Annotated in this window: 56 protein-coding genes and 3 pseudogenes (2 of these 59 cut by a window edge); 32 read left to right on the top strand and 27 right to left on the bottom strand. The window is 72.4% G+C overall.

The features are described 5' to 3' along the window. Both V2W30_RS37970 and V2W30_RS37965 read left to right on the top strand, forming a co-directional pair. On the top strand, positions 1-281 hold the 3' portion of the coding sequence (locus V2W30_RS37970) for a glycoside hydrolase domain-containing protein (RefSeq protein ID WP_338703144.1). 55 nt of this gene lie to the left of the window's left edge; 281 of the gene's 336 nt are visible here — the last part of the coding sequence; the start codon falls outside the window, past its left edge; the stop codon is at positions 279-281. 201 nt (positions 282-482) lie between these two features. Further along, positions 483-1,355 (top strand): SigB/SigF/SigG family RNA polymerase sigma factor, encoded by an 873-nt coding sequence (locus tag V2W30_RS37965; protein WP_338703143.1) that lies wholly within the window; start codon positions 483-485, stop codon positions 1,353-1,355. 37 nt (positions 1,356-1,392) lie between these two features. Here V2W30_RS37965 and V2W30_RS37960 read toward each other — a convergent pair whose 3' ends face one another. After that, the gene (locus V2W30_RS37960) at positions 1,393-1,854 is read right to left on the bottom strand and encodes an ATP-binding protein (RefSeq protein WP_338703142.1); all 462 of its coding nucleotides are present in this window, start codon (positions 1,852-1,854) and stop codon (positions 1,393-1,395) included. Between the two features lie 164 nt (positions 1,855-2,018). Here V2W30_RS37960 and V2W30_RS37955 point away from each other — a divergent pair. From V2W30_RS37955 to V2W30_RS37945, 3 genes and pseudogenes are all read left to right on the top strand, one after another. After that, positions 2,019-3,980 (top strand): annotated as a pseudogene (locus V2W30_RS37955) (hypothetical protein). Positions 3,981-4,073: 93 nt separating this feature from the next. Beyond that, positions 4,074-5,636 carry an SDR family oxidoreductase gene (locus tag V2W30_RS37950; protein ID WP_338703141.1) on the top strand — a complete coding sequence of 521 codons (1,563 nt, stop codon included), beginning with the start codon at positions 4,074-4,076 and terminating at the stop codon, positions 5,634-5,636. 84 nt (positions 5,637-5,720) lie between these two features. Next, complete coding sequence (locus V2W30_RS37945; RefSeq protein ID WP_338703140.1) at positions 5,721-7,094, top strand: deoxyribodipyrimidine photo-lyase; 1,374 nt, start codon at positions 5,721-5,723, stop codon at positions 7,092-7,094. On the opposite strand, the gene V2W30_RS37940 is transcribed toward V2W30_RS37945, so the two are convergent. Next, positions 7,069-8,076, bottom strand: coding sequence for a MerR family transcriptional regulator (locus V2W30_RS37940; protein WP_338703139.1), 1,008 nt, complete (start codon positions 8,074-8,076; stop codon positions 7,069-7,071). The two genes, V2W30_RS37945 and V2W30_RS37940, sit on opposite strands and share 26 nt — an antisense overlap. Positions 8,077-8,231: 155 nt before the next feature. On the opposite strand from V2W30_RS37940, the gene V2W30_RS37935 reads away from it, so the two are divergent. Together V2W30_RS37935 and V2W30_RS37930 are read left to right on the top strand one after the other, a co-directional pair. Beyond that, positions 8,232-8,774 (top strand): RNA polymerase sigma factor, encoded by a 543-nt coding sequence (locus V2W30_RS37935; RefSeq protein WP_338703138.1) that lies wholly within the window; start codon positions 8,232-8,234, stop codon positions 8,772-8,774. Positions 8,775-9,028: 254 nt separating this feature from the next. Next, a complete protein-coding gene (locus V2W30_RS37930; protein WP_338703137.1) occupies positions 9,029-10,261 on the top strand; it encodes a GNAT family N-acetyltransferase in 1,233 nt (410 codons plus the stop codon). Between the two features lie 23 nt (positions 10,262-10,284). On the opposite strand, the gene V2W30_RS37925 is transcribed toward V2W30_RS37930, so the two are convergent. The 4 genes from V2W30_RS37925 to V2W30_RS37910 form a co-directional block, all read right to left on the bottom strand. Then, on the bottom strand, positions 10,285-10,653 hold the full coding sequence (locus V2W30_RS37925) for a peptidase inhibitor family I36 protein (RefSeq protein WP_338703136.1): 369 nt from the start codon (positions 10,651-10,653) through the stop codon (positions 10,285-10,287). Positions 10,654-10,701: 48 nt separating this feature from the next. Further along, positions 10,702-11,220, bottom strand: a complete 519-nt coding sequence (locus tag V2W30_RS37920) for a hypothetical protein (protein WP_338703135.1) — start codon at positions 11,218-11,220, stop codon at positions 10,702-10,704. Between the two features lie 7 nt (positions 11,221-11,227). Continuing rightward, positions 11,228-11,587, bottom strand: coding sequence for a hypothetical protein (locus V2W30_RS37915; protein ID WP_338703134.1), 360 nt, complete (start codon positions 11,585-11,587; stop codon positions 11,228-11,230). Positions 11,588-11,718: 131 nt separating this feature from the next. Further along, positions 11,719-12,132 (bottom strand): hypothetical protein, encoded by a 414-nt coding sequence (locus V2W30_RS37910; protein ID WP_338703133.1) that lies wholly within the window; start codon positions 12,130-12,132, stop codon positions 11,719-11,721. A 194-nt stretch (positions 12,133-12,326) separates the two neighbouring features. Here V2W30_RS37910 and V2W30_RS37905 point away from each other — a divergent pair, with 194 nt between their 5' ends. Continuing rightward, a complete protein-coding gene (locus V2W30_RS37905; protein ID WP_338703132.1) occupies positions 12,327-12,827 on the top strand; it encodes a mycothiol transferase in 501 nt (166 codons plus the stop codon). Positions 12,828-12,864: 37 nt separating this feature from the next. Here V2W30_RS37905 and V2W30_RS37900 read toward each other — a convergent pair whose 3' ends face one another. Then, positions 12,865-13,161, bottom strand: a complete 297-nt coding sequence (locus tag V2W30_RS37900) for a DUF1905 domain-containing protein (RefSeq protein WP_338703131.1) — start codon at positions 13,159-13,161, stop codon at positions 12,865-12,867. 160 nt (positions 13,162-13,321) lie between these two features. On the opposite strand from V2W30_RS37900, the gene V2W30_RS37895 reads away from it, so the two are divergent. Next, positions 13,322-15,034, top strand: a complete 1,713-nt coding sequence (locus V2W30_RS37895; RefSeq protein ID WP_338703130.1) for a glycoside hydrolase family 18 protein — start codon at positions 13,322-13,324, stop codon at positions 15,032-15,034. A gap of 18 nt (positions 15,035-15,052) precedes the next feature. On the opposite strand, the gene V2W30_RS37890 is transcribed toward V2W30_RS37895, so the two are convergent. From V2W30_RS37890 to V2W30_RS37875, 4 genes are all read right to left on the bottom strand, one after another. Continuing rightward, on the bottom strand, positions 15,053-15,286 hold the full coding sequence (locus V2W30_RS37890; protein WP_338703129.1) for a hypothetical protein: 234 nt from the start codon (positions 15,284-15,286) through the stop codon (positions 15,053-15,055). Positions 15,287-15,308: 22 nt separating this feature from the next. Next, positions 15,309-15,959 carry a TNT domain-containing protein gene (locus V2W30_RS37885; RefSeq protein ID WP_338703128.1) on the bottom strand — a complete coding sequence of 217 codons (651 nt, stop codon included), beginning with the start codon at positions 15,957-15,959 and terminating at the stop codon, positions 15,309-15,311. Positions 15,960-16,088: 129 nt separating this feature from the next. After that, complete coding sequence (locus tag V2W30_RS37880; protein WP_338703127.1) at positions 16,089-16,529, bottom strand: OsmC family protein; 441 nt, start codon at positions 16,527-16,529, stop codon at positions 16,089-16,091. A gap of 80 nt (positions 16,530-16,609) precedes the next feature. Beyond that, positions 16,610-17,455 carry a GntR family transcriptional regulator gene (locus tag V2W30_RS37875; protein WP_338703914.1) on the bottom strand — a complete coding sequence of 282 codons (846 nt, stop codon included), beginning with the start codon at positions 17,453-17,455 and terminating at the stop codon, positions 16,610-16,612. A gap of 218 nt (positions 17,456-17,673) precedes the next feature. Here V2W30_RS37875 and V2W30_RS37870 point away from each other — a divergent pair, with 218 nt between their 5' ends. The 5 genes and pseudogenes from V2W30_RS37870 to V2W30_RS37850 all read left to right on the top strand — a co-directional run bounded on the left by V2W30_RS37870 (position 17,674) and on the right by V2W30_RS37850 (position 23,813). Continuing rightward, a complete protein-coding gene (locus V2W30_RS37870) occupies positions 17,674-18,945 on the top strand; it encodes an extracellular solute-binding protein (protein ID WP_338703126.1) in 1,272 nt (423 codons plus the stop codon). Between the two features lie 49 nt (positions 18,946-18,994). Then, a complete protein-coding gene (locus tag V2W30_RS37865; RefSeq protein ID WP_425244643.1) occupies positions 18,995-19,969 on the top strand; it encodes a carbohydrate ABC transporter permease in 975 nt (324 codons plus the stop codon). After that, on the top strand, positions 19,966-20,790 hold the full coding sequence (locus tag V2W30_RS37860) for a carbohydrate ABC transporter permease (protein ID WP_338703125.1): 825 nt from the start codon (positions 19,966-19,968) through the stop codon (positions 20,788-20,790). Before V2W30_RS37865 ends, V2W30_RS37860 begins: the two co-directional genes overlap by 4 nt. 43 nt (positions 20,791-20,833) lie before the next feature. After that, a pseudogene (locus tag V2W30_RS37855) lies at positions 20,834-22,398 on the top strand (beta-N-acetylhexosaminidase). Next, on the top strand, positions 22,395-23,813 hold the full coding sequence (locus V2W30_RS37850; protein WP_338703124.1) for a cellulose binding domain-containing protein: 1,419 nt from the start codon (positions 22,395-22,397) through the stop codon (positions 23,811-23,813). The pseudogene V2W30_RS37855 and the gene V2W30_RS37850 overlap by 4 nt, the downstream one beginning before the upstream one ends. A 277-nt stretch (positions 23,814-24,090) precedes the next feature. Here the strand turns inward: V2W30_RS37850 and V2W30_RS37845 are convergent, their stop codons facing one another. The 3 genes from V2W30_RS37845 to V2W30_RS37835 form a co-directional block, all read right to left on the bottom strand. Further along, positions 24,091-24,591, bottom strand: coding sequence for a hypothetical protein (locus V2W30_RS37845; protein WP_338703123.1), 501 nt, complete (start codon positions 24,589-24,591; stop codon positions 24,091-24,093). A gap of 93 nt (positions 24,592-24,684) precedes the next feature. Continuing rightward, the gene (murJ, locus tag V2W30_RS37840; protein ID WP_338703122.1) at positions 24,685-26,325 is read right to left on the bottom strand and encodes a murein biosynthesis integral membrane protein MurJ; all 1,641 of its coding nucleotides are present in this window, start codon (positions 26,323-26,325) and stop codon (positions 24,685-24,687) included. Then, positions 26,322-27,104, bottom strand: coding sequence for an alpha/beta fold hydrolase (locus V2W30_RS37835; protein WP_338703121.1), 783 nt, complete (start codon positions 27,102-27,104; stop codon positions 26,322-26,324). The genes murJ and V2W30_RS37835 overlap by 4 nt, the downstream gene beginning before the upstream one ends. 194 nt (positions 27,105-27,298) lie before the next feature. On the opposite strand from V2W30_RS37835, the gene V2W30_RS37830 reads away from it, so the two are divergent. The 3 genes from V2W30_RS37830 (at position 27,299) to V2W30_RS37820 (ending at position 30,288) form a co-directional block, all read left to right on the top strand. Further along, the gene (locus tag V2W30_RS37830) at positions 27,299-28,252 is read left to right on the top strand and encodes a hypothetical protein (RefSeq protein WP_338703120.1); all 954 of its coding nucleotides are present in this window, start codon (positions 27,299-27,301) and stop codon (positions 28,250-28,252) included. A gap of 118 nt (positions 28,253-28,370) precedes the next feature. Beyond that, a complete protein-coding gene (locus tag V2W30_RS37825) occupies positions 28,371-29,405 on the top strand; it encodes an aldo/keto reductase (RefSeq protein ID WP_338703119.1) in 1,035 nt (344 codons plus the stop codon). Between the two features lie 151 nt (positions 29,406-29,556). Further along, positions 29,557-30,288, top strand: a complete 732-nt coding sequence (locus tag V2W30_RS37820) for a Clp protease N-terminal domain-containing protein (protein ID WP_338703118.1) — start codon at positions 29,557-29,559, stop codon at positions 30,286-30,288. Here V2W30_RS37820 and V2W30_RS37815 read toward each other — a convergent pair. Then, positions 30,276-31,223: a cation transporter gene (locus V2W30_RS37815; protein WP_338703117.1), complete on the bottom strand. Its 948-nt coding sequence runs from the start codon at positions 31,221-31,223 to the stop codon at positions 30,276-30,278. The genes V2W30_RS37820 and V2W30_RS37815 overlap by 13 nt on opposite strands. 101 nt (positions 31,224-31,324) lie before the next feature. On the opposite strand from V2W30_RS37815, the gene pgm reads away from it, so the two are divergent. Further along, positions 31,325-32,947 (top strand): phosphoglucomutase (alpha-D-glucose-1,6-bisphosphate-dependent), encoded by a 1,623-nt coding sequence (gene pgm, locus V2W30_RS37810; protein ID WP_338703116.1) that lies wholly within the window; start codon positions 31,325-31,327, stop codon positions 32,945-32,947. Here pgm and V2W30_RS37805 read toward each other — a convergent pair. After that, positions 32,940-33,623, bottom strand: a complete 684-nt coding sequence (locus V2W30_RS37805) for a phosphonatase-like hydrolase (protein WP_338703115.1) — start codon at positions 33,621-33,623, stop codon at positions 32,940-32,942. The two genes, pgm and V2W30_RS37805, sit on opposite strands and share 8 nt — an antisense overlap. Beyond that, a complete protein-coding gene (locus V2W30_RS37800; protein ID WP_338703114.1) occupies positions 33,620-34,411 on the bottom strand; it encodes a GntR family transcriptional regulator in 792 nt (263 codons plus the stop codon). Before V2W30_RS37800 ends, V2W30_RS37805 begins: the two co-directional genes overlap by 4 nt. A gap of 137 nt (positions 34,412-34,548) precedes the next feature. On the opposite strand from V2W30_RS37800, the gene V2W30_RS37795 reads away from it, so the two are divergent. From V2W30_RS37795 to V2W30_RS37785, 3 genes are all read left to right on the top strand, one after another. Further along, on the top strand, positions 34,549-35,724 hold the full coding sequence (locus tag V2W30_RS37795; RefSeq protein WP_338703113.1) for a TIGR03364 family FAD-dependent oxidoreductase: 1,176 nt from the start codon (positions 34,549-34,551) through the stop codon (positions 35,722-35,724). Positions 35,725-35,800: 76 nt separating this feature from the next. Beyond that, positions 35,801-36,436 (top strand): flavin reductase family protein, encoded by a 636-nt coding sequence (locus V2W30_RS37790; RefSeq protein WP_338703112.1) that lies wholly within the window; start codon positions 35,801-35,803, stop codon positions 36,434-36,436. 169 nt (positions 36,437-36,605) lie between these two features. Next, positions 36,606-36,995, top strand: coding sequence for a VOC family protein (locus tag V2W30_RS37785; RefSeq protein WP_338703111.1), 390 nt, complete (start codon positions 36,606-36,608; stop codon positions 36,993-36,995). A 38-nt stretch (positions 36,996-37,033) separates the two neighbouring features. Here the strand turns inward: V2W30_RS37785 and V2W30_RS37780 are convergent, their stop codons facing one another. Both V2W30_RS37780 and V2W30_RS37775 read right to left on the bottom strand, forming a co-directional pair. Next, complete coding sequence (locus V2W30_RS37780) at positions 37,034-37,381, bottom strand: VOC family protein (RefSeq protein ID WP_338703110.1); 348 nt, start codon at positions 37,379-37,381, stop codon at positions 37,034-37,036. A gap of 99 nt (positions 37,382-37,480) precedes the next feature. Further along, the gene (locus V2W30_RS37775; RefSeq protein ID WP_338703109.1) at positions 37,481-37,708 is read right to left on the bottom strand and encodes a hypothetical protein; all 228 of its coding nucleotides are present in this window, start codon (positions 37,706-37,708) and stop codon (positions 37,481-37,483) included. Between the two features lie 319 nt (positions 37,709-38,027). Here V2W30_RS37775 and V2W30_RS37770 point away from each other — a divergent pair, with 319 nt between their 5' ends. Beyond that, entirely contained in the window at positions 38,028-38,318 is a 291-nt protein-coding gene (locus V2W30_RS37770) for a hypothetical protein (RefSeq protein ID WP_338703108.1), read from the top strand. Here V2W30_RS37770 and V2W30_RS37765 read toward each other — a convergent pair. Continuing rightward, a complete protein-coding gene (locus V2W30_RS37765; RefSeq protein WP_338703107.1) occupies positions 38,258-38,797 on the bottom strand; it encodes an SRPBCC family protein in 540 nt (179 codons plus the stop codon). The two genes, V2W30_RS37770 and V2W30_RS37765, sit on opposite strands and share 61 nt — an antisense overlap. Before the next feature lie 166 nt (positions 38,798-38,963). On the opposite strand from V2W30_RS37765, the gene V2W30_RS37760 reads away from it, so the two are divergent. The 3 genes and pseudogenes from V2W30_RS37760 (at position 38,964) to V2W30_RS37750 (ending at position 41,673) form a co-directional block, all read left to right on the top strand. After that, a complete protein-coding gene (locus tag V2W30_RS37760; protein WP_338703106.1) occupies positions 38,964-39,935 on the top strand; it encodes a glutathione S-transferase family protein in 972 nt (323 codons plus the stop codon). Positions 39,936-39,974: 39 nt separating this feature from the next. Further along, positions 39,975-41,131, top strand: a pseudogene (locus tag V2W30_RS37755) (dihydrofolate reductase family protein). A 95-nt stretch (positions 41,132-41,226) separates the two neighbouring features. Further along, on the top strand, positions 41,227-41,673 hold the full coding sequence (locus V2W30_RS37750) for an SPW repeat protein (protein WP_338703105.1): 447 nt from the start codon (positions 41,227-41,229) through the stop codon (positions 41,671-41,673). Between the two features lies 1 nt (position 41,674). Here V2W30_RS37750 and V2W30_RS37745 read toward each other — a convergent pair whose 3' ends face one another. Next, entirely contained in the window at positions 41,675-42,646 is a 972-nt protein-coding gene (locus V2W30_RS37745) for a DMT family transporter (RefSeq protein WP_338703104.1), read from the bottom strand. 97 nt (positions 42,647-42,743) lie between these two features. Here V2W30_RS37745 and V2W30_RS37740 point away from each other — a divergent pair, with 97 nt between their 5' ends. The 4 genes from V2W30_RS37740 to V2W30_RS37725 all read left to right on the top strand — a co-directional run bounded on the left by V2W30_RS37740 (position 42,744) and on the right by V2W30_RS37725 (position 46,597). Further along, positions 42,744-43,361 carry a TetR/AcrR family transcriptional regulator gene (locus V2W30_RS37740; protein WP_338703103.1) on the top strand — a complete coding sequence of 206 codons (618 nt, stop codon included), beginning with the start codon at positions 42,744-42,746 and terminating at the stop codon, positions 43,359-43,361. Next, entirely contained in the window at positions 43,358-43,840 is a 483-nt protein-coding gene (locus V2W30_RS37735) for a protein-tyrosine phosphatase family protein (protein ID WP_338703102.1), read from the top strand. The genes V2W30_RS37740 and V2W30_RS37735 overlap by 4 nt, the downstream gene beginning before the upstream one ends. A 134-nt stretch (positions 43,841-43,974) precedes the next feature. Beyond that, on the top strand, positions 43,975-45,903 hold the full coding sequence (otr(A), locus tag V2W30_RS37730) for a tetracycline resistance ribosomal protection protein Otr(A) (protein WP_338703101.1): 1,929 nt from the start codon (positions 43,975-43,977) through the stop codon (positions 45,901-45,903). 49 nt (positions 45,904-45,952) lie between these two features. Continuing rightward, complete coding sequence (locus V2W30_RS37725) at positions 45,953-46,597, top strand: DUF4230 domain-containing protein (RefSeq protein WP_338703100.1); 645 nt, start codon at positions 45,953-45,955, stop codon at positions 46,595-46,597. Here V2W30_RS37725 and V2W30_RS37720 read toward each other — a convergent pair. After that, the gene (locus V2W30_RS37720; protein WP_338703099.1) at positions 46,585-46,983 is read right to left on the bottom strand and encodes a hypothetical protein; all 399 of its coding nucleotides are present in this window, start codon (positions 46,981-46,983) and stop codon (positions 46,585-46,587) included. The two genes, V2W30_RS37725 and V2W30_RS37720, sit on opposite strands and share 13 nt — an antisense overlap. A 76-nt stretch (positions 46,984-47,059) precedes the next feature. Further along, positions 47,060-47,905 carry a putative protein N(5)-glutamine methyltransferase gene (locus V2W30_RS37715; protein WP_338703098.1) on the bottom strand — a complete coding sequence of 282 codons (846 nt, stop codon included), beginning with the start codon at positions 47,903-47,905 and terminating at the stop codon, positions 47,060-47,062. A gap of 282 nt (positions 47,906-48,187) precedes the next feature. Between V2W30_RS37715 and V2W30_RS37710 the strand changes: the two genes are divergently transcribed. Next, positions 48,188-48,595: a nuclear transport factor 2 family protein gene (locus V2W30_RS37710; RefSeq protein WP_338703097.1), complete on the top strand. Its 408-nt coding sequence runs from the start codon at positions 48,188-48,190 to the stop codon at positions 48,593-48,595. On the opposite strand, the gene V2W30_RS37705 is transcribed toward V2W30_RS37710, so the two are convergent. From V2W30_RS37705 to V2W30_RS37695, 3 genes are all read right to left on the bottom strand, one after another. Next, on the bottom strand, positions 48,592-50,010 hold the full coding sequence (locus V2W30_RS37705) for an MFS transporter (protein WP_425244642.1): 1,419 nt from the start codon (positions 50,008-50,010) through the stop codon (positions 48,592-48,594). The genes V2W30_RS37710 and V2W30_RS37705 overlap by 4 nt on opposite strands. Beyond that, positions 50,007-50,462, bottom strand: coding sequence for a MarR family winged helix-turn-helix transcriptional regulator (locus tag V2W30_RS37700; RefSeq protein WP_338703096.1), 456 nt, complete (start codon positions 50,460-50,462; stop codon positions 50,007-50,009). Before V2W30_RS37700 ends, V2W30_RS37705 begins: the two co-directional genes overlap by 4 nt. 69 nt (positions 50,463-50,531) lie before the next feature. Further along, positions 50,532-51,131 carry a TetR/AcrR family transcriptional regulator gene (locus tag V2W30_RS37695; protein ID WP_338703095.1) on the bottom strand — a complete coding sequence of 200 codons (600 nt, stop codon included), beginning with the start codon at positions 51,129-51,131 and terminating at the stop codon, positions 50,532-50,534. Between the two features lie 122 nt (positions 51,132-51,253). On the opposite strand from V2W30_RS37695, the gene V2W30_RS37690 reads away from it, so the two are divergent. Further along, on the top strand, positions 51,254-52,711 hold the full coding sequence (locus V2W30_RS37690; RefSeq protein ID WP_338703094.1) for a cytochrome P450: 1,458 nt from the start codon (positions 51,254-51,256) through the stop codon (positions 52,709-52,711). A 128-nt stretch (positions 52,712-52,839) separates the two neighbouring features. Here V2W30_RS37690 and V2W30_RS37685 read toward each other — a convergent pair whose 3' ends face one another. Next, positions 52,840-53,556, bottom strand: coding sequence for a TioE family transcriptional regulator (locus V2W30_RS37685; protein ID WP_338703093.1), 717 nt, complete (start codon positions 53,554-53,556; stop codon positions 52,840-52,842). A gap of 69 nt (positions 53,557-53,625) precedes the next feature. Here V2W30_RS37685 and V2W30_RS37680 point away from each other — a divergent pair, with 69 nt between their 5' ends. After that, positions 53,626-54,617 carry the 5' portion of an erythromycin esterase family protein gene (locus tag V2W30_RS37680; protein WP_338703092.1) on the top strand. It continues 220 nt past the right edge of the window, so 992 of the gene's 1,212 nt are visible here — the first part of the coding sequence; the start codon lies at positions 53,626-53,628; its stop codon lies off the right edge, out of view.

Here is a 54,617-nt window from a genome sequence, read left to right as displayed (position 1 = left end):
ACCTGTACCCGAAGGCGCCGGGCACCGCCGACCTCCTGCTCGGGGCGCCCCTGTTCCCGCACGCGGTCGTGGACCGGCCCGGCCGCACCGATCTCGTGATCGACGCGCCCGACGCCGGTGCCACGCGTCCGTACGTGGCCGGGGTCCGGGTCGACGGCCGCGACCACCCGAAGTCGTGGACGGACGCGGGATTCCTGCGCACCGGCGGCACCCTCGCCCACCGGCTGACGGACCGGCCGGACACGGGCTGGGCCACCGATCCGCAGGGCCTGCCGCGCTGAGGTGGCACCCGGGGAAGCCGGTCGCCCGGACCGGCTCCCCCGGGGAAAGGCCACCGTGCGCCTGGTCCGTCCGCCGTGTTCATGGCGTACCTCGTGAAATCGTCCGCATGAGCGGCGACTTCGCGGGTAATCGGCGGAGGACCATGCAGGAACAGGGAGTCGCGCCGGTCCCACGGCGCGGGAGGGACGGTGGACTCCACCATGAGCGGGACGGTTGTCACTGCGGCCACGACCCGGACGCCGACGCGAAGCGCACCGCTTCACGACCTTCCGGCGGACCCGGGAAGCATCGCTCCGCGCGACGCCAGGGAGTTGTCCCGGCACTTCTTCCGGCGGCTCGCGGATCTCGAGGAGGGCACCGAGGAGTACCAGTACACCCGGAACGTCCTGATCGAGATGAACATGTCGTTGGTGCGGTTCGCGGCGAGCCGCTTCAAGAACCGCGGCGACGACATGGAGGACATCGTCCAGGTCGGCATGATCGGTCTGATCAAGGCCATCGACCGGTTCGAGATATCGCGCGAGGTCGAGTTCACCTCGTTCGTGCTGCCGTACATCACGGGTGAGATCAAGCGCTTCTTCCGCGACACGACCTGGGCCGTGCACGTGCCGCGCCGGCTCCAGGAGCTGCGGATCGAACTGGCCAAGGCGCGCGAGGAGTTGTGCACCCGCCTCGACCGGGATCCGACCACGGCCGAGCTGGCCACGCTGATGGACCTGTCGGAGCCCGAGGTGGTCGAGGCCCAGCTGGCCTCGAACGGGTACACGTCCGCGTCGCTGGACGCGGCTCTGACCGGTGACAACGGCGAGGCCGGCGAGTCGGTGCTCGCCGACTTCCTCGGGGTCGAGGACGCGGCGATGGAGCTGGTGGAGGACTTCCACACGCTCGCCCCGCTCGTGGCCCGGCTGCCCGAGCGCGACCGGCAGCTGCTGCATCTGCGCTTCGTCGAAGAGCTGACCCAGGCGGAGATAGGCGAACGGCTCGGTTACTCCCAGATGCACGTCTCGCGCCTGATCAAGCAGCTCATCGCCCGGTTGAAGGCGGGAATGCTGACCGAGGACGCGACCGGCTGACCCGATCGCCGCGGCACCCTGGTCACAGGGGCGGTTCTCACGCCACGGGAAGCGTGAGGACCGCCCGTACGCGCTTGCCGACCGGAACCCGCTCGACGGTGACGTCCGCGAGCGCGTCCACGATCTCCAGGCCGTGGCCGCCGACCCGCGACGGGTCCCGCGGGTAGCGCAGCGGTGCGGCGGCGCTGCTGTCGTAGACGACGACGGCGACCTGCCGGCTCGTCCCCTCCAGTTCCAGGACGTACGGCCCGTGGCTGTGCCGGTCGGCGTTGGTGATCAGTTCGCTCACCACGAGGAGGACGTCGCCCTCCGTCCTGCGGTCGACCGTGACACACCATTCCTTCCGCAACCGCATCAGGAACGCCTCGGCGAACGCGCGCGCCTGCGCTATGCAACCGTCCTCGCCGGAGTAGTGCGTCACGCGCCACAGCGTCTCGACGGACCTGTCGAGACCCGAGGGGAGCACCGCCCCGGTGGCCCCGTTCGCGTATTCGATCATTCGTGTCTCTCTCACCTGCTCGGCCTCCGGTGGGGAGGCGCCGCAGCCATGCTGATACCCCGCTCCGCGCGAGCCAGTCCTCTGTGCGCCGACGGGTGACTGTGGATCGGGCCTCTCGTTTGAAGGACGACACAGCGTTCCATCGAGCAGCCCTGGAAAGGTCCATCGTGCCCACACTCCGCCGCAGCCGCACCGTCCCCCGTACCCGGATAGCCGTCGACCGGGCGGAGGCGGCACTCCTGGAGCAGTACACCGCCCTCGTACGTCTGGCGTATCTCACCCTCCCCGCCGCCCTCACGCGGCATCGCAGGGTCCTCCTGGCCCACACCGCCGCCCAGCGCGCCCTGCCCGGCAGGCGCCCGGCGGCCGTGCCCGCGCCCCGCGCCGCGGACGACGGCGCCGACGCGGCGCGGGACGCGCTGCGGGTACGCGTCCTTGCGTACGCCCTCAGCGCCGCGCACCGGCCGACCGGCTGGCCCGCGGCCTTGCCGCCACCACGCGCCCTGGTCCCCCGGCTCCCCTTCGTCTGGGGCCTGCGGCTGTTCCCGCGGGCCGGCGGCGCCGAGGAACTCACCCTGGTCCGCGCGCTCGCGGACGCGTCGCCCCGGCGCGGGCGGCCTTCGTCCTGCGCCACGTCGACGGCGTCGGCGGGGAGCGGGCCACCGCCCTCCTGCGCGCGGCCGGCGTCACGGAGGCCGAAGCGTCGGTGCGCGCGTCCCTCACCCTCGACACCGACGCCGGTCCGGCCGCCGCGGCCCTGCTCCGCTCCCAGGAGTTCGACGCGTGCTCGGTGCAGACACGGCCCACGGATCTGCTGCGCCGCACGCGACGGACCCGCGCGGCCCTGGTCGTCGGCGCCGTGGCCGTCGTCACGGCGACCGCGCTGCTCGTCCCGGACGCCGGTCAGCCGGAGAAGGCGCCGACGCCCGTCGCCCCGACCGGGGCGCAGATCAAGGCCAGGGACCTGGCCCGCGCCGGACGGGACGACTGGGCCGACACGTCCCGGGTCGACTTCACGGCCTGGCCCGCGCGCGGTGACCGCACCGACGACGCCGCGCTCCTCGACCGGGCGCTGGGCGCGTGGGAGAAGCCGTCCGACGCCGTCCGCGTCACCCGCACCCAGGGCACCCCCGCCGACCCGCCGCCGCGCTCCCCGCAACTGCTGTTCGCCGGGGACGTCGGCTCGCGCGCGGTGGTGCTCCTCAGCGACGGGGAGCGGCTCGCCCGCTACACCGATCCGGAGGGCGATGCCCGCGCCGCGCTCGCACTGGCCCGGGTGGACGACGCCGACGTGACGAGCGCGGCCGCCGTCGTCCTGACCCGGTCCGACGGCACGGCCCGGTATCTGACGGCGCCGTGGATCTCCGACGTGGCCACCCGCGACCTGCTGCGCCCGGACGTCACGGCCCGGCCGTTGGACGTGTCCGGCGCGGGGTGACCGACCCCGTGCCCGTCGCCCCGGCGGACGGCTGCGACCGGCGGCCGGTGCTCCAGCTCCGGTCGTCGCCACGCATCGTGGAGGACCACTCGTTCCTGCTCGCCGATCTCGGCGGGCTCTCACCGGTCCACCTCACGTTCACGCCGTTGCCCGGACACGGGACGCCGCCGGCCCGCCAGCCCCGCGAGGCGACGGGGCCGCAGGCGCTGGTCGCCTGGGCCCGCACCGCCTGCCGCCTCGCACCGTGGCGGGGCGGCGGCGTGCGCGCCGTGAACGCCTGGGACTTCGCCGAGCAGCAGCTCCCGGAAGGGGCGGCCGCGCGGTGTGGTCCTGCGTCCGGGCAACCACGTGGCGGGGCCCCGGCGACGTCGCGCTCCTTCTCCGTACGCCCAGCGCCTCCGCGACCCGGCCCGCCGTCCTGGTCGGCCGGGCCCGCGCCACGGCGGCGTGCAGCCGATTCGGTCAGCACGTGGTGGCCGCCACCCGCTGGAGGTCGCCCGAGAACCACTGGTACCTCGTGGCGGCCGGCAGCCGTGCGGTCACCCGTATCGAGGCGAGCGGCGCGGTGACCGGGTCCGGCGCCGGCCGCACGATGGCCGTCCGCGCTCCGCAGCGCGGCACGGTCCGGGTGACGGCGCGGCTCGACACCGGCGAACCGCTGACGGAGGTGGCGCCCGCATCGCGCTGATCGTCCGAGGGGAGGTGCATCCGCCGCGCGTGCTGATGCGGAAGTCGTTCATGGGGTTGACGGTGGTCGAAGGGGGCGAACGAGGGAGATCCCATGAACGCGCACGGCGGCGGGAAGGACGGCGGGCTGCGCTGCCTGGTGACCGGTGCCACCGGCTACATCGGCGGACGGCTGGTACCCGAGCTGCTCTCCGCGGGGCATCGCGTACGGTGCCTGGCACGCACGCCCGCCAAGCTGCGGGACCACCCGTGGGCCGAGGACGCCGAGATCGTGCGCGGCGACGTCCTGGACGCCGAGTCGGTCGGCGCCGCGCTGCGCGACGTCGACGTCGCCTACTACCTGGTGCACGCGCTCGGCACCGGCAAGGACTTCGAGCGCACGGACCGCGAGGCGGCGACGATCTTCGCCGAGCAGGCGCGGCTGGCCGGTGTCCGGCGGATCGTCTATCTGGGCGGCCTCACGCCCGCGGGCGTACCGGAGCGGGAACTGTCGCCGCACCTGCGCTCCCGGGCGGAGGTCGGCCACATCCTGCTGGCCTCGGGTGTGCCGACGACCGTGCTGCGGGCCGCGGTGATCCTCGGGTCCGGCTCGGCGTCGTTCGAGATGCTGCGCTATCTGACCGAGCGGCTGCCGGTGATGGTGACGCCGAGCTGGGTCGGCACCCGGATCCAGCCGGTCGCCGTCCGCGACGTGCTGCGCTGCCTCGTCGGCAGTGCCGCAATGCCGGCCGAGGTGTCCCGCGCCTTCGACCTCGGCGGTCCCGACGTGCTCACGTACCGCGACATGATGATGCGGTACGCGGCCGTCGCGGGGCTGCCGCGGCGGCTCGTGCTGCCGGTGCCGATGCTCAGCCCCGGCCTGTCGAGCCACTGGGTGGGCGTGGTGACGCCGGTGCCCGCGTCCATCGCCCGCCCGCTCACCGAGTCGCTGCGCCACGAGGTCGTCTGCCACGAGCACGACATCGACGCGTTGGTGCCGCCCGGTCCCGGCGGCCCGCTCGGCTTCGACGACGCGGTACGGCTGGCGCTGCGCCGTATCCAGGAGGCGCAGGTCACCACCCGCTGGTCGTCGGCCTCGCTGCCGGGCGCCCCCAGTGATCCGCTGCCGACCGATCCGGACTGGGCGGGCGGCAGCCTGTACGAGGACGAGCGGGAGCGGCTCGTGGAGGCGTCGCCCGCGCGGCTGTGGGAGGTCGTCGAGGGCATCGGCGGTGAACACGGCTGGTACTCCTTCCCGTTGGCGTGGGCCGTGCGGGGCTGGCTCGACCGGCTGGCCGGCGGGGTCGGCCTGCGTCGGGGCCGCCGGGACGCGGCGCACCTGCGGGTCGGCGACTCGCTGGACTTCTGGCGGGTGGAGGAGATCGAGCCGGGCCGGCTGCTGCGGCTGCGGGCGGAGATGCGGCTGCCGGGTCTGGCCTGGCTGGAGCTGACGGTGGAGCCGGTCGGCGCCGACCGGGCGCGGTACCGGCAGCGGGCCCTGTTCCATCCGCGCGGGCTCACCGGGCAGGCGTACTGGTGGAGCGTGGCGCCGTTCCACGCCGTGGTGTTCGGCGGGATGGCGCGCAACATCGCCAAGGCCGCGGAACGCCCCGCGAAGAGCGACGAACCGGGCGGGGCGCGTGTGCATCCGTTCCCGGCCCGGCCGGAGAAGGGCTGACGACGTCCGTTCCTCGGTCCCCGACCGTCCCCGCCCGTTCGCCCGTCGTCATCGGTCCCCCCATCCGTGTACCAGGAGTACCCCGTGCGCGTCCGAATCGTTCTGTTCACCTCCGATCTACGGGTCCACGACCATCCGCCGCTGCGGGCCGCGCTGAACGCCGCCGACGCCGTGGTGCCGCTGTTCGTCCGCGACCGGGGGATCACCGCGACGGGGTTCCCCGCACCGAACCGGGAGGCGTTCCTCGCGGACTGCCTGCGCGATCTGGACGAGGGGCTGCGCGAGCGCGGCGGGCGGCTCGTGGTGCGTTCCGGGGACGTGGTGGACGAGGTCGCCAAGGTGGTGTCCGAGACGGACGCGCGGGCGGTGCACCTGGCGAGCGGCGTCAGCGCGTACGCGCGGCGGCGCGAGGACCGGCTGCGTGACGTGCTGGAGGGCCTCGGCTGCGACCTGGTCGTCCATGACGCGGTCGTGACCTGTGTGCCGCCGGGTGCGGTCACCCCGGCCGGGCGCGATCACTTCGCCGTGTTCACGCCGTACCACCGGCACTGGTCGCAGCACGGCACGCGGGCCGTGGTCAGGGCCCCGCAGACCGTCACGGTCCCGGACGCGGTCGGCTCCGAGGACCTGCCCGCCCGCGAGGACGTCTCCGGGGTGTCGCCCGCCCTCGCCGAGGGTGGTGAACGGGCGGGCCGGGCCCGGCTGACCGCCTGGCTGCGCTCCGGGATCGCCGGGTACGAGGACGGGCACGACGATCTCGCGGGGGACGTCACCTCCCGGCTCTCCCCCGACCTGCACTTCGGTACGGTCAGTCCGGTCGAGGCGGTCCAGCGGGCGCGCGCGGCGGGCGGTCCCGGCGCCGAGGCCTTCGTACGGCAACTCGCCTGGCGGGACTTCCACCACCAGGTGCTCGCGGCGCGGCCGGACGCCGCACACGACAACTACCGCTCCCAGGACGACCGTTGGCGCTCGGAGCAGGCGGCCGCGCAGGAGATCGAGGCGTGGCGGCAGGGCCTCACCGGCTATCCGATCGTCGACGCGGCGATGCGCCAACTGCGCCACGAGGGCTGGATGCACAATCGGGGCCGCCTGCTGACGGCCTGCTTCCTCACCAAGACGCTGTACGTCGACTGGCGGGTCGGCGCCCGGCACTTCATGGACCTGCTGGTGGACGCGGACGTGGCGAACAACCAGCTGAACTGGCAGTGGATGGCGGGCACCGGCACGGACAGCAGGCCCAACCGGGTGCTCAATCCGGTCACGCAGGCCAAGCGGTACGACCCGGACGGCGCGTATGTCCGCCGCTGGGTACCGGAGTTGGCCGAGCTGTCCGGGGCCGCGATCCACGAGCCGTGGAAGCTGACGGGGCTCGACCGGGCGGCGTTCGACTACCCGGATCCGCTGCTCGACCTGTCGGACGGGCTCGCGCGGTTCAAGCGGGCGCGCGGACTCGACTGACCTCCGGGTAGAAGCGGTGGACCTGGAGGAGTGCCTCGGGCAGGGTCGTCGGGCGCAGGGCGCCGCGAAGCGTACGGCCCGCCCAGCCGGGTCCGCCCAGCATCACGGTGGGCCGGCCGCGGGCGCCGCGCACACCCCAGCCGGCGCCGGCCAGGGCGCGGGCCAGCGGCATGCTCGCCGTCGACCGGGCCTGCGCCCACAGGACGACGACCCGCGGCCCGGTCCTGCGCACGGCGGCGGAGACGGCCTCGACCGGCACGGCCGCCCCGAACATCCGCTGCGGCAGGCCGTGTTCGCCGAGCGCGGCGCTGAGCGCCTCCAGCGGCAGCGCGTGCTGCTCGGCCGGGACGCAGGCCAGCACGACCGGCGGCACCACGGGCGGCGCTTCGGCCGGGTCCGCGGCGCCTCGGTGCAGGGTGCGCGAGACGTGCCAGGACAGCATGTGCTCCACCTCGACATACCGGTCGCCCGCCTCCTCCCACTTGCGGCCGACCGCGTGCAGCACCGGCACCATCACCTCCTGCCAGGCGCCCACCAGTCCGTGTCGTGACACGGCCTCGGTCAGCAGGCTCTGCACGACCGGCGCGTCGAGGCGCGTGGCGGCGCGCGACAGGCCCTTGCACTCCCGCTCGACGGAGGCCGCCGTCGGCAGCCGGTCCGGTGCCCGGCGCGGCTGCGGGACGGTGACCGTGACCGGGCCGGCGCCGGGACCGGCGACCGAGCCACTGTCGAGTCGCTTGCGGGCCAGGTCGGCCGCCTCGGCCGGGGGCAGCCCGGTGGCGGTGAGGCGGCACATCTCCTCGACGACCGCGATGTCCTGCTCGGACCAGCGACGGTGGTGGCCGGCCGAACGCTGGGCCGGGCCCAGGCCGTACCGGCGGTCCCACGTCCGCAGCGTCGTCGGCGCCACGCCCAACTGCCTCGCCAGCGCGCCGGTGGTGACACCGGGGCCGGCCTGTGGTGTGTCCCGCACGTTGTCCATCCGCTCACGATACGACGCACTAACGATGCGGGTTGCCGACCGTGCGCCACCGTTTCCAGGATGACCGGACCGCGACGGGGCGTGCGGTTGATCCGTCCGGTTTCGATCAGCTGAGGACAAGTCCTTGACCGCACCGAGGAGTTGACGAGGCATCGATGACGACACCCGTGGGTGCGTCCGGCTCTGCCACCGGGCAGGCCGACGACGTGGTCCTGGCCACCGCGTACCGGCAGTGGTCCCCACTGGTGCACGGCCTGGCCCGGCGTGCGCTCGGTGACACACGCGACGCGGAGGACATCACTCAGCAGGTCTTCCTCGCCGCGTGGCGCGGCCGGGCGGGCTACCGGCCCGAACTCGGCTCCCCCGCCGCCTGGTTGACGGGTATCGCGCGCCGCCGCATCGCCGACGCGCTCGCCGCGCGTACGCGCAGGACGGCCGTCGTGGAGCGGCTGGCCGGACGGGACGTCGCGGGCGCCCCCGGAGTGGAGTGGGTGGTCGACCGGGTGGTGATCACGCAGGAGCTGGCCCGGTTGCCCGCGCCGCAGCGCACGGTCCTGCGCCTCGCCTACTACGAGGATCTGACGCAGCCGCAGATCGCGGAGCGCACCGGCTGGCCGCTGGGCACCGTCAAGAGCCACGCGCGGCGCGGCCTGAGCCGGCTGCGCACGCGCCTCGACGACACCGGGGCCGCCCGCTGATCACCCGTACCATCGCGTAGAAAAAAATCCCGTACCCGCCGCATCCGAGCGGGTACCTGCCACCGAAGTTACAGACAGTCCCGCGTAACCCCACCCCGACGCGGGCCGACGGGCCGGCCCGGACCCCGCCGGACCCTGGAGCCCTCAGCGGTGTCGGCGCCGCTGAGAGCAGTCGCCGCGGGCGGCGTCCCGGCGCCGCCCGTGGCACGCCGTCGCCGGGCGGACGGGCGGGCCCAGCACTAGAGTTTGTGATCATGAGCGCCCGTTCCCTCCAGATCCGTGACGTCCCCGAGTCCCAGATCGAGCGCGGTCTCGCGCTCGCCTACCTCGTCTTCCACGAGAACCCCGAGAGCGACCGGCGCAAGCACCACGCCGAGGTCCTCGCCGACTGCCTCAGGCTCGGCGCGTACGACGGCGACGAGCTGGTGGGCTTCGCCGCCGCCCATCCCTTCTCGCTGTCCGTGCCGGGCGGCGCCGACCTGCCCTGCCCCGGCCTGACGTTCGTGTCCGTGGCGCCCACGCACCGGCGGCGCGGGGTGCTGTCCTCGATGATCTCCGCGCTGCTCGACCGCTGTACGCAGCGGGGCGCGCCGCTGGTGTCCCTGTGGGCGTCGGAGGCGGCGATCTACGGCCGGTTCGGGTTCGGTCCCGGCACGTACGGGGCGACCGTGGAGATCGACACGCGGCGGCCGCTGGCGCTGCGTGTCGCGCCCGACGAGAGCCCGCTGCGCCTGGTCGACGTGGCCGACGCGCCCGCGCTGCTCGCCCCGTACTTCGCCGAGACGCGTACCCGTCGCGCGGGCCGGATCGCCCGGACGGACTCCTGGTGGCGCGAGGAGTGGCTGGTCGAGAAGGACGAGGAGGACGAGGACCTGTCGCCCCCGCGGGTCGTCGCCCTCGGCGATCCCCTGGCCGGGTACGCGGTCTACCGCACCAAGCCGGGCGACGAGGACACGCACGCGCAGGGGCTGGTGCGGGTGGACGATCTGGAGGCGGACACCCCCGAGGCGGCGGCCGCGCTGTGGAGCTTTCTCACGGCGATCGACCTGACCGGGCGGCTGCGGGCCTGGGGGCGGCCGGTGGACGATCCGCTGCTGCTGTTCGCGGCGGACCGCGACCAGGTACGGGTGACGGAGTCGTCCCCGTCGCTGTGGGTGCGGCTGGTGGATGTGCGGGCGGCGCTCGCGGCCCGCACCTGGGCGGCGCCGGTGGACGTGGTGCTCGCGGTGCGCGACGACCAGGTCCCGGCGAACGCGGGCTCCTTCCGGCTGATCGCGTCGCCGGAAGGCTTCTCGTACGCGCCCACCGGGGACGCCCCCGACCTGTCCCTGGAGGTCCGCGATCTCGCCACGGCCTACATGGGGGCGACCTCGGTGGGTTCGCTGGTGCGGGCGGGTCTGGTGGTGCAGCACACGCCGGGCGCGGCGTCGATGTTCGACGCCGCGCTGCGGACGGAGCTACTGCCGCACACGGTCGACGCGTTCTGAACGCCCGCCGTGCCCGCGGGACTTCAGCAGCTCATCTTCCAGGTGTGCGAGTCGCCGCTGTCGTTGCCCCAGGAGTCGTACGGGATCTCCTGGCCCGGGGAGAGACAGACGGTGCCGAGCCCGATCCAGCCGGGGTTCTCGTAGACCTGGACGTGGTCCTTGATGCCGGGGCCCGAGATGCCGTGGTTGGCCCAGGACGAGTCCTCGTCCTGGATGCCGGGCTCCCAGTCACCGTCGTCCCCGGACCAGTTCCAGCGCTGTCCGGTGTAGTTGGCGTCGGTCCAGGCGCAGAACTCGCCGCTCGGGCACTGGGCGGCCGAGGCGGTGGTGGTGACGGCGGCGCCGCCGAGTGCGAGGGCGACGGCGGCGAGCAGGGCGACGGGATGCTTCATACGAACGGGTCTCCTTGAGGTGGGTCGAGCAAGGCGCCGGAGGGCGCGTCAGGGGGTGTCGGCGCGCAGGACGCGGGCCGAGGCGTCGACGGCGTGTCCGCGCAGGCGGCGCCATTCGGTGACCTCCGCGCGGTGCCGTGCTCGCACGGAGGTGAGGCTGAGGTCGCGGTAGGCGGCCTCGGGCCGGAGGTTGTTGACGACGGTCGAGACCCGGAACCAGCGCTTCTGGTCGCCGTAGAGCGTGCGCTGGGCCTCGGCGAGGCAGCCGTCGGTGTGCGCGCGGACGGGGATGCCGTTCGCGAGGGTCAGGGAGAGTTCGGCCGGTGGCCGGCCGAAGAGGGCGTCGGCGACGCGCTCTTGTTCGGCGCGGCTCGTCGGCCGCTGTCCCGGTCGGGGCGGGGTGAGGCCCTGGCGGGTGAGGCAGCGGTCGGTGAGCCGCTGTTGTGCGGCGCGGATCGTGTCGTCGGGTGAGAGCGTGGGGGCGGCGGGCCGGTGAGTGCACCCGGTGAGCAGGAGTCCGCCCGCGAGCAGGGCGAGCCACCCGGGCCGTGGTCGTCGAGGGCGCATGTCGGGGTCAGCCGCGCTCGCAGCCCATGGTGTTGTCGCTGACGCCGTCGAGTTTCTGCGCCCACTCCCAGTTCTCGGAGTAGTCGTCGCGCCGGATCTCCCGGTAGAGGCATCCCGAGGTGGTGTAGCTGATCGCGTAGACGGTGTCGCCGACCCGGGAGTCGAACGAGTAGGCGTGACGCTGCGTGCCGTTCTCCGCCTCGGCGTAGCCGGGCGGTCCGTAGCACCAGGCCTGGCCGTGCTGACCGACCTCGGTCCAGAAGCAGACCTGTCCCGGACCGGCCGCGGCCTGCGCGCCCGCGGCGGCGGGGACGAGGGCGGCCGCGGCGGAGAGCAGCGTGAGGGCGAGTGCGGACGTTCGTTTCATGCGGGCGGCCCCAAGATGGTTGCGATCACTGTGCGTGACCACACTCCCCTGGTGCCGACCGGGGTAACCGCCGTGTCACTCGTGTCGGTGACTACCCGTGATTGTCATAACGGCCGCCCACGGTGCTCCGCTCACACGGAGGCGGTGGCCCGGCCGTGGGGCAGGGTGCGGGCCATGCGCAGGGCGTCCACGGACTCGGCGAGGAGCTCGTACTCGGTGGTGTCGTCGCGGGTGGCCACGCGCAGGAGCATCCCGCCGGCCAGTTCCTCGGCGGCGCGCTCCTGCCGTTCGACGTCCGTGCACCACGCGCGCAGCAGCGCGGGCACGTCCGGGGTGTCGTCGGCCACCGGCATCAGCGCGCCTTCGGGCAGGTGGGCCTGGCCGGGGCGCGGGTCGAGCCGTTCGGCGATCCACGTCGCGCGGTCGCGCAGCCACCACAGGGCGAGCGGCAGAGTGGGGGCGCGATAGGTGCCGAGCGGGACTCCGACGCGCCGGCCGCCGCAGATTCCGTAGGCGGTGACATGGCACAGGAATTCGTCGTGCACGATCTCCCCCATTGCCTGGCGCTTTTGATCATTGACCAGTCAGCAATTGATCAGCGTTCGAACAAAGTTCAACCGTCCCATACGTTGAGTATCGACACTTCCAACGCAGTGTCACCACACCTTTCACGCCAGTCTCGTGGCATATTCACGGGCTCCGTTGGCCGAAATCCGTAGCGTCGGCGAAACTGCACCCCATGCGCTCACACGACGTACTCATCGAGGGATACGGACGAATTCAGGAAGAGGTACGGGCGGTGCTCGACGGGCTTTCCGTCGACGATCTACACGCACGTCCCGGCGACGGAGCGAATTCCGTCGCCTGGCTGGTCTGGCATCTGACGCGGGTCCAGGACGATCATGTCGCGGACGCGGCGGGTTTCGAGCAGGTGTGGCTCGCGAAGGGCTGGGCCGACCGGTTCGATCTTCCGCTCGCGAAAAGCGACACCGGATACGGGCATACGCCGATCCAGGTCGGCCAGGTGAAAGTCGACTCCGGCGAGTTGTTGCTCGGCTATTACGACGCCGTGCACGAGCGGACGCTCGGATATCTTTCGGGCCTCACGCATACGGATCTGGACCGCGTCGTCGACGAGGGATGGGATCCGCCGGTCACGCTCGGCGTCCGTCTGGTGAGTGTGCTGGCGGACGATCTCCAGCACGTGGGGCAGGCCGCCTACGTCCGCGGCCTGCTCTGACACATCCGTCGACGCCCCACGACACCCGTCGTCCGGATCAGGACAGGCGCTCCTCCAGTCGGACCGTGACGGTGTCGCCCTCGCCCTTGCCGATGGCGCGGCGCACGTCCGCCTTCACGGGCAGTTTGTGCCGGCCGTCGCCGAGGGCCATGAAGGAGCTGCGGAACGGGTGCCCGTCGACGGTGCCGCGGACCTTCACCAGGCCGCGGGTCCCGAAGAACGCGGCCGCCTCCGGCCACACCACATAGGTCCATCCGCCCGGGTTCGGGCTCTTCTCCAGGACGGCGCTGAACTCCTCGTTCAGCGCCGTTCCCGCGTGCGGGTTCGCTGTCATGGCGGCCTCCAGTCGGTCTCTATGGTTCTGACCTTGCGGGGCAGCCGAACTCATCGCACCTCCAGAGGTCTTGACAAGTCGATTGGTCTGGACCAGCCTCGGCGCACAGCGGTGGCCACCGTTCTCATCCGCCCCTCACCTCTCCCCCCGGAGGCTCCTCGTGGACCGAGCCGCACGTCACGGCAGACCCCGCGCCCGCCGCCTGCTCGGCAGCGCCCTGGCCGTCACCTCGGCCGCCGCTCTCGGCATCACCGCACTGGCCGCGCCCGCCCAGGCCGCGGACATCAACGTCGCCAAGAACACCGGGTTCGAGTCGGACCTGAGCAACTGGACGTGCAGCGCCGGCAGCGGCGCGATCGTCTCCTCCCCCGTGTACGGCGGCACCAAGGCCCTCAAGGCCACCCCGTCGGGCCAGGACAACGCCCAGTGCACACAGACCGTCGCGGTCAAGCCCAACTCGACCTACACGCTGAGCAGTTGGGTGCAGGGCAGCTACGCCTACCTGGGCGCGAGCGGCACCGGCACCACCGACGTCTCCACGTGGACGCCGGGCGGCTCGTCCTGGCAGCAGCTCACCACCAAGTTCACGACGGGCGCGAACACGACGTCGGTCACCGTCTACACGCACGGCTGGTACGGGCAGAGCGCCTACTACGTCGACGACGTCAGCGTGTTCGGGCCCGACGGGGGCGGCGGCAGCGACCCGGTCGTCGTGCCGTCGGCGCCGACGGGCCTCGCCGCGGGCACGGTCACCTCGTCGTCCGTCGACCTGTCGTGGACCCCGGTCTCCACGGCCACCGGCTACAACGTCTACCGCAACGGCACCAAGGTCGCCTCGGTGACGGGCGCCTCGGCCACCGTCACGGGCCTGAGCGCCGACACCTCATACAGCTTCCAGGTCAGCGCGGTGAACGCGGCGGGCGAGTCCGCGAAGTCGACGGCCGTGAGCGCGCGGACATCCACGTCCACGGGCGGTGGGGGCGGCGGCACGGTGCCGAAGCACGCGCTGACCGGTTACTGGCAGAACTTCGACAACGGCGCGACGGTGCAGAAGCTGCGGGACGTGTCGGCCCAGTACGACATCATCGCCGTGTCGTTCGCCGATGCCACGACGACGCCGGGCCAGATCACCTTCAACCTCGACCCGGCCGTCGGCTACGCCTCCGCCGCCGACTTCAAGGCCGACATCGCCGCGAAGCACGCCGCGGGCAAGTCCGTGATCCTCTCGGTGGGCGGCGAGAAGGGCAGCATCTCCGTCAACAGCGACGCGTCGGCGACGGCGTTCGCCGACAGCGCGTACTCCCTGATGCAGACCTACGGCTTCGACGGCGTCGACATCGACCTGGAGAACGGCCTCAACTCGACGTACATGACCAAGGCGCTGCGCGCGCTGGCCGCGAAGGCGGGCAGCAAGTTCGTGCTGACGATGGCGCCGCAGACCATCGACATGCAGTCGACGTCCGGCGAGTACTTCAAGACCGCGCTGAACGTGAAGGACATCCTCACGGTGGTCAACATGCAGTACTACAACAGCGGTTCCATGCTGGGCTGCGACGGCAAGGTCTACAGCCAGGGCTCGGTCGACTTCCTCACCGCGCTCGCCTGCATCCAGTTGGAGGGCGGCCTCGACCCGTCGCAGGTCGGGCTCGGCGTCCCGGCGTCGACGCGCGGCGCGGGCAGCGGGTACGTGGACCCGTCCGTGGTGAACAACGCGCTCGACTGCCTCGCGCGAGGCACCGGTTGCGGCACGTTCAAGCCCGCGAAGACGTATCCGGCGCTGCGCGGCGCGATGACGTGGTCGACGAACTGGGACGCGACGGCGGGCAGCGCGTGGTCGAACTCGGTCGGCCCGAAGGTGCACGGCCTGCCGTAGTCCGTGGGCGGTGGCCCGTCACCGGAGCAGGCTCAACAGATGGGCGCAGGCCGCCTGTTCGGTGGGGTGTGCGGAGATCGGCCGGTGTGCGCCACGTTCGTACGCGCCGGTCTCCCACGCCCCGTCGGGCATCCTGCGCAGGTACAGGAAGTCCGGGGGCGTGGGCGCGGGTTCGTGGACGCCCTCGATCCAGTAGTACCCGGCGGGTACGCCGGACCGGCGCAGTGCCTCGTCGAGTTCGGTGACGTCCACGGGTTCCGCTCCTTGCGTGTCCTTACACGGTGGGTTCGAGGTAGTCGTGCTCGATCAGCCACTTCACGTTGAGGCGCTGCCCCTCACCGGGGTTCAGGAAGGCGGCGTCGAGCTTGATCTGCCGGCCGCCGCCCGGCTGCTCGAACCAGGGGGCGATGGGCCCCTCCCACACGACGAACGCCTTCTCCACGACGTACGTGTGGTAATCGCAGGCGTAGGCGGCGTCACGGGTGTTGAGGTTCTGCGGGGGCAGGGCGCGCTTCTCGTACGCGTCTCCGGCCGGGGCCAGGTACGCGCCGTACTCGGAGCCGAAGCGGTCGAGTTCCTCGCCGGGCGCGAGCGCGGTCGGGGTGCGGTCGACCTCCCCGTTGGTCTCGGTGAAGCCGTCGTTCGGCGGGTACTTCCAGGAGCCGCCGTCCGCGGGACCGTCCCAGTACTTCTTGAGGAACGCCCGGTCGTCGAGGCCACCGGTGCGGTGGTAGCCCTTGAGGAGCGGGCCGACCGGGGCCTGCCACTTCCTGGGCAGGTACTTCGGGCCGAGGCGGGCGTCGCCGTGGTACGTGCCGGTGCACGGGTCGTGGACGGCGGCCGGTTCGGCGGCGGCCACGGAGGGGGCGGCGGTGAGCGCGAGGGCGGCGCCGAGGGACGCCAGGATCGTACGCAAAGGCTTCACGCGGAAGTCTCCCAGTGACGTGGGGTGGCAGGACGCGCACACAAGGTGATCTTGCGACGCATCGAGACGGTAACCGCACCCCACGTCACGTATGACGACATTTGGCCATCCTGGTCGTGCGGGGGCGGGTCAGCCGCCGAGGAAGAGCTGGGTGCCGTCCGGTCCCGACACCTCGATGCGCGCGCCGTGCTCGACGGTGCGGCTGACGGTGCAGTAGGTGTCGTGGGTGAGCCGGATGCCGCGTTCGAGTGCCTGGGCGGCGGCCGTGTCGCCTTCGGGCAGGTCCATCTCGTAGGAGATGCGGACGGCGCCGACGCGCCCGTCGTCCTCGGGCCGGGAGACCGACTCGACGGTGATCCGGAGGTCGTCGTGCGGGACGGTGCGGGCGGTGCGGTCGACGACGAGGCCGCCGCAGCCGCCGAGTGCGGCGAGGAGGAGCTCGACGGGGGTGAAGGACGGCTGGGCGGCGGCGGAGTCGGCGGGGGCCATGCGGACCTCGGCGCCGCGGTCGTTGCGCGCGGTCCAGTCGCGCTCGCCGTTGCGTACGGTTTCGATGCGGTAGTCGGCCATGGCGGAACGGTAACCAGGGCCGGGCCCCAGGCCGCGCAGGGCGCTCCGTGGGATGCCGCGCCGGATCGGGGAGGGGGCGCTCAGGGCGCCTGTTGGACGTCGCCGCGGGTGGTGGACGCCACCGTGTCGCGGTGCGCGAAGTCGCCGGGCGGGATGCCGGGGTGATGGCCGCTCAGCGGGTCGGCGGCCGTCGTCGCGGCGGCCGGGCCGAGGGTGAGCCGGGAGACGATCCGGTAGCGGTCGCCCCGGTAGAGCGAGTGCACGTACTCGACGGGCCGGCCGGACGTGTCCGAGGTGAGGCGCTCGAACAGCAGCGCCGGTGAGAGTTCGGGGACGTCGAGCACCTCGGCCTCGGCGCGGGTGACGACGGTCGGTTCGATGGCCTGCACCGCTTCGCGTACGTGAACGCCGTGGTGGTCGCGCAGATGGGCGTAGAGGTCGCCGCTCTCCAGCTCCTGGGCACTGAGCCCGGGGACGAGGTCGGCGCGGATGTGCAGATGCTCGATGGCCATGGGCGCACCGTCGACGAGGCGCAGCCGGGCCACGTACACGATCTTCGCGGCGGGTGAGAGGCGCAGCTTGCGGCCGACGCGGGCGCCGGCCTGGATGGTGGTGAACTCCAGGATCCGGCTCGACCAGGCGCCCGCCGCCTGCGGCAGCGTCAGCGCCTGTTCCTGGGAGACGAGTTCCTGCGTGATCTTCTCGGGGGCGACGAACATGCCGCGTCCGTGTTCGCGGACGAGAAGACCCGCGGCGACGAGTTCGTCGACGGCCGCGCGCAGCGTGGGGCGGGAGACCCCCAGGCGGGCGCAGAGGGTGCGTTCGGAGGGGATGGGGTCGCCGGGGCGCTGCGACTCGATGAGTTCGAGGATGTGGTCGCGCACTCGCTCGCGCTTGAGCACCGCTCCCGGCGCGTCCCTGTTCACGTCGGTGTTCACGCCCGCCCCCTTGTGCCGTACGACCACGTGCCTGACCAGTTGACCACGTCGAGGCGTTGATCGACAAGCATCGAGGCTCTGATCGGCAACTAGCCATTATTTCCTGGGGGGTTGACGCGCACATTGGTCTATGCCACGTTTCTCCACCATCAGAGGTCACCTGACCAGTTGGACAACTGGTCAGGTCCGGCTCCCAGAGGTGAACCGTGAAGCTCCGCTTGCTCGCCGGTGTGTGCACGCTCGTCGTGTCCGCCGGGCTCAGTGCCTGTAGTGCGTCCGGCTCCGAGGACGGAGGGTCCGGCGACGGCGGCCGGACCACCCTCGACGTGTGGCTGATGCGCGACAGCGTGTCCGCCGCGTTCCAGAAGGACTTCGAGAAGGGCTTCGAGGCCGCGCACCCCGACATCGACGTGAAGGTGCAGATCCAGGAGTGGGACGGCATCGGCGGCAAGGTCACCGCGGCGCTCGCCAGCAACGACGCCCCTGACGTGATCGAGACCGGCAACACCCAGGTCGCCCAGTTCGCCCAGAGCGGCGGTCTGCTGGACCTGAGCGACAAGGTCGACGCGCTCGGTGGCAAGGACTGGCTGAAGGGGCTCGCCGAGCCCGGCGCGTACGAGGGCAAGCAGTACGGCATCCCGTACTACGCGGCCAACCGGGTCGTCATCTACCGCACCGACCTGTTCGAGAAGGCGGGCGTGGACGCGGCGACGATCAAGACGCGCGACCAGTGGGTCGCCGCGACGAAGAAGCTCGACAAGGGCGCGCAGCAGGGGATCTACCTGCCCGGCCAGAACTGGTACACCCTCTCCGGGTTCGTCTGGGACGAGGGCGGCGACCTCGCCACCGAGGCCGGCGGGAAGTGGAAGGGCACCCTGGACTCGCCCGAGGCACTGCGCGCCATGGCCTTCTACGCGAAGCTCCAGGCACTCGGCAAGGGTCCCAAGGACTCCGACGAGGCGCAGCCGCCGCAGGCCGAGGTGATGGCGAAGGGGAAGGTCGCCCAGGTCGTCAGCACACCGGGCGGCGCCCGTGTCGTCGTCCAGAACAACCCCGAGCTGAAGGGCAAGTTGGGGTTCTTCCCGATCCCGGGGAAGACCGCGGACACGCCCGGCGCGGTGTTCACCGGCGGCTCGGACCTGGTGATCCCGACGGTGTCGCGGCACCACGACGCCGCGTACACGTTCGTCAAGGAACTGACCGGCGACGTGTGGCAGAAGAAGCTCGCCGTCGCGATGAGCTACGTACCGAACAAGACCACGCTCGCCGGCGCCGTCGCGAAGGACCCCGGCGCCTCGGCGATGGCGGTCGGCGCCGCCGTCGGGCACGCCACGCCGAACACGCCGGGATGGGCCGCCGTCGAGGCCAAGAACCCGATCAAGGACTACATGACGGCGGTGCTGACCGGCGGGGACCCGCGGCGCGAGGCGGCGAAGGCGTCCGAGGCGATCACGACGGCGATGAACTCCGGCTCCTGATCCACCGCCCCGCCCCTGTGATGGGCCCCCGGTATCTCTCGAAAGGAGTGTGCGTCGTGTCGGTCGTCCGCGAGCGGACCGCACCCCGCCCCTCACCCGGCCGCACCGGCGCCCGCCGGGCCCGGCCCGCCGCGCCACCACGTCCGGCCCCTGGCCGTACCTGCTCGTGGCGCCCGCCGTCCTCGGCATGCTGTACCTGCTCGTCTATCCACTGGCCCGGACCGTCCTGATCTCCTTCCAGGACTTCGGGCTGCGTCAACTCATCCTCGGCGACGCCCACTTCGTCGGACTCGACAACTACACGACCCTGCTGTCGGACCCGCGCTTCTGGACCGTGGTGCGCCGTACGTTCCTGTTCATGGCGATCAACGTCGTCCTGATCATGGGGATCTCGACGCTGGTCGCCCTGATGGCGGAGCGGCTCGGCCGGCGCTGGCGGACAGCGGTCCTCAGCGCGCTGGTCCTGACGTGGGCGATGCCGGTGGTCGCGGCGACCACGGTGTTCCAGTGGCTGTTCCACTCCGAGTTCGGCATCGTCAACCACACCCTGACCGGCCTCGGCTTCTCGTCGTTCGACGGCTACCCGTGGCTGGCGCACGGCCCCGCGGCGTTCACGATCCTGGTGGCGCTCGTGGTCTGGCAGTCGGTGCCGTTCGCGGCGATCACCCTGTACTCGGCGCTCACCACGGTGCCGTCCGAGCTGTACGAGGCCGCGCGCATCGACGGGGCGTCCGGTGTGCGGATCTTCCGCTCGATCACGCTGCCGATCGTGCGCCCGATCTTCATGCTGGTGCTCTCCCTCGAAGTGATCTGGACGTTCAAGGCGTTCGTGCAGATCTGGGTGATGACCCAGGGCGGCCCCGGCGACGCGACGACGATCCTGCCGGTGTACGCGGTGCAGACGGCCCTGGCCGGCCAGCGCTACGACCTGGGGTCGGCGGCGTCGATGGTGACGGTGCTGCTCATGTCGGGCGTGCTGGTCGCCTACTTCCGGCAGATGTTCCGGCAGGAGGCCGAACGGTGAGACCGCGCAGACTGCCGCTGCATCTCGCGGCCACCGCGACGATCGTCGTGTGCCTGTTCCCCGTCTACTGGATGGTCACGACGTCCTTCAAGCCGAACCGGGACATCCAGTCCGAGAGCCCCCGGCTCCTGCCCCAGAGCTGGACGCTCGACCACTTCCGGCGGGCGATCGACGCCGACGGCTTCGGTCTCTTCTGGCGCAACAGCGTGCTCGTCACGCTCGGCGCGGTGGCGCTCGCGCTGATCGTCGCGCTCGGCGCGTCGTTCGCGGTGGCGCGGATGCGGTGGCGGGGGCGGCGGCAGTTCATGCTGATGGTGTTCGTCGCGCAGATGGCACCGTGGGAGTCACTGATCATCCCCGTGTACATCATCTCGCGGGACACCGACATGCTGGACCGGCTGCCGACGCTGACCCTCGTGTACTTCATGATGACGCTGCCGTTCACGATCGTGGTGCTGCGCGGCTTCATCGCGACGATCCCCGCGGAGCTGGAGGAGTCGGCGCAGGTCGACGGCTGCACCCGGTTCGGCGCGTTCCGGCACGTGGCGTTCCCGCTGCTCGCGCCGGGCCTGATGGCGACCTCCCTGTTCGGCTACATCACGGCGTGGAACGAGTTCGCGTACGCCAACTTCCTCATCATCAAGCAGCAGGACCACCGGACGCTTCCGGTGTGGCTGTCCTCGTTCCACAACACGTTCGGCACCGACTGGGGCGCCACGATGGCCGCCTCCACACTCTTCGCGCTGCCCGCCCTGGTGATCTTCCTGCTGTTGCAGCGGCACGTCACGTCCGGCTTCGCGGCCGGCGCCGTGAAGGGCTGAGAGCCCGCGCCCGCTCCCCTACCGAGGCTTTTGGAGGTTCGCCGTGCCCGCGCACCGCCCGTCGCTGATCCCCCTGCCCACTCACCTCTCCTACCGTCCGGGCCACTTCACCCTGCGCCCGGACACGCCGGTCCGGGTCTCACCCGGCGCCGAGCCGGCCGCCGCACTGCTGCGCACCCTGCTCGGGCCGGCCACCGGGCTCGCCCTGCCGCACTCCCCGGACGCGCCGTTCGTCCTCGCCCTCGATCCGCAGCTCGGCGGACTGGGCGAGGAGGGGTACGGCCTGACGGTCGCCCCGGACGCGGTGCTGCTGCGCGCGGCGCACCGCGACGGACTGCTGCGCGGCGTCCAGACACTGCGTCAACTCCTGCCCGTGGAGGCGCTGTCGAGCACCCCGCAGGCGGGCGTGGACTGGCGGCTGCCGTGCGTGGAGATCACCGATGTGCCGAGGCGCCCGTGGCGCGGCTTCATGCTCGACGTGGCCCGGCACTTCCAGCCGGTGTCCCTGCTGCGCCGGTACGTGGACCTGCTCGCCCTGCACAAGCTGAACGTGCTGCACCTGCACCTCACCGACGACCAGGGCTGGCGGATGCCGGTCGACGCGTACCCGCGCCTGACCGAGGTGGGCGGGCGGCGCGCCGCGTCGATGGTGGGGCCCGCGGGAAGCCCGCTCTTCGACGGAGTGCCGCACGAAGGCGCCTACACGCGGCGGGAGTTGACGGACTTCGTCGCGTACGCCGCCGCCCGCGGGGTGACGGTCGTCCCGGAGATCGAGATGCCGGGCCACACACGCGCCGCGCTCGCCGCGTACCCGCAGCTCGGCAACCTGCCCGGCAGGCACCTCGACGTGTGGACGCGCTGGGGTGTGTGCGACACCGTCCTCGGGGTCCACGACGAGGTCCTGGACTTCTGCCGCACGGTCCTCGGCGAGGTCCTCGACGTCTTCCCCTCGCCCTACGTGCATGTGGGCGGCGACGAGTGCCCGACCACGGAGTGGGCGACGAGCCCGGCGGCGCGCGCCGCGCCGCGGCCGAGGGGCTGCCGGGCACGGACGCGCTGCGCACCTGGTTCCTGGGCCGGGTCGGGGCGTTCCTCGTCGAGCAGGGCCGCACCCCGGCGGCCTGGGCGGAGACGGGCGAGGGGCTGCCGCCCGAGTTCCTGGTGATGACATGGCGCGACCCCGAGCACACGCGACTCGCCCTCAAGCGCGGGCACACGGTGGTCAGCGCCCACTACCGCGCCACCTACCTCGACTACGCCCAGAGCTACGCGCCCGGCACACCGCAGGCCCAGCCCGGCCCGGTGGTCGACCTGCGCGCGGTGCACGACCACGATCCCGCGGACGCCCCGGAGTCGGGGGGCCGACTGCACGGCACGCAGGCGCAGTTGTGGACCGAGTTCGCCCCGACCGCCGAGCACGTCGATCTCCTGGCCTTCCCTCGGCTGTGCGCGCTGGCCGACCGGGCGTGGCACGGCGCCCCGTCCTGGCCGGACTTCCGGGTCCGCCTCGCGGAGCACATCGGGCGCCTCGCCGCGCTCGGTGTGCGGCACGGACCGCTCGACCCGCACGTCCCCATCCCCCACCGTTCCGGAAAGGAACACGCATGAAGAGCACACGTCTCCGCAGATCCCTCACCTGCGCCGTGGCGGTCGCACTGAGCTGCGCGGGCCTCGTCGCCCTGCCGGCCGGCGCGAACGCCGCCGCGGGTGACCTGACCGTGCAGTACCACACGGGCTCCACCGGCAGCGACCAGGCCGAACCCTGGCTGAAGGTCCGCAACTCCGGCACCGCGAGCGTGCCGCTGAGCGGCGTCAAGGTCCGCTACTACTTCAAGTCCGACGCGGGCAACCCGAGTTACCGCTTCGCGTGCTCGTGGGCCGTGAAGGGCTGCGCCAACATCACCGGCACGTTCGGCACGCTCGCCCACCCGACGGCGACCGCCGACCGCTATCTCGAGGTGGGGTTCACCTCCGGCGCGGGCTCCCTCGCGGCGGGCGCGGACACCGGAGATCTGCAACTGCGCTTCTACCGGGCGGACTGGCAGTCGCTCAACCAGTCCGACGACTACTCCTTCGCCGCGACGCAGACGAGTTACGCGAACTGGTCGAAGGTGACGGCGCAGCTCGCCGGCGCCACGGTCTGGGGCACGGCGCCCGAGGGCAACGACCCGACCGACCCCACGGACCCCACCGACCCGACCGATCCGCCCGCCGGGGGCGCCACGCTGTTCGACGACTTCAACTACACCGCGTACAACGACCCGAAGATCGACGCGCACGGCTGGAGCGTCCGCTCGAACTCCGGCGGACCGGGTGTGCCGGGCGCGACGTGGGCGCCGCAGAACGTCACCTTCGCGTCGGCGTCCGGGAACTCGGTGATGAACCTGGAGACGTCGACGTCGGGCACCGGCGAGAGCACGAAGCAGACCGAAGTCCTCACCAAGGCGCTGAAGTTCAGGAACGGGACGTACGCGGCCCGTGTGAAGTTCTCCGACGCGCCGAAGAGCGGGCCCGACGGGGACCACCTGGTGCAGACGTTCTTCACCATCAACGACCTCAAGGCGCCGATGGCCGACGACTACGCCGAGTACGACTTCGAGTACCTGCCCAACGGCGGCTGGGGCGAGCCGTCGAACATCCTCTACACGACGTCCTGGGAGACCTACAACCCGGACCCGTGGCAGGCCGTGAACCAGCACACGGAGAGCCGGCAGAGCTACGCGGGCTGGCACGACCTCGTCGTCACCATCGACAACAGCGACATCCGCTATTACATCGACGGTCAGCTCTTCGGCACGCACGGCGCGGCGTATCTGCCGGAGCGGCCGATGTCGATCAACTTCAACCAGTGGCTGATCGACCTGGCGGGCCAGACGAGCACGAGTGCGCGCGCGTACGACCAGCAGGTCGACTACGTGCTGCACGTCAAGGACCAGGTGCTCACGCCGGCGCAGGTCGCGGCGAAGGTGGCGGCGTACCGCTCGGCGGGCACCACGTTCGAGGACACCGTCCCCGCGTCCTGACGTCGCCGTCGCGATGTCGGGACGGGGAGCCCGCGCGCCCCACACGAGCGGGCTCCCCAGGGGTGCTTCCCCTCCCCACGAGGCCGCCGCGGGATTCGGCGGCCGTCGTGGGCGAGAGTCTGCCGTGGACCGGCCGGGAACTCATCTCGGACCCCCGGATTTCGGTAACCTTGCGTGTTGAATCAGTGGCGAGAAGTGACGGAAGGGGAACGTCGGATCCCTGTCACAGGGCGGCACTCGGGGTCGGGGGAGCGCCTTCTGGCGTGATCACGTCGACTCAACTAAGGCCGGATCCCTGTCCGGGCAAGCGCTCTCCACAGCGGGCGCAGAACCGTGCGGCCGCGTCCTCCGTGACGCGGCCGCACTCCGCGCAGACCCGCGGCAGCAGACAGGGGGCCTCCCCGCCCTCGGCGGCGGTCACCGACGTGGGGGCCCGGCCGATCGTCATGCCGGGCCGCCTGCGGTGGGCGGTGATGTAGACGAGCCCGTCGGGCCCGGCGTCGACCGCTCGCCGCTCGCCGCGCGGCACGAACACGAGGGTGCCGGGGGCCAGCTCGGCGTCGCCGTCGGCCCGGTGCAGGGTGCCGTGGCCCTCGGCGACGACGAGCAGGACGTCGAGGTCCGACTCGACGTACGGCTCGCCGCCCGCGCCGGGGCGCAGCCGTACGACGTTGGCGTCGAGTTGGCGGGCCGCGCCCTCCAGGCGCCACAGGGCGCCGGTCGCGGCCGGGCCCGCCGCGGTCAGCACGTCCGCCAGGGACACATGGGCAGCGGGCATCGCTCGCGCACCTCCGGTGTGACTCAAGAGATCGACATGTCCAGGAGGCCGACGCGACCAGAGGGATCGCAGGAATCACTGAGATCACTGGGGTCAGTGGGATCGGCCGAACGGCAGCCTACGCAGTTCGTCGATGCGCAGCAGCCGGGCCAGGGCCAGGAAGCCGGCGGCCATGACCAGGGCGCCCGCGCCGAGGGCCACGGCGGTGCCGGTCGTTCCGTCGTCCCACGCTTCGCCGCAGGCGCGGGCGGTCGCCCAGGCGGCGGCCGCGGTGATCCCGGCGGCCAGGGTCAGCTTCCCGTAGGCGCGCAGGAGGCGGCGGCCGTCGATCCGTCCGTCGAGCCGGCGCCGCAGCCGCCGGGCGGTGAGCAGCAGCCCGACGCCGTACGACACCGCGTAGGAGGCGGCCATCGCGGTGACGGCCCAGCGCGTGGGCAGCAGCCAGTGGCAGGCGCAGGCGAGCGCGATGTTGACGGCGCCGATCCAGACGGCGGTGAGGAACGGGGTGCGGGTGTCCTCGAAGGCGTAGAACCCGCGCAGCATCAGGTACTGCGCGGAGAACGGCATCAGACCGAGCCCGAACGCCTGGAGCATGTGGCCGATCGGCCCGGGGTCGGCGAGGCCGTGTCCGAAGAGCAGGGCGGCGATCTGGGGCCCGAGGGCCACGAAGAGGAATCCGGCGGGCACGATCACGGCGCCGGTGGCGCGCAGGGCGCGGGACAGGTCGGCGCGCACGTCGTCGATGCGGCCCGCGACGGCCGCGGCGCTCATCCGGGGCAGCAGGGCCATGACGAGGGAGACGGTGACGATGGACTGCGGCAGGAGCCAGATCGTCTGGGCGTAGGTGTACGCGGTGTAGCCGACGCCGTCGTCCGGGAGCGCGGTGTCGGCGGCGTTGGCGAAGTGGGTGACGACGGCGAGCGAGACCTGGTTGGCGAGGACGAGCAGCAGGGTCCAGCGGGCGGCCTGGATGCTCCTGCCGAGCCCGGTGCCCTTCCAGTCGAAGCGGGGTCGCAGCCGGAACCCGGCCGCGCGGGCGAAGGGGATCAGGGCGAGTGCCTGGACGGCGATGCCGAGGGTGGTGCCGAGGCCGAGGACCCGGATGTGGGCGGCGGTCACGTCGTCAGGACTGCGGGGCAGGGTGAGCAGCGCCAGGTAGGCGGCGAACATGCCGATGAGGACGATGTTGTTGAGGATCGGGGTCCACATCATGGCGCCGAACCTGCCGCGTGCGTTCAGGACTTGGCCGAACATCGCGAACAGCCCGTAGAAGAAGATCTGCGGCAGCAGGAAGCGGGCGAAGACGACGGTGAGTTCGAAGGCCCGGTGGTGGGCGGGCGTGTCGTTCATGTAGATGCCGACGATCTGCGGCGCCGCCCACACGGCGAGGGCCGTGCCGAGGCCGAGGACGCAGACGACGAGGGTGACGAGGCGTTGTTCGTAGGCGCGGCCGCCGTCGGCGTGTTCGGCGCGGGCGCGCACGAGTTGGGGCACCAGGACGGAGTTCAGGGCGCCGCCGATGAGCAGGGTGTACAGGCTCGTGGGGACGGTGTTCGCGGTGTTGTACGTGCTCGCGTACAGGCCGGTGCCCAGGGCGGCGGCCTGGAGGACCTGGCGGATGATGCCGGTGGCGCGGGAGACGATCGTGCCCGCCGCCATGAGCAGGGAGGACCGCGCGAGCGAGGGCTGGTCCGGCTCGGCCCGCGGCCCGGCTATTCGTGCCGTCCCGCTCAACGGGGACCGCCCTTCAGGAAGTCGACGACCGGAGGTGTCGCCCGGTCGGCGCACTCCTCGAAGTAGGCGTGGCGGCCACCGGGGACGATCTGGAGGCGCGCGCCGGGGACGCGGTCGGCGATCAGCGGGGCGTTCGCCGTGGGGTTGAAGTCGTCGTCGGAGCCGTGCACGACGAGGGTCGGGGCGATGATGCGGGGCAGCGCGTCCCACGCGTCGTGGCGGGCGCTGGCGCGCAGATGACGGCGGCGGGCGTGCGCGGGCATCGCCGGGTCGCCGAGCGTGTGGAACGGCCCGGGGTGCGCGGCGACGTACGCCGGGGTGTACATGAGGTCGAGCAGCGTGGCGTGGACGGTGGCCGGGTCGGCCAGGGCCTTGCGGACGGCGGGGCCGCGTTCGATGCCGTGCGGCGCGCCCGGTGACGTGCAGCCGAGGACGAGGCGGTCGACGCGCTCCGCGTGGTCGGCGGCCAGCCATTGGGCGACGCGGCCGCCCATCGACGTGCCGTAGACGTGGGCGCGGGCGATGCCCGCGTGGTCGAGGACGGCGACGACGTCGCGGGCGAAGTTCGGGGTGCTGTACGTGTCGGTGTCGGGTGCGTCGCTCGCGCCCGTGCCGCGCCAGTCCATGACGACGGTGGTGAAGGCCGCTTCGAAGCGCTCGCGCACCGCCTCCCACCAGCGGTGGTTGTTCGACTGGCCGGCGAGCAGGACCAACGGGGCGCCACTGCCGCGGACTTCGTAGTGGAGCGCGGCGCCGTCGGCCGCCTGTGCGTGGGACATGGTCGGGGATTCTCCCTCATCGCCCGTTCCCGCGATCACACGGCTCCGCGGGCGTGCACGCCTCCTCGCGCGTGTCCGAGCGCGTCACGCCGGAATGCGCACGGCGGATCACCTGACGCGAGCGGGCGGGGAGAGAGCAGGATGGGCAGCCGGGCGCGCCCGTCCGACCACCCGTCCACGTCCAGGAGTTGCTCATGCACCGCCGCACCGAACACGCCCGGCTCTCCACCGCTCTCGCGTTGATCGACGACCGTGCGCTGCGCGACCGGATCGAGCGGGCCCAGGCCGGTGACCCCGGAGTGGGCGGGCGCTCCGGTGTGCTCGACGTCGAGGGGACGCCGGTGTTCGTCAAACGGGTGCCGCTCACGGAACGCGAGTCGAGACCCGAGCATGTGCGCTCCACCGCGAACCTCTTCGGGCTTCCGGACTTCTACCAGTACGGCGTCGGGTCGGCCGGGTTCGGCGCGTGGCGGGAGCTCGCACTGCATGTGATGACGACGAACTGGGTGCTGTCGGGCGCGTACGACGGCTTTCCGCTGACGTATCACTGGCGGGTGCTGCCGGACACGCCGCCCGAGGGCTTCATGGACGAACTCGGCGGGATCGACGGCGCCGTGGCCCACTGGGACCACTCCCCCGCCGTGCGGGACCGTCTGGAGGAGCTGGCGGCGGCGCGGCACAGCCTGGTGCTGTTCCTGGAGTTCGTGCCGCAGACGGTCGCGCAGTGGCTCGGGGCGCGCGGTGACGACGTCGCCGCGTACCGGTGGGTGCTGCGGGAGCTGGCGCGCGGTACCGACTTCCTGCGGGAACAGGGCGTCGTGCACTTCGACGCGCATCTGCGGAATCTGCTCACGGACGGCGAGCGGATCCTCTTCACGGACTTCGGTCTCGCCCTCAGCTCCCGCTTCCGACTCAGTGCGCAGGAGCGGGAGTTCCTCGTCCGGCATCTTCCCGCGTACGACTCCCTGCTGTCGCTGTGTCACCTGCGGCGCCACCACCTGCCGCCGGGGAATCCCCAGGCGGTGACCCGACTGCTCGCTCCGCACGCGCCCGCGCTCGCGGTCTTCGACGACTTCCTGGACCGGCTCACGGGCGACAGCAAGCGGACCCCGTATCCGGACGAGTACATCGCCAAGGCTCTCCACTAAAGGAACCATGGTTCCTTTACAGCTCCGGACTTGCTAGAGTTGCGGCACGCACTAACGGGGCCAACGTCCCATTAAAGCGCTCGCGGCTTCAACTCATCGACGCGGCAAGGGGATCGACATGGAGTACCGACAGTTGGGGACGTCCGGCCTGAAGGTTCCCGCGCTGAGTTTCGGCGCCGGCACCTTCGGCGGGCGCGGCCCGCTCTTCTCGGCCTGGGGCACCTCCGGCGTCGACCAGGCGCGCCGCATGGTGGATCTGAGCCTGGACCACGGGGTGACCCTCTTCGACACGGCCGACGTCTACTCGGACGGCGCCTCGGAGGAGGTGCTCGGCGCGGCCCTCAAGGGCCGCCGCGACCAGGTGCTCATCTCCACCAAGGCCGCCCTGCCCACGGGTGAGGGACCGTACGACGCCGGAGTCTCCCGCTCCCGCCTCGTCCGGTCCGTCGAGGCCGCGCTGCGCCGCCTCGACACCGACCACATCGACCTCTTCCAGCTCCACGCCTACGACGCCGCCGTCCCGGTGGAGGAGGTGCTCGCCACCCTCGACGACCTGGTCAGGGCGGGCAAGATCCGCTACACCGGCGTCTCCAACTACGCGGGCTGGCAGCTGATGAAGGGCCTCTCGGCAGCGGAGAAGCACGGGCGTCCGCGGTTCGTGGCGCACCAGGTCTACTACTCGCTCGTCGGCCGCGACTACGAGTGGGAACTGATGCCGCTCGCGAAGGAGGAGGGGGTCGGCGCGGTGGTGTGGAGCCCGCTGGGCTGGGGCCGGCTCACCGGGAAGATCCGCCGCGGGCAGCCACTGCCGACGAACAGCCGACTGCACCGAACGGCACAGTTCGGGCCACCCATCGAGGACGAGCACCTGTACCGGGTGGTCGACGCGCTCGACGAGATCGCGAAGGAGACGGAGCGCACGATCCCGCAGATCGCCCTGAACTGGCTGCTGTGCAGGCCCACCGTGGCGACCGTGCTCATCGGCGCCCGCGACGAGGAGCAGTTGGAGCAGAACCTCGGCGCCGTCGGCTGGGAGCTCACGCCCGAGCAGGTCGCACGCCTCGACGCCGCGAGCGAGGTCATGGCGCCGTACCCCTACTACCCGTACCGGACCCAGGCCGGATTCCGCCGGCTGAACCCGCCGCTCGTCTGAACCCACCCCTCGCCTGAACCCTCGCCCGTCCGAACCTTCCGGCCGCCCGAACCTCTCGCCCGCCCGAGCCCCCCGGCCGCCCGAGCGAGCCGCCCCCCACAGGTGTCAACTCTTGGTTGACACCTGTGGAGTGTCAACCTAGGGTTGCCTCATGACGCATTCAGTCGGCCCCTCCCAGCCCGTACGCCTCGACGACCTGATCGAGGCCATCAAGAAGGTCCACACCGACGCCCTCGACCAGCTCCAGGACGCGGTCATCGCGGCGGACCACCTCGGTGACGTCGCCGACCACCTGATCGGCCACTTCGTCGACCAGGCCCGTCGGTCCGGCGCCTCCTGGACCGACATCGGCAAGAGCATGGGTGTCACCCGCCAGGCCGCGCAGAAGCGCTTCGTGCCCAAGGGCTCGGAGAACGACCTCGACCCGAGCCAGGGCTTCAACCGCTACACCACACGCGCCAGGAACGTGGTGGTGGCCGCGCAGAACGAGGCGCACGCCGCCAAGAACACCACGATCGGCACCGCCCATCTGATCCTCGGTCTCGTGCACGAGCGCGAGGGACTGGGCGCGAGGGCGATCCTCGCGCAGGACGTCCTCCTCGACACCGTCCGGCAGGAGGCCGCGGCCCAGCTCCCCGCCGCCTCCGAGGAGACCCCGGCCCTGGTGCCGTTCGACGCGGACGCCAAGAAGGCGCTGGAACTGACGTTCCGTGAGGCGCTGCGCCTCGGGCACAACTACGTCGGCACCGAGCACATCCTGCTCGCGCTCCTGGAGCACGAGAACGGGTCGGGGCTGCTCTCCGGCCTCGGCATCGACAAGGACAGGGCCGAGGAGCACATCCGCGCGGCGCTCGCGGAGCTGAGCGCCGCTCAGGAGGACTGAACTCCCCCGTCGGCCACAGGAGTCGAGGGCGTGCGCGGCAGATCCGGTTCGAGATAGATGACCCGGGCGATCGGGACCGCCGCGCGCACCCTCGCCTCCGCCGCGTCGATCGCGGCGACCACCCGCGCCACCGTGTCGTCGTCGCGTACGGCGATCTTCGCGGCGACGAGGAGTTCCTCGGGGCCCAGGTGGAGCGTGCGCATGTGCAGGACGCCGGTGACCGATTCGCCGTCGACGAGCGCCGCCTCGATCCGGGCCACGTGCTCGGGCCCCGCCGCCTCGCCGAGCAGCAGCGACTTCGTCTCCGCCGCGAGCACGATCGCGATGGCGACGAGCAGGACGCCGATGCACAGCGTGCCGATGCCGTCCCAGACTCCGTCGCCGGTGGCGAGGGCGAGACCGACGCCGGCGAGGGCCAGTACGAGGCCGATCATCGCGCCGATGTCCTCCAGGAGGACGACGGGGAGTTCCGGTGCCTTGGAGTGCCGGACGAAGTCCCGCCACGACTTGCCGCCGCGCACCGCGTTCGACTCGACGACGGCGGTGCGCAGCGAGAAGAACTCGACCACGATGCTGAACACCAGCACGCCGACCGGCCAGTACCAGTGCTCGATCGCGTGCGGGTGCCGGATCTTCTCGTAGCCCTCGTACAGCGCGAACATGCCGCCGAGCGAGAACAGCACGATGGAGACGAGGAACGCGTAGATGTAGCGGGTGCGCCCGTATCCGAAGGGGTGCTGCGGCGTCTCCGCACGCCGGGCCCGCTTCCCGCCGAGCAGCAGCAGACCCTGGTTGCCGGAGTCGGCCAGCGAGTGGACGCTCTCGGCGAGCATCGACGACGAACCGCTGAAGAGGTACGCCACGAACTTCGCCACCGCGATCGCCAGGTTCGCCGCGAGAGCGGCCACGATCGCCTTCGTGCTGCCGGAAGCCATGCTTCAGGCTAGGCGCGGACGTTCGCGGCGGCGACCGGAGCGCCCCGAACGGTCCCCGACCACCTGTGGGCGGCCATCGCCGCAGGTGGGAGACTGCTGCCATGACTGACCGCTCTGGAACCCCCGCCCGGCCGGACGACCTCGTCGACATCGAGGAGCTGATCGACGCCTATTACACGAGGGAGCCCGACGTCACGCGCCCCGAGCAGCGTGTCGTCTTCGGTACGAGTGGCCATCGCGGCTCCAGCCTCGACGGCGCCTTCAACGAGAAGCACATCGCCGCGATCACGCAGGCCATCGTGGAGCACCGCACGGCCGAGGGCATCACGGGCCCCCTGTTCATCGGCCCCGACTCGCACGCCCTGTCGAAGCCCGCGCTGAAGACGGCGCTCGGCGTCCTGACGGCGCACGGCGTGCGGGTGAAGGCCGACGCGAACGACGACTTCGTGCCGACGCCAGCCCTCAGCCACGCGATCCTGCGCCACAACCGGGACGAGTCCGCCGACCGCGCCGACGGCATCGTGATCACGCCGAGCCACAACCCGCCGCGCGACGGCGGCTTCAAGTACAACCCGCCGCACGGCGGCCCCGCCGACTCGACGACCACGTCGTGGATCGCGCAGCGCGCCAACGAGCTGCTCGAGGACCCGAGTTGGGCTCCGCGCTCGGCGGACCAGGCCGCCTGGGAGCCGTACGACTTCCGGGAGCGGTACGTCGAGGACCTCAAGGACATCGTCGACGTGGACGCCATCCGGACGGCCGGCGTGCGCATCGGCGCCGACCCGCTGGGCGGCGCGAGTGTCCACTACTGGTCGCGGATCGCCGAGATGTACGGGCTCGATCTGACCGTGGTGAACCCGGAGACCGACCCGACCTGGCGGTTCATGACGCTGGACTGGGACGGCAAGATCCGGATGGACCCGTCGTCCGCGCCCGCGATGGCGTCGGTCCTCGCCCGCCGCCACGACTACGATCTGCTGACCGGCAACGACGCCGACGCCGACCGGCACGGCATCGTCACGCCGGACGCGGGTCTGATGAACCCGAACCACTATCTGGCCGTCGCCATTCACTACTTGTTCTCGCACCGGCCGCGGTGGTCGGCGTCCGCGGCGATCGGCAAGACGCTGGTGTCGAGCGCCGTCATCGACCGGATCGCCGCCTCGCTCGGCCGCGAACTCGTCGAGGTCCCCGTCGGGTTCAAGTGGTTCGTGCCCGGCCTGGTCGACGGCTCGGTGGCGTTCGGCGGCGAGGAGAGCGCCGGGGCGAGCTTCGTCCGCAAGGACGGCAGCGTGTGGACGACCGACAAGGACGGCATCCTGCTGGCGCTGCTCGCCGCCGAGATCACCGCCGTCACCGGGAAGACGCCGTCGGTGTACTACGCCGAACTCGCCGAGCGGCACGGGGCGTCGGGCGCCGCGTACGCCCGGATCGACGCCAAGGCGACCAAGGAGCAGAAGGCGCGTCTGGCCAAGCTCACCGGGGACGCGATCACCGCGGAGACCCTCGCGGGCGAGCCGATCACGGCCCGGCTGTCCGAGGCGCCGGGCAACGGCGCGGCGATCGGCGGGCTGAAGGTGACCACCGAGAACGCGTGGTTCGCGGCGCGCCCCAGCGGCACGGAGGACGTGTACAAGATCTACGCCGAGTCGTTCCGCGGGGCTGAGCATCTCGCGCAGGTGCAGAGCGAGGCCCAGGCGATCGTGGACGCGGCGCTCAGCTGACGGTCTCCGGGAGGCCGGGGACGTCCGCGACCCCGGCCAACACATAGGTGTGCGGGTGGAGTTCGAGCTGCTCACGGGAGAGCTGTCCCGTGAGCACGCCGACGACGACACCCGCGCCCGCGTTCGTCCCCGCCTCCAGGTCGACGACCGTGTCCCCCGCGACGAGCACCTTGCGCACGTCGACGACGCCGGTCTTCTCCATCGCGCGGTGGATCATGTACGGGGCCGGGCGGCCGCGCGGCACCTCGTCGGAGGTCACGACGGCGTCGAGGGTGCCGCCCTCGCCGGTGGACCAGCCGAGCGAGGCGAGCAGCGGCAGCGCCACGTCGTCGCTGAAACCGGTGGTGAGGGCGACCTTGATGCCACGGGCGCGCAAGGCCTCAAGTGCCGTGTCGGCGTGGGCTATCGGCGTCGGCGGCACCTCCGCGTAGCGCTTGACGAGGTAGGCACGGAAGGCTTCGTACTGCCGCTCCACCAGGTCCGCGTCGGGGGTGCCGCCGCCGATGCGGACGAGCGCGGCGATGGCCTCGCGCTTGTCGGTGCCCATCCAGGTCTGGAGGTCGGCGTCGTCGACCGGGACGCCGGTGGACTCGACGGCGTGGCGCAGTGCCTCGTAGACGGCTCCGTGTTCCTCGATGGTGGTGCCTGCCATGTCGAAGACGGCGAGTTCGATCACTGGGTTTCCTCAACTGTGGTTCGGGGGGCCGGTGCGCCGGTGCGGTCGCGGCCGGCGACGGTGCGGCCCCCGACGGTGTTCTCGATGGTGAAGGTGGCCATGGCCGGCAGATAGCGGTCGTCGGCGTACTCGACGGGCGCGCCGTCACCGGTGAACGCCAACCGCCGTACGCGCAACAGCGGTTGGCCCGCGTCGATGCCGAGGAGCGCGGCGTCGTCCGCGTCCGCCGCGATGGCGTCGATGGTGTGGCGGGCATGGTGGAGATCGACGCCGCGGCCGGTGAGGGCCTCGTACACGGACCCCTCGTCGGGATCGAAGGCGAACAGGTGCAGGCCCGCGTCGAGGACGAACGTGGAGCGTTCGATCATCGCGGGCACGCCGTCGAGGTGGCGCACCCGGACGAGGTCGACGACCGGCGCGCCCTCGTCGAGGCCGAGCCGGCCCGCGGTCTCCGGTGTCGCGCGACGCCGGGCGACCTCGACGGTGTGCTGGCCGGGGGTGCGCCCGATGGAGCGCGCCCACTGCGTGAACGACATGAGCGAGGCGAACGGCTGCGAGGGGGTGACCCGCCGGGCGACGGGCGGTCGGCCACGGCCGCCGACGAGGTGTCCTTCCGCCCGCAGTTGCGCGAGGGCCTGGCGGACCGGGCCGCGCGAGGTGCCGAACTCCTCGCACAGCTGCGCCTCGCTCGGCACCGGTCGGCCCTCGGGCCACTCCCCGGCCTCGATACGCCGCCGGAACTCAGCTCCGAGCCGCTGATGCAGCGGCCCGTCCTCACTTGTCTTCACAACTTGAGTCTTGCAGTCGAGGAACCGTCCAGGCAAGGGCGCTGCTCGGGTGCTCGCGGTAAGAGTCGGTAAACATCCGGGAAACTTGTATAGACAACACTTGCCGTGGTCGATCGGGACTCCGCACGCTGGGCGGCATGAGCATCGCAACAGCACCTCCCGTCCCCGTCGAGCTGCCGGGCGGCCGCAGCGACCTCGTCGTCGTCGGCGCCGGCATCGTCGGCCTCGCGCACGCCTTCGAGGCGGTGCGGCGCGGCCTGAGCGTCACGGTGGTCGAGCGGGACCGGCGCCCGGTGGGCGCGTCCGTGCGCAACTTCGGGCACTGCTGCGTCACGGCGCAGCGCGGCGAGCTGCTCGACCTCGCCGCCGCCTCGCGCACGGGCTGGGTGGACGCGGCCGCGCGGGCCGGGTTCTGGGCCCCGGAGGCGGGCGCCCTGGTGGTGGCCCGGTCGGCGACGGAGCTGGCGGTTCTGGAGGAGCTGCGGGACGAGCGCGGCGCGGACGCGGTGCGGCTGCGCACGCGGGACGAGATCGGCGACGCGCTCGGGCGCCCCGCGGACGCCCGCGACGATCTGGTGGGCGGCGCGCACCTGCCCGCCGATCTGCGGGTCAACCCACGGGAGGCGGCGCCGCGCCTGGCCGCGTGGCTCGCCCGGCAGCCCGGCGTCGACATCCTCTGGGGGACGAACGTCGTCGGGGTCGAGTCCGGCACCGTGCACACCAGCCGCGGCCCGGTCCACGGCGATCAGGTCCTCGTCTGCGTGGGCCACGACCTGGACCGCCTCCACCCGGTGGAGGCGGAGGCGCACGGCATCGAGCGGTGCCGCCTGTCCATGGCCCGCGTCGAGGCGCCGCCCGCGTTCCGGACCGACGCGGCGGTGCTCACCGCCACGTCCATGTTGCGCTACGACGGATTCACGGCGATGCCGTCGGCGGTCCCGCTGCGCGCCGAAGTCACCGCGCACAGCCGGGAGTTGCTCGATGTCGTCGCCAACGTGATGTTCACGCGGCTGCCCGACGGGACGGTCCTGGTGGGCGACTCGCACGCGTACGACGCGACCGAGATCCCGTTCCAGGACGAGGGGACGACGGAGCTGTTGCTGCGCGAGGCGGCACGGGTGCTCGGAGTGCCGAGGGTGCGGGTGACCGAGCGCTGGCAGGGGGTGTACGCGAGCAGCGGGCGCGGCCCGCTGCTCGTACGGGACGTGGCGCCGGGGGTGCGGGCGCTGTCGGTGACCTCGGGGATCGGGATGACGCTGTCGTTCGGCCTGGCGGCGGCGACGTTCGAGGGGGCGCTGCGGGCGACGGCCTGACCCGGTGAACGGCCGGGGGAAGCGGACCGGCATCGTTCGGCGGGCACCGAACCGAACGCTGCCTACGCTCGCGGCCATGAACACCGCGACTCCCCTGCCCCATCTCCGTGTCGAGCCGAGCATCCTCTACTTCGGCACGCCCGTCGTGCTCCTGTCGACGGAGAACCCGAACGGCACCTTCAACCTGGCCCCGATGTCGTCGGCGTGGGCCCTGGGGCGCACCGTCGTCCTGGGGCTCGGCGCCGACGGGCGGACCGCGCGCAATCTGGCGGTGCGGCCCGACATGGTGATCAACCTGCCGGGGCCCGGACAGTGGCAGGCGGTCGAGCGGCTCGCTCCGCTGACCGGGTGCGACCCGGTTCCTGCGACGAAGGCGCCGGGGTGCCGCTACGAGCCGGACAAGTTCGGCGTGGCCGGTCTGACCCCGCAGCCCTCCGTCGCGGTACGGCCGCCACGGGTCGCCGAGTGCCCGCTCCAGTTGGAGGCCAGGGCCGTCGACGTGCGCCCGGACGCGGGCGGCGGCTTCGTCGTCGTCGAGGCCGCCGTGCGCGAGGTGCACGCGAGCGCCGACGTCGTGGTGCCCGGCACCGACCACATCGACCCGGTGGCGTGGAGCCCGCTCGTCTACAACTTCCGCCACTACTTCGGCCTCGGGCCCGAACTCGGCCACACGTACCGCAGCGCGACGGCGGGGGCGGCGCGGGCCGGGTGACATGAACGGGCCGGAGGGAACGGGCCGGGGGAAGGAAACGCGCCGGGTGACGAAAATGCGACTGGCCACGCGGCGCGACACCTGTTTAAGATCCCGTCAGCATCGCGTGCCGGTCACCGTCCGGGTGAGGCATGGAGGTGCCGGAGTTGCCTTCTGGAGGCAATCCATCGTGTCCGTTCAGCTCAATCACACCATCGTGCACGCCCGGGACAACCGGGAATCCGCCGAGTTCCTCGCACACATCCTGGGGCTCGAAGTCGGCGCCGAGTGGGGCCCGTTCATCGCTCTCGAACTCAGCAACGGCGTGACCTTGGACTTCGCGACCGTCCCCGCCGAGTCGATCGTCACGCAGCACTACGCCTTCCTCGTCAGCGAGGAGGAGTTCGACGGGATCTTCCGGCGCATCAAGGACGCCGGGCTCACGTACTACGCCGATCCGCACGGCAAGCAGCCGGGCGAGATCAACCACAACGACGGTGGTCGCGGCGTGTACTTCATGGACCCGGCGCGGCACGGCATGGAAGTCATCACGCGTCCGTACGGCAGCGGCGGGAACTGACGCTCGGCGCCGACCGGAGGGGTGCTTCGGGGCCGTCCTCAGGACGGGTCCTGGAGCACCCCGAAGACGTTCCCGTCGGCGTCCTTCAGTTTGGCGATCTGCCGGCCCGCGCCCACTTCGGTGACGTCCTGCACGATCTCGGCCCCCGCGGCGACAAGCCCTTCGACGGTGCCGCGGATGTCGTCGACGTGCCAGAACCCGACCGGGGCCGTCATCCCGCTGCCGTGCCCGTTCGGATCCAGCCCGAGGTGCTGGCCCGCGACGTCGAAGCCCACGTAGTACGCCTCGTCGACGGTCGGCTGCACGCCGAGCAGCGCGGCGTAGAGCGCCTTGGCCGCGGCGAGATCGCCGACGGGGGTGATGATGGTCTTCTGGCCGGTGGTCATGTACGTGGTTCCCTTCGCCGTCGCGTACCGCCGCTCCCTGTACGCCTGTTGCCCGCAAGCCTGTTCCGTGTGCACCTGCGCTGTGTGGCGCCGGACGCCTCAGCCGAAGTTCGTGGCGTGCAGGACGAGATACACCGTCCCGACGACGAGCGACGCCGAGGCCAGCACCCCCATCGCCAGAGCCGTGCGCCGAGCCGGTCGGCAGACCGGCTCCGCGTCCTCCTCCCGGACGGCCGCCGTGCACGGCAGCACCGCGAGGCCATAGGTCACCAGGCCGGCCGTGCCGAGCGTGAAGCCGAGTCCGAGCCACGTCACACCCGCGGACATAAAGGACATATGACCGATTCTGCGACCAGTTCGGCGATCGCGCTATTTCGACGGCCGCCGCGTGCGGCACCCGGGCACCGCCGGTAGAACGGAATCACCACGGACCGAAAGGGAGCCATGTCGCTCACCCCGGAGCAGCGCGACGGCCTTCTCGCCGCGACGCACCCGGCGTGCCACGCGGTCGACGCCCGGGGCGGGCACGGCCCCTCGCCGTCCCGGTCCGGTACGCGTACCGGCCCGGCGGCGCGCTCCGCGTGGTCACCGCGCGCGACAGCCGCACGGCACACTCCTCGCGGCCGCGGGCCGGTGCACGCTCCTGGTGCAGCGGACCGAGCCGACGTACCGGTACGTCTCGGCGGAGGGCCCGGTGACGCCGCGTACGGCGACGCCCGAGGACCTGACCGCGGTGGCCGGGCGGTATCTCGCCGACGACGCGCTCTCCACGTACGTCGAGAACTCGCTGCGCGGCTACGGCCCCGAGCACCTCGTCCTCGTGGAACTGCGCTCGGAGCACTGGCTGAGCGCGGACCTCGGCGCGAACCGGCCGACTCAGCCGGACTCGCCGAGGCCCGGCACGGGCGCGCCGGAGGGAAATCCGGCCGCGACATAGCTGTCGTAGAACTCCTTCCACCGCCCGCTCGCCCCGCTGTGCGAGCCCTCCGGGGACTCGCCGCGGTCGGCGGCGTCCAGGGCGGACAGGCACACCTCCCATCCCGCCGCGTTCCGCGCGGCGGTGTCGTGGGTGACCAGGACGTCGGTGAGGGTCAGATGGGTGCCGCCGTCGCCGCGCTCCTCCAGGTCGTAGTGGAGTTCGTCGCCGCCCCAGCTGAACGAGAAGTGCCGCGGGGCGTCGGCCGCGAGGACGGTGCCGGTGGACTCCGGCTGGTTCGGGTCGCCGAAGAACCGGATCACGGCGCCGGGGGCCAGCTCCTTCGCCTCGAAGGCGGACGGGAACCAGCGCGCGAGCTCGGCGGGATCGGTCACGTACTGCCAGACCCGGTCGATGGGCCGGTCGTAGGTGCGGGTGAAGCGGACGGCGGGGATGCCGTCGTCCAGCGTGAGGTAGGAGCCGGTGGTGCTGGTCGTCATGCCTGCGCCTTCCTTCGTCCGTCAGCGTCGGCGAGAGCCGCGGTGAGCGCCTCTCCCCTTCGAGCCTCTCACCGGCCACCGTCGGTCGCCTGCGGCGCGGTGGTACGCGCGGCGTTTCCCGGGCAGGCTCCTCCTCGCAACGACAGTGCGCCGGAAGGAATCCCGCGTGGACGGCAACGCCTCGTACGGCAAGAAGGGCTTCAAGCGCTCCCGCAGCCACTTCGCCGACCGGATCACGGCCGATGGCAGGGACGGCTGGCCGGTGGAGGCCGGGCGCTATCGGCTCGTGGTCAGTTACGCGTGCCCGTGGGCGAGCCGCGCCCTGGTGGTGCGGCGGCTGCTCGGCCTGGAGGACGCGCTCTCCCTCGCCGTCGCCGACCCGGTCCAGGACGACCGCAGCTGGCGCTTCACGCTCGACCCCGACGACCGTGACCCGGTCCTCGGCATCCGCTTCCTCAGCGAGGCGTACGACGCCCGCGAGAAGGGCTACCCGGGCGGCGTCAGCGTCCCCGCGATCGTCGACGTACCGTCCGGGAGGCTCGTGACGAACGACTACCAGCAGCTCACGCTCGACCTGGAGACCGAGTGGACCGCGCTGCACCGGGCCGGCGCGCCCGACCTGTACCCCGAGCCGCTGCGCGACGAGATCGACGAGGTCATGGAGGGCGTGTACCGGGACGTGAACAACGGCGTCTACCGGGCCGGGTTCGCGACCGGGCAGGCCGAGTACGAGGACGCGTACCGGGACGTCTTCGCGCGGCTCGACACGGTGTCCGAGCGGCTCGCGGGGCAGCGCTACCTCGTCGGGGACACGATCACCGAGGCGGACGTGCGGCTGTTCACGACGCTGGTGCGCTTCGACGCCGTCTACCACGGCCACTTCAAGTGCAACCGCAACAAGCTGACCGAGGACCCGGTCCTGTGGGCGTACGCGCGCGACCTGTTCCAGACGCCCGGCTTCGGCGACACCGTCGACTTCGACCACATCAAGCGGCACTACTACCAGGTGCACCAGGGGATCAATCCGACCGGCATCGTGCCGCTGGGCCCCGACCTGTCCGGCTGGCTGACGCCGCACGGCCGTGAGGCGCTCGGCGGGCGGCCGTTCGGTGACGGGACGCCACCGGCCGCTGGGTAGGGTCGGGGGGCGTACGTCCAGCCTGGTCACGGAGTTGCCATGTCCCGCCCGCACGTGTTGCTTTCCGCCGCCGTCTCGCTCGACGGGTGCCTCGACGACACCGGTCCCGAGCGTCTGCTGTTGTCCGGCGCGCAGGACTTCGACCGGGTCGACGCGGTGCGAGCGGCGAGCGACGCGATCCTCGTCGGGGCCGGGACGCTCCGCGCGGACCGGCCCCGGCTCCTGGTCAACTCGGCCGAGCGGCGGGCCGCGCGCGTCGACGGCGGACTCCCCGCGTACCCGCTGAAGGTGGCGGTCAGCGCCTCCGGCGACCTGGACCCGGGTGATCCGTTCTGGACGACGGGCGGCGCGCGACTGCTGTACACGACCGACGCGGGCGCCGCGCTCGCCCGCGCGCGGGTGGGCGCCGTCGCCGACGTCGTGGCGCTCGGCGCGGCCGTCGACTGGGCCACGCTGCTCGACGACCTCGGCGCGCGGGGGTGCGGCGGCTGCTCGTGGAGGGCGGGGCGCGGGTGCACACGCAGCTGATGCAGCTGGGTCTCGCGGACGAACTGCGGCTCGCCGTCGCCCCGTTGGTGGTGGGTGAGCCGGACGCGCCGCGTCTGTTCGGGCCCGGCGCGTACCCGGGCGGGCCGCGCAGCCGGATGCGGGTCCTGGACACGGAGCGGGTCGGCGACGTGATCGTGACCCGGTACGCGCCGACGGTGCCCGGCACGACGGACGCGGCCACGGCCGCGGACCGGCACTGGCTGCGGCTCGCCTGCGAGCTGGCCGCGGACTGCCCGCCGTCGCAGACCGCGTTCAGCGTCGGCGCGGTGATCGTCGCCGCCGACGGCACGGAGCTCGCGCGCGGGCACTCGCGGGAGGCCGGCGACCCGGTGGCGCACGCCGAGGAGGCGGCGCTCGCCAAGCTCCCCGCCGACGACGCGCGGCTGGCGACGGCCACGGTCTACAGCAGCCTGGAGCCGTGTGCCCGGCGCGCCTCGCGGCCCCGGCCCTGTGCGCGGCTGATCGTCGACGCGGGGGTGCGCCGGGTGGTGACGGCCTGGCGGGAGCCGGACACGTTCGTGCCGGGAGCCGACGGGATCGGGGTGCTCGCCGGGGCCGGGGTGGTCGTCGCGGAGGTCCCTGAGTTCGCCGAGGCGGCCATCCGCCCCAACCGTCACTTGGTGCCCACCTCTACACATAAGGAATAAATAAGAGCAAAATGGAGGTGCGCGGCCTCGCCGTCCGCAGGGCGGCCCCGCCGCGCGGACACGGTCGGACTCAGCGAGCCGAGGAGTCGATTTCCATGGCCGACCTTTCGCACCACAGGGCAGACCTCTCCGGTCACCCCGATGTTTCCGAAATGCGGGACCGGTACGCACGCGTGATCGGTGACCGCGACGTGGCGCTCGTGGACGGGCCGGTGTTCCTGCTCGGCCTCTACTGCGCCTTCTCCCCCTGGGTGGTGCACTTCACCGCGAGCCAGCCCGCGCTGACCACCCACAACCTCATCATGGGCATCGCGATCGCGGTCCTTGGACTGGGATTCACCGTCGCGCCGGCCCGCATGGCCGGTCTGAGCTGGGCCATGTGCGCCATGGGCGTGTGGATGATCGTCGCTCCATGGGTCGTGGGGTCGAGCCCCGACATGGGCGTGATCCTCAACAACGTCATCGTCGGCGGCCTCACCGTCGCGCTCGGTCTCCTGTGCTCGGGCGTCGCGGCCCGCAGCGCCCGGACACCCGAGCTGTAGGTCAGGACGGCGGACCGGACGCACGACGAGACACAGGAGCGGACAGAGAGGACGCAGTGGCAGGATCGGCGTCGAGCGGCGGCGGCTCGGAGACCGAGCTCCCGGGCCGTCGCCGCTGGGCCGCGCCACGCCGCACGACCACGACGGCCGCGAGCCCCAGGGCGAGTCCGAGCACGGTGCGCACCCCGAAGGGCTCGCCGAACATGAGCGCGCCCCAGACCGCCGTGACCGGCGCCATCAGGAACATCAGGGTGTTGACCTGCGTGATCCCGCTGCGCCGCAGCACGATCCAGTACAGGCCGTAGCCGCCGAAGGTCGACAGGCCCACCAGCCAGGCCACCGCGAGCCAGAACGACGGCGTCGCGGGTGGCATCGCCTCGCCCGCGACGACGGCGAGTCCGGTGAACACGACGGCGCTCGTCGCGCAGTGCACGGTCAGCGCGGTGAGCGGTGGGACGCGGGTGGGCGAGCGGCTCTCGACGAAGGTGGCGGCGACCAGCGACAGCATCCCGAGGAACGGGATCAGGTACGCCCACGCGGCCACGCCCGTGACGGCGGCCGCGTCGGCGGTGGTGACGACGGCGACCCCGGCCACGCCCAGGCACAGGCCGAGCCACTGCCGGGCGGTGACGTACTGCCGCAGCAACGGTCCCGCGAGAACGCCCGCGACGAGAGGCTGGGTGCCGTCGATCAGGGCGGTGGTGCCGCTGGCGACGCCGAGCTGGATCGCGTAGTAGACGGTCAGCAGATAGCCGCTCTGCGACAGGGCTCCGACGGCGATCTGCCGCCCGAGGGCCCGCACCGGCAGATCGCGCAGGCCGCGGCGGCCCGCCACGGCCAGGAGCACGACGGCGAGCGGCAGGAACCGCCACATCAGGGTGGTCACCGCGGAGGCGTCGCCGGCTCCGAGCTTGGCCCCGATGAACCCGGAGCTCCAGGTCAGCACGAAGCCGAGGGACAGAAGGACATTCATGGCGTGACACCGCCTCCCCACCCGCAGGTCCACAGCCCGACAGGTATACAGATCGGTTTACATGACACGACTATACAGATCGGTTTACTCTGGGGGCATGCGTACGACGACGAAGCCCTCGACCCCGGTCGATCCGGAGCGTCCCGACCTGACTCCCGCCGCGCGCCGGGTCCTGGAGACCGCGTCGCGACTGTTCTACGAGCGCGGCATCCACGCGGTCGGGGTGGATCTGATCGCGTCCGAGGCGGGCGTCACGAAGAAGACGCTCTACGACCGGTTCGGCTCGAAGGAGCAGATCGTCGTCGACTACCTGGCGACCCGCGACGCCCGCTGGCGCGCCTACCTGGCCGAGCGGCTCGAATCCACCGACCTCTCCCCCGTCGAGCGGGTATTGACGGTGTTCGACGCGTCCGGGACGTGGATGGCAGCCCACAGCGGCAAGGGGTGCAGCATGGTCAACGCGCATGCCGAGATCAGCGATCCGGCACACCCCGCCTACGCGGTGATCGTGGGCCAGAAGCAGTGGATGCTGGACCTGTTCGTCCGGCTCGCGCGGGACGTGTCGCCGGACACCGCACGGGAGACGGGGCGTTCGCTGATGCTGCTGCACGAGGGCGCGCTGGTCTCGGACGGCCTGGACGTGTTCCCCGACGCGTTCGGGCGCGCGCGCCGCCTCGCCGCGTTCCTGCTGTCGGCGGCGCGGGAGAGCCGATGACCTGGGACACGGACGCGCCGGGCGTCCTGCGACTGCCGTCCGGGCGGCTCGTCCGGGGACGCGGGCTGCGCAGTCCACTGCCGCCGGGACCGCTCCCCTCCTACGGGATCTATCTCCTCGGCGCTCAACCCCCGCCCATGGACTGGGAGTTCACCTGGCTGCGCTGGCCCGACTTCCGCCTCCCCGCCGACACCGACGAGGCCCGCCGCGTCCTGGGCGACGCCTGGCGACGGTGCGCGGACGAGCGGGTCGAGGTGGCGTGCGGCGGCGGGAAGGGCAGGACCGGGACGGCTCTCGCGTGCCTCGCGGTCCTCGACGGCGTCCCGCCCGGCGAAGCCGTCGCGTACGTGCGCGCCCACTACGACCGCCGCGCCGTGGAGACCCCGTGGCAGAAGCGGTACGTCCGCCGTTTCGCGCCGCCGTCCGGACGGGTGCCCCGGGCGGACGCGCCGGAGGCTCCGGACGCGCCGGATAAATGAGTTGCGCGCGTACGTGACCTGCTGCGCACCATGGGCGGGCATGTTTTCGCCAGTTCAGGAGACCCGAATGCGCCGATTCCTCGAAGCAGTTCAGCGACCCCGCCGGACCATCGTTTTCGAGGACTCGACCTTCCATGCAGATCCCGCAGGTACGCACGACCCTGAACATCGGCATTCTCGCCCACGTCGACGCCGGTAAGACCAGCCTCACCGAGCGGCTCCTGTTCGACACGGGCGCCATCGACCGGCTCGGCAGCGTCGACGGCGGCGACACCCGCACCGACACCGGCGCCATCGAGCGGCAGCGCGGCATCACGATCCGCTCGGCCGTCGCCGCGTTCACCGTGGGCGACACCCGGATCAACCTGATCGACACCCCGGGGCACTCCGACTTCATCGCCGAGGTCGAGCGGGCCCTGGACGTGCTCGACGGGGCCGTGCTGCTCGTCTCCGCGGTGGAGGGCGTGCAGGCGCAGACGCGCGTGCTGCTCAAGACGCTGCGCCGGCTCGGCGTGCCCACGCTGGTGTTCGTCAACAAGATCGACCGGGCGGGTGCGCGCGTGGGCCCGCTCCTGGACGAGATCCGCCGACGTCTCACCCCGCACGTGGTGCCGCTGGCGGACGTACGGGACGCGGGGACGCCGCGCGCCTCTGTCACGCCTCTCCCGATCGACGATCCCGCCGTACGCGAGCGGGTGGCACGCGACCTCGCCGAGGTCGACGACACGATCCTCGCCGCGCTGGTCGACGGGGAACTGCCGGACGCCGCCACCGTGCGCGAGGCGCTGGCGGCACGCATCGGCGACGGGGTGCTGCACCCCGTCCTGTTCGGCTCGGCGCTCGGCGGCCAAGGCGTCGCCCACCTCATCACCACAGTACGGAAGTTCATCCCTGCTGCGGCGAAGCCCGAACCCTCCTCCTCGGCCGGTCCGATCGGCACCGTCTTCGCGGTACGCCGGGGCCCGGCCGGCGAACGGATCGGCTTTCTGCGCCTGTACGACGGTGAGGTGCGGCCCCGGCAGAAGGTGACCTTCCTCCGGCGGGACCCGGACGACGGCGCCGCGGTCCCGGTGACCGGGCGGGTCACCGGCGTCGAGGTCGTCGGCACGCGCGGCGAGGTCGCGCGGGCCGGGCAGATCGCCGAGGTGCGCGGAGTGGCGGGCATCCGGGTCGGCGACCGGCTCGGTGCACTCCGGGACGGGCGGGCCCGGTTCGCGCCGCCGACGCTGGAGACGGTGGCGCGTGCCGTGCGCCCCGGGCAGGGTGCCGCGCTGCGGGCCGCCCTGCTCGAACTCGCCGACCAGGACCCGCTCATCCACGCGCGCCCCGGGCCGGCCGGCAGCACGGCGCTGCTGCTGTACGGCGAGGTCCAAAAGGAGGTCCTGACCGCCACGCTCGCCCAGGAGTTCGGCATCCAGGCGGAGTTCGGGCCGAGCCGGGTCCGCTGCGTGGAGCGGCCCGTCGGGACCGGTGCGGCACTGGAGGAGATGGGCCCGCACAGCGTCACCGGGCTGCCGGCGACGGTCGGCCTGCGCGTCGAGCCCGGCCCGCCCGGTTCCGGGCGCGTGTTCACGTACGAGACCGAACGGGGCGCGCTCCCGCGGGCGTTCCATCAGGCCATCGAGGACACCGTGCTCGACACGCTGGCCGGCGGCGGTCCGGACGGCTGGCCGGTGACGGACTGTCAGGTGACCCTGGTCCGCTCGGGATTCTGCGCCCCGGTCAGTGTCGCGGGCGACTTCCGTACGGTGACCGCGCTCGTGACCCGTAGGGCGGTGGAGGGGGCCGGGACGCGGGTCTTCGAGCCGGTGCACTCCTTCGAGGTGGAGGTGCCGCTGGACGCGCTCGCTCCGGTGACCGCCCGACTGGCTTCACTGGGCGCCGAGTTCGGCGGGACGACGGGCGGCGGCACGTCCTGGCTGATCACCGGCGAACTGACGGCACGCAGGGTGCGCGCGATGGAACTGGCCCTGCCGGGGCTCACGCGTGGCGAGGGGGTGTGGTGGTCGCGTGTGTCGGGCGACCGGCCGCTCGGGCCGTCAGGATCCGCGCCGCAGGCGTGATCAGCGCCCGTGGTGGGGACTCGGGTTCCGAGCGAAGGAGGTTCCCCTCATGAACCGGAGGGCTCTGCTACTGCCCCGCTGGGCCAAGGCCGTGGGCGTCGTCGTCGTGGTCCTCGTGCTGGTCTTCACCGGTCTGCGCCTGCTGAACCGGCTGGACGGCGTGTTCGGCACGGAGACGCACGACCGATCGGGACCCACACTCCTGAAGTCCGTGCGGGACCTGAGCCGTTACGACGCCGCGTCCGGGAACTTCCAGGTCGTCGTCGACCTGGAGAAGGACACGAAGTACCTGCCGGACGCGGTCCGCGGGACGCGGACGCTGTACATCGGGGCCGGGACGGTCGACGCGTACGTGGACCTCGGCAAGGTCGACCCCGGTGATGTCAAGGTGAACGGCGACCGCACGAAGGCGACGCTGAAGCTGCCGCACGCGCAGCTCGGCAAGCCCGCCCTCGACACGGACCGGTCGTACGCGGTCTCCAAGCAGCGCGGCCTCCTGGACCGCCTCGGCGACCTGTTCTCCGACAACCCGAACGACGAGCGCGCCGTGCGCAAGCTCGCCGCCCGGCACATCGGGGAAGCGGCTCACGACAGCGACCTGACCGGGCGCGCGGAGCGCAACACGACGGACATGCTGCGCGGGCTGCTGCGCTCGCTCGGCTTCAAGGAGGTGCGCGTGTCCTACGCGGGGTGACCCGACGCCGAGGTCAGGCGCAGGTGCTGCACCTGTTCCTGGTCGCCGGAGGTCGTCGAGACCTCCTCCACGCGGAAGGCCGCGTCGAGGGTGGCGCGCAGGCGTGTCAGCGCCTGCGGGCCGCCCTGGAGGTCGGCCGTCACCGCGGCCGTCAGGGGTGTGGGGGCGGGCCGGGCCGCTTCCCCTGTGGCCTCCGCGACCTGCACGGTCGCCGGCCAGACGGTCGCCGCCGGGTCGGGGCGCTCTCCCCCGTCGCGATCCGTGGGGTAGGCCGTTCCCAGGACGTCGAAGACGGACGCGGCGTCGTCGGGTGTGCAATTGCTCAGCTCCACGCCCACCGCGGTGGCGCCGTAGCCGTGGACGGGGGTGCTGTCCGTAGGGCTCATGACGGGTCCTCCTCAAGATCGTGCCGGTATCCGGCGACGACCGGGTACCGGCCCCTCAGGAGTCGAAACACCCGGGTCAGAGCCCTGTGCGCAGACCCCTCTCAGCGCGCGGGCGGCGGGCGACGACGATGGTGGCGTACAGCTCGTCGTCCTCGACCACGCGCCCGTCCAGCCCGGCGGCGCGGACCGCCGCGACCGCGTCGGCCGCCTGGTGCTCGCCGGTCTCCACGAACAGCAGGCCGCCGGGTGCGAGCCACTCGGGCGCGCCCGCGGCGACGCGGCGCAGGACGTCGAGGCCGTCGGCGCCGCCGTCGAGGGCCATCAGCCGCTCGTGGTCGCGGGCCTCGGACGGCAGCAGGGCGACGTCGCCGCTGGGGACGTAGGGGCCGTTGGCGATCAGGATGTCGACGTGGCCCTTGAGGTGGGCGGGCAGCGGGGCGTACAGGTCGCCCTCGTGGACCTGGCCGCCGAGCGGGCCGATGGTGCGGCGGGCGCAGGCGACCGCGGCCGGGTCGAGGTCCGCCGCGTGCAACTGGGCGGGGCGCCGCGCGGCGAGGACGGCGGCGACCGCGCCCGTGCCGCAGCACAGGTCGACGACGACGGCGTCCGGCGGAGTCACGGCAAGGGCCTGCCGGGCGAGGAACTCGGTGCGCCGGCGCGGCACGAAGACGCCGGGGTCGACGGTGATCCGCAGTCCGCAGAACTCGGCCCATCCGACGACGTGTTCGAGCGGCTGTCCGGCGGCGCGGCGCTCCACCAGGGCGGCGAGCTCGGCGGTGTCGCGGGCGGTGGTGAGGAGGACGCGGGCCTCGTCCTCGGCGAAGACGCAGCCGGCGGCGCGCAGCGCGGCCACGACCGGCTCGGGGTCGACGGGGAGCGGCGCCGACGATCCGGTGGAACGGGGCGACGGGGAAAGCGACATGGGTGAGATGTGACCTCTCGGGACGCCGATCGGGCTCCCGGCCGACGGACGGCCGCCGTCCCGCTCAGACCGAGCGGACGAACCGTACGACAGGAGAAGGGACTTCCCGACCTGACAGGGCGGTGACTTGCACAGCGGTGATCGGACTCGCCTCCTCGTTCCCTCGTGGTGCCGTTCGGGCCCGGTCACCTTATCCCACGGGCCTCTCGGTGCCGAGAGCCGAACCGGCCCCGCGCGTCGCCGAGGTAGCCTCTGCTGCAACCGGCGGACAGGGGCGGGCAGATGGAGACGGCCGAGGCCGCGCGACGGTTCGTCGCTGTGTGGCAGGCGGGTTGGGCCCGCCATGACGTCGAGGCGCTGGTGGCCCTGTACGCCGCGGACTGCGTGCACCGGTCGATGCCGTTCCGCGAGCCGCACCGGGGGCGGGCCGCGCTCGCCGCGTACCTGCGGTGGTCGTTCGAGGACGAGGTGCCCCTCGACGTGCGGTTCGGGCCGCCGGTGGTGGGCTCCGACGGGGTCGCGGTCGCCGAGTTCCGGGTGCTCGCCGAGGAGGGCGGGCACGCCTCGACGCTGGCCGGGTGCGTGTTCGTACGCTTCGACGCCGACGGGCTCGCGGTGGAGACACGGGACTACTGGCACACCGCGGACGGCCATCAGGAGCCGCAGGGCGGGCTGTTCCTGGAGCCCTAGCGGGCGGTGCGGCGCAGCGCCCGGTCCGTCACGGTGAGCACGACCAGCAGGACGCCGAGGACGGCGGAGGCGCCCGCCATCAGGTGCAGGCCCGCGTCGTCGGCGCGCTGCCCGTAGGCGAGGGCGATCAGGCTCGACGCGGTGATGGCGCCTATGTACTGGGCGGTGCGCTGGAGCCCCGCGGCGGCGCCGATGTCGGCGGCGGGGGCGTACTCCTGGACGGCGGCCTGGTTGCTGGTGCCGATGAGGCCCTGCGGGATGCCGAAGCAGGCACCGGCGAGCAGCAGCACGGCGAGGGGCGTGTCGTCGGAGACGAAGGCCAGGACGCCCGCGCCGATCGAGAGCAGCACGCAGGCGACGGTCAGCGGGGCGCGGATGCCCTTCGTGCGGGCACCGAGCAGCGAGCAGACGAGGGCGGCCACGGACATGGGCAGCATCAGCAGTCCCGTGTGCCCGGAGGAGTAGCCCCGGGCCTCCTCCAGCCATTGCGTGTAGCCGTACATGACGCAGTAGATGAGCAGGTAGCTCAGTCCGTGGCGGAGGTAGGTGCGGGCCAGCGGGCCGTTCCCGGCGAGCATCCGGACGTCGATGAACGGGGTCCCGCACCGCAGTTGCCACCAGACCAGGACGCCCGTGAGCAGGGCGAACGGCGCGAGGAGCCACCACAGGGGGTGGGCGAGGTCGAGGAGGAAGAAGACCAGGAAGGTCAGGGCCGTGGCGAAGAGGCCGATGCCGAGGGGGTCGAGGGAGAGCTTCGGGGCCGGTGCGGCGCTCGTCCCGCGCGGCGGATCGGCGGGGATCCAAACCAGGGCGCAGACGAACGCGACGACGGACACGGGGACGTTGACCGCGAAGATGCCGCGCCAGCCGACGAAGGTGACGAGCAGGCCGCCGAGCGTCGGTCCGATCGCGGCGCTGCCGAGCGCGGCGAAGGAGAGCCGAGCCATGACGGGGCGCGGTGGGCGGCGGCCCACGCGGCGACCCTCGTCGCGCAGGACGGCCATCGCGGCCGGGTAGGCGGCGGAGGTGCCGACGCCGAGCAGCAGCCGGGACACGATGAGCCAGCCGAAGGACGGGGCGAACGCTCCGACCAGGCCGGAGGCGCACACCACGACGAGGCCCGCGAGGAAGACGCGGCGCGGGCCCAGCGCGTCGGCGAGCTTGCCGAGGACGGGCTGGGCGACGGCGCTGGCGAGATAGAGGACGGAGATCAGCCAGGCCGTGTCGGCGGCGCCGATCCCGAAGTGGTGCCCGATCGCCACCAGGGCGGTGGAGATCATCGTGGTGTTGAGCGGGTTGAGCACGGAGCCGAGCAGGAGCGGGGCCGTCAGCCGGGCGCCGAAGCCGGTGTCCGTCGCTGGGGCGGTCGCGGCGGGAACGGCCGCGGTCGCTGTGTCGCCCGCGTCACCGCTCACTTCCGCACCAGGCGTTCCAGGAGCGCGGTCGCCTCGGCGAGCGTGCGGCGCTCGGCCGGGTCGAGTTCCGCGTCGAGGGCCTGGGTGAGCCAGCCGTGCTTGGCGGCGCGGACCGCGTCCAGGGTGGCTCGGCCGCTGTCGGTGATCGCCACGACGGACTGCCGCCCGTCGTTCGGGTCCGGGGAGCGGGTCACGAAGCCCTGCTCCTCCAGCGCGCCGAGCGTGAGCCGCATGGACTGCGGGCGGACGTACTCGGAGCGGGCGAGGGCGGCCGTGGTCGAGGGCCCTTCCATGCCGAGCCGGGCCAGGACGGTGCGCTGCGTCGGCGTGAGGAGGCTGTCCGGCGACGCGGTGCGCAGCCGGCGCGAGAGACGTCCGACGACGGTGGCGAGGTCGGCGGCGATCCGCTCGGTGGGCGGCTCGGCGGCCGCTGGTCCCTGCGTTCCTGACATGCCCCCAGAGTAGGAGTTCGACAGGAAGCCTTGCAAGTTTTCCTTACGATCTCACGGCGGGTGCGCGATTCAGGCGTCGAGCGCCCCGAGCAGGGCCCGCGCGCACAGGTCCCGCACCTGGGCGCGGCTCAGCTCCGGCGCGTCGAGCCAGTCCAGGCATACGGCGACGAGGAAGGCGAGCCAGCCGCGCACCGCGAGCCGCAGCGCCGCGGGCTCCGGGAGGCGGTCCGCCATCCGCGGATCGGCGGCGAGCGCGGCCAGGATCTGCTCCTCGTGCGCGGCGAGGCCCTCCCGGTAGACGGTGCGTACGGCCGGGTCGCCCGCGGATTCGGCGCGGTGGAAGGCACGGAAGCCCTGCGCGTGCGTGGCGACGTACTCCAGGAAGGTGTCGAGGCCCGCGCCGAGCTGCTCCCGCACGGGGACGCCGGGCACGGCGGCGGTCAGCCGCAGCATCCGGGCGCTCTCCCGCTGGACGACGGCCGCGAAGAAGTCCCGCTTGGTCGGGAAGTAGTGGTAGAGCAGGCCGCGCGAGACGCCGGCGATCTCGGCGACCTGCTCGATCCAGACGTCACCGTACGGATCCTCGGCGAACAACTTGGCGCCCACGGACAGGAGTTGCTCCCGCCGCTCCTGCGTGCTCAGCCTGCGCCGCGTCCGCTCGCCACTCATGCGAGCACCTTACTTGACGTGAGTTCAATAGCGGGATCACACTGAGGCGCATTATTGAATCCACGTCCAACAAGGCTCCGGAACGGCCCCAACAGGGCCACGGCGCAAGGGAGATGGGCACGATGGCGCAGGTGACGCAGTCGGCGGCGAGCGCGCTGCCCCGGGGCTTTCGCAGCGCCGAGCAGGGCTGGCCGCGCCTGGACCGGATACCGCATCCGCCGCGCCGCGTGCCGCTGATCGGCGACGTGGTGGGCACCCATGTACGCACGCCGATCCAGGACTCGATGCGGATCGCCGCCGGCCTCGGGCCGATCTTCCGGCGCCGGGCGTTCGGCAAGGAGATCGTGTTCGTCGGGGGCGCCGAGCTGGCCGCCGAGCTCGCGGACGAGTCCCGGTTCGCCAAGCATGTCGGCCTGGGGGTCGCGAACCTGCGCCCGGTGGCGGGCGACGGCCTGTTCACGGCGTACAACCACGAGCCCAACTGGCAGCTGGCGCACGACGTTCTGGCGCCGGGCTTCGGCCGGGAGGCGATGGCGGGCTACCACCCGCTGATGCTGGACGTGGCCGGACAGCTGACCGGCGCGTGGGACGCGAGCGCGGCGGCGGGACGGGCCGTGGACGTGCCCGGGGACATGACGAAGCTGACGCTGGAGACGATCGCGCGGACCGGGTTCGGGCACGACTTCGGGTCGTTCGAGCGGGACTTCGCCACCGAGGGGCCGCATCCGTTCGTGACGGCGATGGTCGGCGCCCTGACGTACGCGCAGCGCCTGAACGTGGTGCCGCCGCTCCTGTCCTCGGTGCTGCTGCGCGGCGCGCAGCGGCGCAACGCCGCGGATCGCGCGTTCCTGAACCGTACGGTCGACGAGGTCGTCGCCGCCCGGCGTGCGGCGGGCGGCGGCCCGGGTGATCTGCTCGACCGGATGCTGGAGGTCGCGCACCCGGAGACGGGCGAGCGGCTGACGCCGGAGAACATCCGGCGTCAGGTGATCACGTTCCTGGTGGCGGGGCACGAGACGACGTCGGGGGCGCTGTCGTTCGCGCTGCACTACCTCGCGCAGGACCCGGCGGTGCTCGCCCAGGCCCGCGAGGAGGTCGACCGGGTCTGGGCCGGGGTGGAGGTGCCCGCGTACGAGCAGGTGGCCAAGTTGCGTTACCTGCGGCGGGTCCTTGACGAGTCGCTGCGGCTGTGGCCGACGGCTCCGGCGTTCGCGCGGGAGGCGGTCGCCGACACGACGCTGGGCGGGGTGCATCCGATGCGGCGGGGCGCGTGGGCGCTGGTCCTGACATCGGTGCTGCACCGCGACCGGGCCGTGTGGGGCGAGGACCCCGAGTCCTTCGACCCGGACCGTTTCGCGCCGCAGGCGGTGCGGGGCCGCCCGGCCCATGTGTTCAAGCCGTTCGGCACGGGCGCGCGCGCCTGCATAGGCCGGCAGTTCGCCCTGCACGAGGCCACGCTGGTGCTCGGACTGCTGGTGCGCCGCTACGACATCGCCCCGGAGCCCGACTACCGCCTGAAGGTCACGGAGCGGCTGACGTTGATGCCGCACGGGTTGCGTCTGCGGCTGACGCGGAGGTGATCCGTCGGGCCCGGCGGCCGGCCTCGTACCCTTGCGGGGGCGGCTGGCACCCACACAGAGGGGACGCGGCGCTGTGGCGGTCCTGGCACGGTGCAGGCTGAGACCCGTTCTCCGCGCGCAGCGCATCGTCACTCCCGCGCGCGCAGGTACGCCTCCAGTTCCGCCGCCCCGCCGAGCATCGCCCGTCCGCGCGCGGACAGCCGCCGGTGCCAGTCGCGCAGGGCGCCCTCCAGGGGTTCGAGGCCGCCGGCCGTCCGTACCTGGTCCAGCAGGGGCCCGATCTGCTCCAACGGGTGGCCGCCGCGCCGGAGTTGACGGACCAGGCGGGCGTCCCGCACGTCGGCCGGATCGTAGACGCGGTATCCGGTGTCCGGGTCGCGGCGCGGGCGCAGCAGGCCGGCGCCCTCCCATTTGCGCAGCGTCGCGGGCCGGATGCCGAGCCGGTGCGCGAGGGGTCCGATGAACGTGACGCCGTCGGGTTCCGGCGCATCCGCGGGTTCCAGGTCGCGCAGCGCGCGCTCCACGGCCTGAAGCGTGCGCCGGTCGTCGAGGAGCTGGACATGGCTCTCGTCGACGAGGCGCAGCGCCTCGTCGGTGGCGCCCTCGTTCACCGCCCGCATGATCGCGGTCGCCGTCCGGTGTCCGTGGCCGGGCGCCAGGGCGAGGAACGTGCGCAGGGCCCGCGCGTGCAGCGGCGTGTAGGCGCGGTAGCCATGGGCGGACCGGGTGGCCGCGGGGAGGATGCCGGCCTCTTCGTAGTTCCTGACCGCCTGCGTGGACAGACCGTGCCCGCGCGCCAGATCGATCGGCCTCAGCCGCTCCCCCGTTTGAAGGTTCTCGCCCATGTGGCCAAGGATAGAGGGAGGTCAGTTCGCGAAAGTTTCCAGCGAAGGTTCAACGATAGCGTTAAAGGCATGGCTATCGACCTCAAGGAGACCGTCCGTCCCGCCGACGGCACCGCCGTCCTGGACCTGTTCGACGAGCGGCCGCGGCTGCTCGCCCTGGGCGAGCCCACGCACCGCGAGGAGACACTCCTCGACCTGCGCAACGACCTGTTCCGGTACCTCGTCGAGCAGGAGGGGTACCGCACGATCGCGCTCGAGAGCGACTGCCTGAAGGGGCTGCTCGTGGACGAGTACGTCACCTCGGGCGCGGGTGACCTCGACGAGGTCGTGCGCGAGGGCATCAGTCACGAGTGGGGCGACCTGGCGGGCAACCGTGAACTGGTGCGCTGGATGCGCGCGTACAACACGGACCGGCCCGCGTCCGAGCAGGTCGGGTTCGCCGGGTTCGACGGCCCGCTGGAGATCACGGCGGCCGCGAGTCCTCGACAGGCGCTGACCGCGCTCCACGGATACCTCGCGACGCACGTCGACGCGGACCTGCTTCCCTGCACGCGCGACACCCTCGACGACCTGCTCGGCGCCGACGACCGGTGGACCGAGCCCGCCGCGATGACGGACCCGGCCCGCTCCTTCGGCCGGTCCCCCGAGGCCACCCGGCTGCGGCTGCTCGCCGACGACCTGGCGGAGCTCCTCGACGAGCAGGAGCCGTACCTGCTCGCGGCGACGTCGCGGCCGGCCTGGGACCGGGCGACCCTCTCCGCGCGCACCGCGACCGGCCTGCTGCGCTACCACCACTGGATGGCCGACACGACGTCAGCCCGCCTGCCGCGCCTCCTCGGCGTACGGGACCGGATGATGGCCCACAACCTCCTCGCTCTCGCGCGGCGCGGGCCGACACTCGTGTACGCGCACAACTCCCACCTCCAGCGCGAGAAGAGCGCGATGCGGATGGGCGGGGACCCCCTGGAGTGGTGGAGCGCGGGAGCGCTGGCGCACGCCCGGCTCGGACGGGAGTACGCGTTCGTCGCCACCGCCCTCGGCACGATCCGCCACCAGGGCGT

It is taken from the genome of Streptomyces sp. Q6 (assembly GCF_036967205.1).
GTDB classification, from domain to species: Bacteria; Actinomycetota; Actinomycetes; order Streptomycetales; family Streptomycetaceae; genus Streptomyces; species Streptomyces citrinus.
This window is presented reverse-complemented; position numbering and strand designations above follow the sequence as displayed.

Bases quoted from the DNA above. Each gene is read 5' to 3' on its own strand.
- V2W30_RS37825 (WP_338703119.1), top strand. From the start codon at position 28,371: ATGGAGTACCGACAGTTGGGGACGTCCGGCCTGAAGGTTCCCGCGCTG.
- V2W30_RS37905 (WP_338703132.1), top strand. From the start codon at position 12,327: ATGCGCTCACACGACGTACTCATCGAGGGATACGGACGAATTCAGGAA.
- V2W30_RS37830 (WP_338703120.1), top strand. From the start codon at position 27,299: ATGCACCGCCGCACCGAACACGCCCGGCTCTCCACCGCTCTCGCGTTG.
- V2W30_RS37695 (WP_338703095.1), bottom strand. From the start codon at position 51,131: ATGAGTGGCGAGCGGACGCGGCGCAGGCTGAGCACGCAGGAGCGGCGG.
- V2W30_RS37930 (WP_338703137.1), top strand. From the start codon at position 9,029: ATGAGCGCCCGTTCCCTCCAGATCCGTGACGTCCCCGAGTCCCAGATC.
- V2W30_RS37935 (WP_338703138.1), top strand. From the start codon at position 8,232: ATGACGACACCCGTGGGTGCGTCCGGCTCTGCCACCGGGCAGGCCGAC.
- V2W30_RS37850 (WP_338703124.1), top strand. From the start codon at position 22,395: ATGAAGAGCACACGTCTCCGCAGATCCCTCACCTGCGCCGTGGCGGTC.
- V2W30_RS37710 (WP_338703097.1), top strand. From the start codon at position 48,188: ATGGAGACGGCCGAGGCCGCGCGACGGTTCGTCGCTGTGTGGCAGGCG.
- V2W30_RS37765 (WP_338703107.1), bottom strand. From the start codon at position 38,797: ATGACGACCAGCACCACCGGCTCCTACCTCACGCTGGACGACGGCATC.
- V2W30_RS37950 (WP_338703141.1), top strand. From the start codon at position 4,074: ATGAACGCGCACGGCGGCGGGAAGGACGGCGGGCTGCGCTGCCTGGTG.
- pgm (WP_338703116.1), top strand. From the start codon at position 31,325: ATGACTGACCGCTCTGGAACCCCCGCCCGGCCGGACGACCTCGTCGAC.
- V2W30_RS37735 (WP_338703102.1), top strand. From the start codon at position 43,358: ATGACCTGGGACACGGACGCGCCGGGCGTCCTGCGACTGCCGTCCGGG.
- V2W30_RS37820 (WP_338703118.1), top strand. From the start codon at position 29,557: ATGACGCATTCAGTCGGCCCCTCCCAGCCCGTACGCCTCGACGACCTG.
- V2W30_RS37880 (WP_338703127.1), bottom strand. From the start codon at position 16,529: ATGGCCGACTACCGCATCGAAACCGTACGCAACGGCGAGCGCGACTGG.
- V2W30_RS37915 (WP_338703134.1), bottom strand. From the start codon at position 11,587: ATGAAACGAACGTCCGCACTCGCCCTCACGCTGCTCTCCGCCGCGGCC.
- V2W30_RS37920 (WP_338703135.1), bottom strand. From the start codon at position 11,220: ATGCGCCCTCGACGACCACGGCCCGGGTGGCTCGCCCTGCTCGCGGGC.
- V2W30_RS37700 (WP_338703096.1), bottom strand. From the start codon at position 50,462: ATGTCAGGAACGCAGGGACCAGCGGCCGCCGAGCCGCCCACCGAGCGG.
- V2W30_RS37845 (WP_338703123.1), bottom strand. From the start codon at position 24,591: ATGCCCGCTGCCCATGTGTCCCTGGCGGACGTGCTGACCGCGGCGGGC.
- V2W30_RS37715 (WP_338703098.1), bottom strand. From the start codon at position 47,905: ATGTCGCTTTCCCCGTCGCCCCGTTCCACCGGATCGTCGGCGCCGCTC.
- V2W30_RS37775 (WP_338703109.1), bottom strand. From the start codon at position 37,708: ATGTCCGCGGGTGTGACGTGGCTCGGACTCGGCTTCACGCTCGGCACG.
- V2W30_RS37815 (WP_338703117.1), bottom strand. From the start codon at position 31,223: ATGGCTTCCGGCAGCACGAAGGCGATCGTGGCCGCTCTCGCGGCGAAC.
- V2W30_RS37725 (WP_338703100.1), top strand. From the start codon at position 45,953: ATGAACCGGAGGGCTCTGCTACTGCCCCGCTGGGCCAAGGCCGTGGGC.
- V2W30_RS37900 (WP_338703131.1), bottom strand. From the start codon at position 13,161: ATGACAGCGAACCCGCACGCGGGAACGGCGCTGAACGAGGAGTTCAGC.
- V2W30_RS37780 (WP_338703110.1), bottom strand. From the start codon at position 37,381: ATGACCACCGGCCAGAAGACCATCATCACCCCCGTCGGCGATCTCGCC.
- V2W30_RS37965 (WP_338703143.1), top strand. From the start codon at position 483: ATGAGCGGGACGGTTGTCACTGCGGCCACGACCCGGACGCCGACGCGA.
- V2W30_RS37790 (WP_338703112.1), top strand. From the start codon at position 35,801: ATGAACACCGCGACTCCCCTGCCCCATCTCCGTGTCGAGCCGAGCATC.
- V2W30_RS37750 (WP_338703105.1), top strand. From the start codon at position 41,227: ATGGCCGACCTTTCGCACCACAGGGCAGACCTCTCCGGTCACCCCGAT.
- V2W30_RS37685 (WP_338703093.1), bottom strand. From the start codon at position 53,556: ATGGGCGAGAACCTTCAAACGGGGGAGCGGCTGAGGCCGATCGATCTG.
- V2W30_RS37745 (WP_338703104.1), bottom strand. From the start codon at position 42,646: ATGAATGTCCTTCTGTCCCTCGGCTTCGTGCTGACCTGGAGCTCCGGG.
- V2W30_RS37940 (WP_338703139.1), bottom strand. From the start codon at position 8,076: ATGGACAACGTGCGGGACACACCACAGGCCGGCCCCGGTGTCACCACC.
- V2W30_RS37795 (WP_338703113.1), top strand. From the start codon at position 34,549: ATGAGCATCGCAACAGCACCTCCCGTCCCCGTCGAGCTGCCGGGCGGC.
- V2W30_RS37690 (WP_338703094.1), top strand. From the start codon at position 51,254: ATGGCGCAGGTGACGCAGTCGGCGGCGAGCGCGCTGCCCCGGGGCTTT.
- V2W30_RS37925 (WP_338703136.1), bottom strand. From the start codon at position 10,653: ATGAAGCATCCCGTCGCCCTGCTCGCCGCCGTCGCCCTCGCACTCGGC.
- V2W30_RS37835 (WP_338703121.1), bottom strand. From the start codon at position 27,104: ATGTCCCACGCACAGGCGGCCGACGGCGCCGCGCTCCACTACGAAGTC.
- V2W30_RS37740 (WP_338703103.1), top strand. From the start codon at position 42,744: ATGCGTACGACGACGAAGCCCTCGACCCCGGTCGATCCGGAGCGTCCC.
- V2W30_RS37720 (WP_338703099.1), bottom strand. From the start codon at position 46,983: ATGAGCCCTACGGACAGCACCCCCGTCCACGGCTACGGCGCCACCGCG.
- V2W30_RS37960 (WP_338703142.1), bottom strand. From the start codon at position 1,854: ATGATCGAATACGCGAACGGGGCCACCGGGGCGGTGCTCCCCTCGGGT.